Source organism: Flavobacterium sp. RHBU_3 (assembly GCF_046613565.1).
GTDB lineage: Bacteria > Bacteroidota > Bacteroidia > Flavobacteriales > Flavobacteriaceae > Flavobacterium.
Genome location: NZ_JBKJHC010000004.1, coordinates 286,388 through 342,813, shown reverse-complemented (window position 1 = coordinate 342,813; position 56,426 = coordinate 286,388). Strand labels below are relative to the sequence as shown.

Annotated in this window: 63 protein-coding genes (2 of these 63 running past the window's edge); 38 read left to right on the top strand and 25 right to left on the bottom strand. The window is 42.5% G+C overall.

Translation table 11 applies throughout. The features are described 5' to 3' along the window. The 6 genes from ACLI1A_RS07945 to ACLI1A_RS07920 all read left to right on the top strand — a co-directional run. On the top strand, nt 1-402 hold the 3' portion of the coding sequence (locus ACLI1A_RS07945; RefSeq protein WP_411407896.1) for an ABC transporter ATP-binding protein. The gene continues 498 nt to the left of window position 1, outside the view; only the last 402 of its 900 coding nucleotides appear in the window; the start codon falls outside the window, past its left edge; its stop codon occupies nt 400-402. Between the two features lie 4 nt (nt 403-406). Next, on the top strand, nt 407-1,240 hold the full coding sequence (locus ACLI1A_RS07940) for an ABC transporter permease (protein ID WP_411407894.1): 834 nt from the start codon (nt 407-409) through the stop codon (nt 1,238-1,240). A 91-nt stretch (nt 1,241-1,331) separates the two neighbouring features. Next, on the top strand, nt 1,332-1,958 hold the full coding sequence (locus ACLI1A_RS07935; RefSeq protein WP_411407892.1) for a hypothetical protein: 627 nt from the start codon (nt 1,332-1,334) through the stop codon (nt 1,956-1,958). 72 nt (nt 1,959-2,030) lie between these two features. After that, the gene (locus ACLI1A_RS07930; protein WP_411407890.1) at nt 2,031-2,765 is read left to right on the top strand and encodes a carboxypeptidase-like regulatory domain-containing protein; all 735 of its coding nucleotides are present in this window, start codon (nt 2,031-2,033) and stop codon (nt 2,763-2,765) included. 49 nt (nt 2,766-2,814) lie between these two features. Further along, on the top strand, nt 2,815-3,450 hold the full coding sequence (locus tag ACLI1A_RS07925) for a carboxypeptidase-like regulatory domain-containing protein (protein ID WP_411407888.1): 636 nt from the start codon (nt 2,815-2,817) through the stop codon (nt 3,448-3,450). 49 nt (nt 3,451-3,499) lie between these two features. Next, on the top strand, nt 3,500-4,162 hold the full coding sequence (locus tag ACLI1A_RS07920; RefSeq protein WP_411407886.1) for a carboxypeptidase-like regulatory domain-containing protein: 663 nt from the start codon (nt 3,500-3,502) through the stop codon (nt 4,160-4,162). 59 nt (nt 4,163-4,221) lie between these two features. On the opposite strand, the gene ACLI1A_RS07915 is transcribed toward ACLI1A_RS07920, so the two are convergent. From ACLI1A_RS07915 to ACLI1A_RS07900, 4 genes are all read right to left on the bottom strand, one after another. Then, complete coding sequence (locus ACLI1A_RS07915) at nt 4,222-4,455, bottom strand: hypothetical protein (protein ID WP_411407884.1); 234 nt, start codon at nt 4,453-4,455, stop codon at nt 4,222-4,224. 34 nt (nt 4,456-4,489) lie between these two features. Then, nucleotides 4,490-4,675, bottom strand: coding sequence for a hypothetical protein (locus ACLI1A_RS07910; RefSeq protein WP_411407882.1), 186 nt, complete (start codon nt 4,673-4,675; stop codon nt 4,490-4,492). Between the two features lie 196 nt (nt 4,676-4,871). Continuing rightward, nucleotides 4,872-5,612 carry an SDR family oxidoreductase gene (locus tag ACLI1A_RS07905; protein ID WP_411407880.1) on the bottom strand — a complete coding sequence of 247 codons (741 nt, stop codon included), beginning with the start codon at nt 5,610-5,612 and terminating at the stop codon, nt 4,872-4,874. A 171-nt stretch (nt 5,613-5,783) separates the two neighbouring features. Then, entirely contained in the window at nt 5,784-6,353 is a 570-nt protein-coding gene (locus ACLI1A_RS07900) for a Crp/Fnr family transcriptional regulator (RefSeq protein WP_411407878.1), read from the bottom strand. A 164-nt stretch (nt 6,354-6,517) separates the two neighbouring features. On the opposite strand from ACLI1A_RS07900, the gene ACLI1A_RS07895 reads away from it, so the two are divergent. The 8 genes from ACLI1A_RS07895 to ACLI1A_RS07860 all read left to right on the top strand — a co-directional run bounded on the left by ACLI1A_RS07895 (nt 6,518) and on the right by ACLI1A_RS07860 (nt 13,947). Next, nucleotides 6,518-7,456: a ring-cleaving dioxygenase gene (locus tag ACLI1A_RS07895; RefSeq protein WP_411407876.1), complete on the top strand. Its 939-nt coding sequence runs from the start codon at nt 6,518-6,520 to the stop codon at nt 7,454-7,456. Nucleotides 7,457-7,650: 194 nt separating this feature from the next. Next, nucleotides 7,651-8,547, top strand: a complete 897-nt coding sequence (locus ACLI1A_RS07890; RefSeq protein ID WP_411407874.1) for a pirin family protein — start codon at nt 7,651-7,653, stop codon at nt 8,545-8,547. 3 nt (nt 8,548-8,550) lie between these two features. After that, nucleotides 8,551-8,829, top strand: a complete 279-nt coding sequence (locus ACLI1A_RS07885; RefSeq protein WP_411407872.1) for a GNAT family N-acetyltransferase — start codon at nt 8,551-8,553, stop codon at nt 8,827-8,829. A gap of 27 nt (nt 8,830-8,856) precedes the next feature. Next, nucleotides 8,857-9,639 carry an alpha/beta hydrolase gene (locus tag ACLI1A_RS07880; RefSeq protein WP_411407870.1) on the top strand — a complete coding sequence of 261 codons (783 nt, stop codon included), beginning with the start codon at nt 8,857-8,859 and terminating at the stop codon, nt 9,637-9,639. A gap of 70 nt (nt 9,640-9,709) precedes the next feature. Continuing rightward, entirely contained in the window at nt 9,710-10,096 is a 387-nt protein-coding gene (locus ACLI1A_RS07875) for a rhodanese-like domain-containing protein (RefSeq protein ID WP_411407868.1), read from the top strand. Then, nucleotides 10,097-10,849 carry a sensor histidine kinase gene (locus tag ACLI1A_RS07870; protein ID WP_411407866.1) on the top strand — a complete coding sequence of 251 codons (753 nt, stop codon included), beginning with the start codon at nt 10,097-10,099 and terminating at the stop codon, nt 10,847-10,849. It abuts the gene before it with no gap. Continuing rightward, nucleotides 10,818-11,552 carry a LytR/AlgR family response regulator transcription factor gene (locus ACLI1A_RS07865; protein WP_411407864.1) on the top strand — a complete coding sequence of 245 codons (735 nt, stop codon included), beginning with the start codon at nt 10,818-10,820 and terminating at the stop codon, nt 11,550-11,552. The genes ACLI1A_RS07870 and ACLI1A_RS07865 overlap by 32 nt, the downstream gene beginning before the upstream one ends. A 124-nt stretch (nt 11,553-11,676) precedes the next feature. Continuing rightward, nucleotides 11,677-13,947 (top strand): cation:proton antiporter, encoded by a 2,271-nt coding sequence (locus ACLI1A_RS07860; protein WP_411407862.1) that lies wholly within the window; start codon nt 11,677-11,679, stop codon nt 13,945-13,947. Nucleotides 13,948-14,075: 128 nt separating this feature from the next. Here the strand turns inward: ACLI1A_RS07860 and ACLI1A_RS07855 are convergent, their stop codons facing one another. The 3 genes from ACLI1A_RS07855 to ACLI1A_RS07845 are packed head-to-tail and all read right to left on the bottom strand — an operon-like array spanning nt 14,076 to nt 19,783. Next, the gene (locus ACLI1A_RS07855) at nt 14,076-15,167 is read right to left on the bottom strand and encodes an efflux RND transporter periplasmic adaptor subunit (RefSeq protein ID WP_411407860.1); all 1,092 of its coding nucleotides are present in this window, start codon (nt 15,165-15,167) and stop codon (nt 14,076-14,078) included. A gap of 1 nt (nt 15,168) precedes the next feature. Continuing rightward, nucleotides 15,169-18,390, bottom strand: a complete 3,222-nt coding sequence (locus ACLI1A_RS07850; protein WP_411407858.1) for an efflux RND transporter permease subunit — start codon at nt 18,388-18,390, stop codon at nt 15,169-15,171. 10 nt (nt 18,391-18,400) lie between these two features. After that, complete coding sequence (locus ACLI1A_RS07845; RefSeq protein WP_411407856.1) at nt 18,401-19,783, bottom strand: TolC family protein; 1,383 nt, start codon at nt 19,781-19,783, stop codon at nt 18,401-18,403. Between the two features lie 167 nt (nt 19,784-19,950). Here ACLI1A_RS07845 and ACLI1A_RS07840 point away from each other — a divergent pair, with 167 nt between their 5' ends. From ACLI1A_RS07840 to ACLI1A_RS07830, 3 genes are all read left to right on the top strand, one after another. Beyond that, complete coding sequence (locus ACLI1A_RS07840; RefSeq protein WP_411407854.1) at nt 19,951-20,979, top strand: sensor histidine kinase; 1,029 nt, start codon at nt 19,951-19,953, stop codon at nt 20,977-20,979. Beyond that, entirely contained in the window at nt 20,976-21,683 is a 708-nt protein-coding gene (locus tag ACLI1A_RS07835) for a LytR/AlgR family response regulator transcription factor (RefSeq protein WP_411407852.1), read from the top strand. The genes ACLI1A_RS07840 and ACLI1A_RS07835 overlap by 4 nt, the downstream gene beginning before the upstream one ends. 83 nt (nt 21,684-21,766) lie before the next feature. Further along, nucleotides 21,767-22,816: an NAD(P)-dependent alcohol dehydrogenase gene (locus ACLI1A_RS07830; protein WP_411407850.1), complete on the top strand. Its 1,050-nt coding sequence runs from the start codon at nt 21,767-21,769 to the stop codon at nt 22,814-22,816. 103 nt (nt 22,817-22,919) lie between these two features. Here the strand turns inward: ACLI1A_RS07830 and ACLI1A_RS07825 are convergent, their stop codons facing one another. Together ACLI1A_RS07825 and ACLI1A_RS07820 are read right to left on the bottom strand one after the other, a co-directional pair. Then, nucleotides 22,920-24,944: a M43 family zinc metalloprotease gene (locus ACLI1A_RS07825; protein WP_411407848.1), complete on the bottom strand. Its 2,025-nt coding sequence runs from the start codon at nt 24,942-24,944 to the stop codon at nt 22,920-22,922. 157 nt (nt 24,945-25,101) lie between these two features. Next, nucleotides 25,102-25,887, bottom strand: coding sequence for a DUF3050 domain-containing protein (locus tag ACLI1A_RS07820; protein WP_411407846.1), 786 nt, complete (start codon nt 25,885-25,887; stop codon nt 25,102-25,104). 306 nt (nt 25,888-26,193) lie between these two features. Here ACLI1A_RS07820 and ACLI1A_RS07815 point away from each other — a divergent pair, with 306 nt between their 5' ends. Together ACLI1A_RS07815 and ACLI1A_RS07810 are read left to right on the top strand one after the other, a co-directional pair. Then, the gene (locus ACLI1A_RS07815; RefSeq protein WP_411407845.1) at nt 26,194-26,775 is read left to right on the top strand and encodes a hypothetical protein; all 582 of its coding nucleotides are present in this window, start codon (nt 26,194-26,196) and stop codon (nt 26,773-26,775) included. 10 nt (nt 26,776-26,785) lie between these two features. After that, nucleotides 26,786-27,349 (top strand): hypothetical protein, encoded by a 564-nt coding sequence (locus ACLI1A_RS07810; RefSeq protein WP_411407844.1) that lies wholly within the window; start codon nt 26,786-26,788, stop codon nt 27,347-27,349. A 59-nt stretch (nt 27,350-27,408) separates the two neighbouring features. On the opposite strand, the gene ACLI1A_RS07805 is transcribed toward ACLI1A_RS07810, so the two are convergent. Genes ACLI1A_RS07805 through ACLI1A_RS07795 form a run of 3 tightly spaced genes read right to left on the bottom strand, consistent with a single transcriptional unit; the run spans nt 27,409 to nt 28,911 of the window. Continuing rightward, nucleotides 27,409-27,720, bottom strand: a complete 312-nt coding sequence (locus ACLI1A_RS07805; protein WP_411407842.1) for a rhodanese-like domain-containing protein — start codon at nt 27,718-27,720, stop codon at nt 27,409-27,411. A gap of 31 nt (nt 27,721-27,751) precedes the next feature. Then, on the bottom strand, nt 27,752-28,366 hold the full coding sequence (locus ACLI1A_RS07800) for a thioredoxin family protein (RefSeq protein ID WP_411407840.1): 615 nt from the start codon (nt 28,364-28,366) through the stop codon (nt 27,752-27,754). 11 nt (nt 28,367-28,377) lie between these two features. Beyond that, nucleotides 28,378-28,911, bottom strand: coding sequence for a TlpA family protein disulfide reductase (locus ACLI1A_RS07795; protein ID WP_411407838.1), 534 nt, complete (start codon nt 28,909-28,911; stop codon nt 28,378-28,380). A 180-nt stretch (nt 28,912-29,091) separates the two neighbouring features. Between ACLI1A_RS07795 and ACLI1A_RS07790 the strand changes: the two genes are divergently transcribed. The 3 genes from ACLI1A_RS07790 to ACLI1A_RS07780 are packed head-to-tail and all read left to right on the top strand — an operon-like array spanning nt 29,092 to nt 30,834. After that, nucleotides 29,092-29,544, top strand: coding sequence for a MarR family winged helix-turn-helix transcriptional regulator (locus ACLI1A_RS07790; protein ID WP_411407836.1), 453 nt, complete (start codon nt 29,092-29,094; stop codon nt 29,542-29,544). Nucleotides 29,545-29,572: 28 nt separating this feature from the next. Next, the gene (locus tag ACLI1A_RS07785; protein ID WP_411407834.1) at nt 29,573-30,211 is read left to right on the top strand and encodes an NAD(P)H-dependent oxidoreductase; all 639 of its coding nucleotides are present in this window, start codon (nt 29,573-29,575) and stop codon (nt 30,209-30,211) included. A 53-nt stretch (nt 30,212-30,264) separates the two neighbouring features. Next, the gene (locus tag ACLI1A_RS07780) at nt 30,265-30,834 is read left to right on the top strand and encodes a YceI family protein (protein ID WP_411407832.1); all 570 of its coding nucleotides are present in this window, start codon (nt 30,265-30,267) and stop codon (nt 30,832-30,834) included. Nucleotides 30,835-30,888: 54 nt separating this feature from the next. On the opposite strand, the gene ACLI1A_RS07775 is transcribed toward ACLI1A_RS07780, so the two are convergent. Next, a complete protein-coding gene (locus ACLI1A_RS07775; protein WP_411407830.1) occupies nt 30,889-32,373 on the bottom strand; it encodes a P-loop NTPase fold protein in 1,485 nt (494 codons plus the stop codon). Between the two features lie 140 nt (nt 32,374-32,513). Between ACLI1A_RS07775 and lpdA the strand changes: the two genes are divergently transcribed. After that, nucleotides 32,514-33,902, top strand: coding sequence for a dihydrolipoyl dehydrogenase (gene lpdA, locus ACLI1A_RS07770; RefSeq protein WP_411407828.1), 1,389 nt, complete (start codon nt 32,514-32,516; stop codon nt 33,900-33,902). A 157-nt stretch (nt 33,903-34,059) separates the two neighbouring features. Next, on the top strand, nt 34,060-34,242 hold the full coding sequence (locus ACLI1A_RS07765; protein WP_411407826.1) for a hypothetical protein: 183 nt from the start codon (nt 34,060-34,062) through the stop codon (nt 34,240-34,242). A 65-nt stretch (nt 34,243-34,307) separates the two neighbouring features. Here ACLI1A_RS07765 and aceA read toward each other — a convergent pair whose 3' ends face one another. Both aceA and aceB read right to left on the bottom strand, forming a co-directional pair. Then, entirely contained in the window at nt 34,308-35,585 is a 1,278-nt protein-coding gene (gene aceA, locus ACLI1A_RS07760) for an isocitrate lyase (protein ID WP_411407824.1), read from the bottom strand. A 103-nt stretch (nt 35,586-35,688) separates the two neighbouring features. Beyond that, entirely contained in the window at nt 35,689-37,272 is a 1,584-nt protein-coding gene (gene aceB, locus ACLI1A_RS07755; protein WP_411407822.1) for a malate synthase A, read from the bottom strand. Nucleotides 37,273-37,405: 133 nt separating this feature from the next. On the opposite strand from aceB, the gene ACLI1A_RS07750 reads away from it, so the two are divergent. The 10 genes from ACLI1A_RS07750 (at nt 37,406) to ACLI1A_RS07705 (ending at nt 45,296) form a co-directional block, all read left to right on the top strand. Further along, on the top strand, nt 37,406-38,893 hold the full coding sequence (locus ACLI1A_RS07750) for a helix-turn-helix domain-containing protein (protein ID WP_411407820.1): 1,488 nt from the start codon (nt 37,406-37,408) through the stop codon (nt 38,891-38,893). Nucleotides 38,894-38,995: 102 nt separating this feature from the next. Beyond that, nucleotides 38,996-40,321, top strand: a complete 1,326-nt coding sequence (locus ACLI1A_RS07745) for a DEAD/DEAH box helicase (RefSeq protein WP_411407818.1) — start codon at nt 38,996-38,998, stop codon at nt 40,319-40,321. Between the two features lie 58 nt (nt 40,322-40,379). Next, nucleotides 40,380-40,883, top strand: coding sequence for a hypothetical protein (locus ACLI1A_RS07740; protein WP_411407816.1), 504 nt, complete (start codon nt 40,380-40,382; stop codon nt 40,881-40,883). 129 nt (nt 40,884-41,012) lie between these two features. Further along, complete coding sequence (locus ACLI1A_RS07735; protein ID WP_411407814.1) at nt 41,013-41,840, top strand: SDR family NAD(P)-dependent oxidoreductase; 828 nt, start codon at nt 41,013-41,015, stop codon at nt 41,838-41,840. Then, complete coding sequence (locus ACLI1A_RS07730) at nt 41,841-43,259, top strand: class I adenylate-forming enzyme family protein (protein ID WP_411407812.1); 1,419 nt, start codon at nt 41,841-41,843, stop codon at nt 43,257-43,259. 76 nt (nt 43,260-43,335) lie between these two features. Beyond that, on the top strand, nt 43,336-43,842 hold the full coding sequence (locus ACLI1A_RS07725; protein ID WP_411407810.1) for a GbsR/MarR family transcriptional regulator: 507 nt from the start codon (nt 43,336-43,338) through the stop codon (nt 43,840-43,842). 54 nt (nt 43,843-43,896) lie between these two features. Continuing rightward, nucleotides 43,897-44,250: a hypothetical protein gene (locus ACLI1A_RS07720; protein ID WP_411407808.1), complete on the top strand. Its 354-nt coding sequence runs from the start codon at nt 43,897-43,899 to the stop codon at nt 44,248-44,250. Then, entirely contained in the window at nt 44,240-44,587 is a 348-nt protein-coding gene (locus ACLI1A_RS07715; protein ID WP_411407806.1) for a hypothetical protein, read from the top strand. The genes ACLI1A_RS07720 and ACLI1A_RS07715 overlap by 11 nt, the downstream gene beginning before the upstream one ends. 18 nt (nt 44,588-44,605) lie before the next feature. Continuing rightward, nucleotides 44,606-44,992 carry a hypothetical protein gene (locus ACLI1A_RS07710; RefSeq protein WP_411407804.1) on the top strand — a complete coding sequence of 129 codons (387 nt, stop codon included), beginning with the start codon at nt 44,606-44,608 and terminating at the stop codon, nt 44,990-44,992. A 4-nt stretch (nt 44,993-44,996) separates the two neighbouring features. Next, nucleotides 44,997-45,296 (top strand): hypothetical protein, encoded by a 300-nt coding sequence (locus ACLI1A_RS07705; protein WP_411407802.1) that lies wholly within the window; start codon nt 44,997-44,999, stop codon nt 45,294-45,296. Nucleotides 45,297-45,340: 44 nt separating this feature from the next. Here the strand turns inward: ACLI1A_RS07705 and ACLI1A_RS07700 are convergent, their stop codons facing one another. Then, nucleotides 45,341-45,985 carry a hypothetical protein gene (locus ACLI1A_RS07700; protein WP_411407800.1) on the bottom strand — a complete coding sequence of 215 codons (645 nt, stop codon included), beginning with the start codon at nt 45,983-45,985 and terminating at the stop codon, nt 45,341-45,343. Between the two features lie 61 nt (nt 45,986-46,046). Between ACLI1A_RS07700 and ACLI1A_RS07695 the strand changes: the two genes are divergently transcribed. Further along, nucleotides 46,047-46,130: a hypothetical protein gene (locus ACLI1A_RS07695; protein ID WP_411408036.1), complete on the top strand. Its 84-nt coding sequence runs from the start codon at nt 46,047-46,049 to the stop codon at nt 46,128-46,130. Between the two features lie 19 nt (nt 46,131-46,149). Here ACLI1A_RS07695 and ACLI1A_RS07690 read toward each other — a convergent pair whose 3' ends face one another. Next, nucleotides 46,150-46,611 (bottom strand): hypothetical protein, encoded by a 462-nt coding sequence (locus ACLI1A_RS07690; protein WP_411407798.1) that lies wholly within the window; start codon nt 46,609-46,611, stop codon nt 46,150-46,152. Nucleotides 46,612-46,844: 233 nt separating this feature from the next. Continuing rightward, a complete protein-coding gene (locus tag ACLI1A_RS07685; protein WP_411407796.1) occupies nt 46,845-47,663 on the bottom strand; it encodes a hypothetical protein in 819 nt (272 codons plus the stop codon). Between the two features lie 136 nt (nt 47,664-47,799). On the opposite strand from ACLI1A_RS07685, the gene gcvP reads away from it, so the two are divergent. From gcvP to ACLI1A_RS07670, 3 genes are all read left to right on the top strand, one after another. Then, nucleotides 47,800-50,649, top strand: coding sequence for an aminomethyl-transferring glycine dehydrogenase (gcvP, locus tag ACLI1A_RS07680; protein ID WP_411407794.1), 2,850 nt, complete (start codon nt 47,800-47,802; stop codon nt 50,647-50,649). A 134-nt stretch (nt 50,650-50,783) separates the two neighbouring features. Then, on the top strand, nt 50,784-50,945 hold the full coding sequence (locus tag ACLI1A_RS07675) for a hypothetical protein (protein WP_411407792.1): 162 nt from the start codon (nt 50,784-50,786) through the stop codon (nt 50,943-50,945). Between the two features lie 126 nt (nt 50,946-51,071). Further along, nucleotides 51,072-52,157 carry a hypothetical protein gene (locus tag ACLI1A_RS07670; RefSeq protein WP_411407790.1) on the top strand — a complete coding sequence of 362 codons (1,086 nt, stop codon included), beginning with the start codon at nt 51,072-51,074 and terminating at the stop codon, nt 52,155-52,157. A gap of 93 nt (nt 52,158-52,250) precedes the next feature. Here the strand turns inward: ACLI1A_RS07670 and ACLI1A_RS07665 are convergent, their stop codons facing one another. The 7 genes from ACLI1A_RS07665 to ACLI1A_RS07635 form a co-directional block, all read right to left on the bottom strand. Further along, nucleotides 52,251-52,967 (bottom strand): ThiF family adenylyltransferase, encoded by a 717-nt coding sequence (locus ACLI1A_RS07665; RefSeq protein ID WP_411407788.1) that lies wholly within the window; start codon nt 52,965-52,967, stop codon nt 52,251-52,253. Beyond that, nucleotides 52,967-53,605: a TatD family hydrolase gene (locus tag ACLI1A_RS07660; protein ID WP_411407786.1), complete on the bottom strand. Its 639-nt coding sequence runs from the start codon at nt 53,603-53,605 to the stop codon at nt 52,967-52,969. Before ACLI1A_RS07660 ends, ACLI1A_RS07665 begins: the two co-directional genes overlap by 1 nt. 4 nt (nt 53,606-53,609) lie before the next feature. After that, entirely contained in the window at nt 53,610-54,149 is a 540-nt protein-coding gene (locus ACLI1A_RS07655) for a hypothetical protein (protein WP_411407784.1), read from the bottom strand. A gap of 122 nt (nt 54,150-54,271) precedes the next feature. Continuing rightward, nucleotides 54,272-54,688, bottom strand: a complete 417-nt coding sequence (locus ACLI1A_RS07650) for a putative toxin-antitoxin system toxin component, PIN family (RefSeq protein WP_411407782.1) — start codon at nt 54,686-54,688, stop codon at nt 54,272-54,274. Then, nucleotides 54,678-54,896, bottom strand: a complete 219-nt coding sequence (locus ACLI1A_RS07645) for a hypothetical protein (protein WP_411407780.1) — start codon at nt 54,894-54,896, stop codon at nt 54,678-54,680. The genes ACLI1A_RS07650 and ACLI1A_RS07645 overlap by 11 nt, the downstream gene beginning before the upstream one ends. Nucleotides 54,897-54,920: 24 nt before the next feature. Continuing rightward, entirely contained in the window at nt 54,921-56,108 is a 1,188-nt protein-coding gene (gene mnmA / locus ACLI1A_RS07640) for a tRNA 2-thiouridine(34) synthase MnmA (RefSeq protein ID WP_411407778.1), read from the bottom strand. Between the two features lie 44 nt (nt 56,109-56,152). Beyond that, on the bottom strand, nt 56,153-56,426 hold the end of the coding sequence (locus ACLI1A_RS07635) for a toxin-antitoxin system YwqK family antitoxin (protein ID WP_411407776.1). Its footprint extends 431 nt past the window's final position; only the last 274 of its 705 coding nucleotides appear in the window; the start codon falls outside the window, past its right edge; its stop codon occupies nt 56,153-56,155.

Here is a 56,426-nt window from a genome sequence, read left to right as displayed (position 1 = left end):
CAAATACGCGACCTGATACGCCTTATAGTCTCACAGGGAACCACCATACTATTAGCCAGCCACCTGCTGGACGAAGTAGAAAAAGTATGCGACCACGTAGTGGTAATGAAGGATGGCGTAGTACTCTACACAGGTTCTGTACAAGGCATGCTGAGTAAAGAAGGATTCTTTGAACTGGCTGCCCAAGACAACAACAAATTATTACAATTGCTGCAAGGCCATGCCGCAGTAGACATTGCAGAATTATCAGACGGAAAAGTTGTAGCACAGCTTAAAAGCCAGCTTGAGGCTGCAGAGCTGAACCAATACCTTTTTAACAACGGAATAGTATTGAGCCATCTGATAAAACGTACCCACAGCCTCGAAGAAGAATTCCTGAAACTAACCAGCAAAACAAACTAAAGCCATGAAAAGATTACTTAGCATAGAACTGCAAAAATTGTGGCTTAACCGTGCCGGCCGCATCCTTACCATATCGTATTTCGGAATACTTTCTCTTATAGCAATCACATTTAATTTAGAGTTTAGTGTATTAGGATTCCCTATTAACCTTGCCGAACAGGGCATTTTTAATTTTCCTTTTATATGGCATTTCATTAGTTATGTAGCTGTATACCTTAAGTTGTTTCTGGCCATTGTTATAGTTTCGCTTATGACTAATGAATATACTTATGGCACTCTAAAACAAAACCTCATAGATGGCCTTAGTAAAAAAGAATTTATGTTATCTAAGATAAGCACCATAGTATTCTTAACTGCCTGTTCTACTATTTTTATTTATATAATGGCATTAGTTTTAGGGCTCCGTTTCTCTTCATTTACAGAAATATCTATTATTTTCAGTGACCAAAAATATATTGTAGCATATTTCATTAACCTGCTTGCATTCTTTAGTTTCTGTCTATTTGCCGGTATTCTTGTAAAAAGATCTGCTTTTGCCTTAGGTTTCATAGCAATATGGTTCTTAGCAGAACGGATTTTATACGGATTTATGCGCTGGAAAATTTTCGATAAGGAAATCGCAGATAAAGTAATAGCATACTTCCCTTTAGAGTCTATAAGTAACTTACTACTTAATCCTTTTGACAGATTTAAAACAGTTAAGGCTATTAAAACCATGCAAGGAGATTTCAGTGAAACAGACTATACCCTGCACTGGTATAGCATAGTTATAGTAGCTATATGGACGGCTATTTTTATTTACTCGTCATACCGCATACTTAAAAAAAGGGATTTATAATCTCTTTTTTTAAGTTACTCACAACAGGCTGTTTCCGTAAAGGTTACAGCTTTTTTTATTTTCTGTTTAGAATAAATAAGTATATTTGAAAATGCCGACAAACAAAATATCCATACCCACACCCTGTCATGAAAAGCTGGATACTATGTCTCTTACAGATAAGGGCAGGTATTGTACTTCTTGCAGGAAAGAAGTCATAGATTTTACGAACATGTGCGACAGCGATGTACTGAAGGTTATTCGTGAAAATCCGGGAGGATGTGGCACTTTTTTGCCTTCGCAGCTTAACCGCAACCTGGAAGCACTTCCTAAAAAAGGCAGATGGCAGGCGGCAGCGATAGCCGTGGGTATGCTTTCCATTGCAAGCCCTGTAATGGCTCAGCAAAATATGGAACCTACAATACAAACCGAAGCCGCAAAAAGCCAGGACAGCAGCACAGATACCTCAACAAAAAATGAGCCTTTTACACTAAGAGGCATCGCAGTAGATGAGGAGGGAGAGCCACTTAAACATATAAAAGTGGCTGTTTTAAATGGTAAAACAACCTCTACAAACCGTAAAGGTGAATTTAAAATCAAAGTTGAAGACGGAGATTTACTTCTATTTTACTACAATCGCAGGATAGGAGCCACAATGGAAATAATATCGCGGATTACTACTGTAGTTACCATCCCTGTAAAAACGACAATGTACCAGCTTTCCGGACGTTATTTTTAGAAAAAACACTCCTGCTTCCCAACCTTTTGCCTGTAAATGTTATCCTTAATAAAAAGTGATAATTTTTACAGCATGAACCAGCACATACAAATATCCATCCCTACGCCCTGCCACGAAAACTGGGCAGCCATGACTCCTACCGAAAAAGGAAGGTTTTGTGCCGCCTGCCAAAAACAGGTAATAGATTTTACCAAGGCATCGGACAGGGAGATAGCAACAGCAGTAAAAAAAGACAGCACACTTTGCGGAAGGTTTAACGACAGCCAACTAAACCGCGAATTATGGTTGCCGCAATACAAGAGCAACCAGACAGGAGCGTTTTTTGCAGTGCTGTTTGGATTATTTACAATAGGTGTACAGGGACAAACACAAGCCAAAAAGAAACCCTTAACGTATAGCAAACCCACAACAAAGAAGCCACAGAAGCCTATTATAGAAATTAAAGGCAATGTAACCGATACCCTTAATATACCCCTGCAAAATGTAGCAGTACTGGTTAAAGGTAAAGCAAATGGCACGGTAACCGACAGTATGGGTAATTTTACCATAAAGGCACAAAAAGGCGATGTGCTTGTTTTTAACCTTGTGGGCTACGTAGACAATGAAATACAGGTGATAAATACGAATCCGGTTACCATGTCGTTAAAAGAAGATGAGGGTATCAATGTGAACAGCTATACCTCTCGTAGAGAGACAGTTTTTTTAGGTGGTGCCGTATCAGTAACCTCTGTAATCACAACGAAAAGGCGTACCTTCTTCGGGCGTATCTTTCATAAAATAGGTACAATATTCAGCAAAGATGAGTAAACGCATACAAATATCCATCCCTACGCCCTGCCATGAAAACTGGGCAGCCATGACACCCACTGAAAAAGGAAGGTTTTGTGCCGCCTGTCAAAAACAGGTAATAGATTTTACTAGGGCATCGGACAGGGAGATAGCCAAGGCTCTTGAAAAAACTGACAATGTCTGTGCAAGAATAAGTCCGACACAGAAGGACAGAGATTTAGCAATACCTCATCATAAAAAAAATCAGACCGCAGCTGTAATCGCTATAGCAGCGTTGTCATTGAGTCCAACGATAATATACGCTCAACAACCTACGCAAACACAGCAACAACAGGAAACAACTGAGCATGAGATAATGGGAAAAATAATGATTACGCCTCCAAACATGATTCAGGGTATAGTTATCGACGAATTTAATGAGCCCTTAGCTGGCGCAAGTATCATTGTAAAAGGAACAAATATAAGCACTGTAACAGACTTAGACGGTAAATTCAGTATACAGGCAAACAAGGGAACGGTTCTTGAAATCTCTTTTGTCGGATACGAAACTATAGAAACTACCGTAACGGGAAAAGATTTTGACAATCCTTTAAAACTAAACGGACATCCTGTTTTTATGGGTGAACTTGTAGTTGTTAAACAGCGTACCTTCTTCGGGCGTATCTTTCATAAAATAGGTACAATATTCAGTAAAGATGAGTAAACACATACAAATATCGATCCCCGCTCCTTGCCACGAGAACTGGGCAGCCATGACACCCACCGAAAAAGGAAGGTTTTGTGCCGCCTGCCAAAAACAGGTAATAGATTTTACAAAAGCATCGGACAGGGAGATTAATACAGCAATGAGACAGGATGCTGACCTTTGCGGGAGGTTTACTACTAACCAGCTAAATCGCGACCTTGCAATTACAAAAGAGAAAAGCACTGTATGGGCTGCAGCTAGTGCCTCTTTTATCAGTTTTTTGGTATTGGGCAGCAACAAGGCTATAGCACAGGGTTCGCCCATAAAAACTGAAACTTCACCTAAAGAAAAGGATGTGGCTAATGATACGGTACCAAAGGCCGCTGCTACCGATAGCATAAAGAATTTGCTATCAGGAACTATAGTCGACTCTATGGGATTGGGACTAGCCAACACGACTATTGAAAATACTAACAAAAAAACTAGAACATCTACTGATATGGATGGAAACTTTAGTATAAAAGTAGAATTTGGAGATGAAATAGTTATATCATTTGTGGGTTTTGTCAACCAGAAAATAATATATAGCGACCAACAAAACGTTTACATAAAAATGTATCTTGATCCTGTATTAGAAGAGAGTTTAATTTATGATACATATGGCAAGCCAGAATACAAAAGAACTTTGTTCGGGCGTATCTTTCATAAAATAGGGAACCTTTTCCGCTAAATAAAAACAGCCCCGCGAAAGCGGGGCTGTCCTTTTCTACCCAAATTAAATAATTATCACTATGGGGTTCTATCCCCGGTAACATTATTGTTATTATTACCTATAATCGTGTCTTTGTCAACAACAGTAGTGTCAGTAACAGGTGCAGAATACATTCCCTCCGGCGGTACCGAATCGGTTACCATACCACCGCTGTCGCTTTTGCTACCGGCAGGTTTGTCTTTACAGGACTGTAAAGTAAACGTACCGAAAACAAGTATCGCATAAACCGCTGCCGGGGTGGTTTTGTTCATGATGTATTCTTTTACCCGTTTACATATCATTGTACTATTTCGGTATTGAGTCTGTTACGGCAGGTACCGTGTCCATAGGTACTGTAGCCGTATCCACTACAGCGGCAGCCGTATCAGTAGGAGTGGTATCTGCGGCTTCACCTTCACCGCTTTTATTCGATTTACACGACATAATGCCCAGGCTTCCGGCCAGCATCATTATTAAAGCAAATTTCTTCATATTCAGTCTTTTATGGCTTTATTCAAAGTTAGGTGTATAAAATACGCTTATGTGCTAACGAAATCATAAATTACTGATAACAAACCCTTAAAGCTTTGCTAAAAAATCAATAATTGATAATAGTATGGCCTATTAACAAAATAAGGGTTGCCGTTATGGCAACCCTTATTTTGTATCTATATAGCTTTACAGATTATCAGCCTTTAAAACCTCCGTCTATATTATGGCTGGCTCCGGTTATATACCCTGCTTCAGGGCCTGCAAGAAAAGCGGCAAAGGCAGCAATTTCATCGGGTTGTGCATACCTGGCTATAGAAAGCTGTGTTTTCATATATTCGGCAAACGGGCCGTTTTCAGGATTCATGTCTGTGTTTACAGGGCCGGGCTGTATGTTGTTTATGGTAATTCCCTGTGGCCCCAGGTCGCGCGATAGTGCCATGGTAAGACCTTGTATGGCAGCTTTACTGGCGGCGTATATACTACCACCTTCAAAAGGCATGCGGGTAGCATTAGTACTTCCTATGTTAATAATACGCCCACCAACCGACATGTGTTTTACGGCCTCTTTAATTGCTACAAAAACCGAACGTACATTAATGTCAAAGGTTTTGTCGAAATCGGCTAACGAAAGCGTATCCAGCCCGCCTATAATAAGCGCCCCGGCATTGTTTACCAGAATGTCCAGTTTACCAAAGGTAGCTGCCACGGTGTCTACCGCTTTTTTTACAGCTTCTTCATCGGCTGCATTAGCCTGTATGGCCAGTGCCTTATGGTTTTGTGCTTCCAGTTCTGTTACAAGCTTATCGGCTTCTTCTTTGCCGGCTACATAAGTAAAGGCTACTGTGGCTCCCTCACTTGCAAGGCGTTTTACAATTGCTGCTCCTATACCGCGGCTACCACCTGTAACTAATGCGATTTTGTTTTCTAAAGTTTTCATAATACAAAAAGTTTAATTTTTAATGTTTCTTTTTTTTCGTCTAAAACTGCTTGCTTTTGACATTACAAAGTTGCAACAACGGGCCACCCTAAAGCATTGACAATGCGCAAAAAAAACCATTGACAAATGTCAATGGTTTCCATTATTCCGAACAGTAATGTTACAGGCGGATTATTTTTTAGCGCGGATGCGGCTCAATGTTTCCGGGGTAAGTCCTAAATACGAGGCTATCATGTGCTGCGGCACACGGCTTACCAATGACGGATAGGTTTTAATAAAATCATGGTATTTTTCTTCCGATGTATAACTTATATCGGCCTGTATACGGGTTTGCAGGGCTATAAAGCCTTTTTCTACGAGGCTGTGCCATAAATCGCCAAAGGCAGGTACCGCTTTATGCAACATCTCAAAATCTCCTTTAGATATAATTACAATCTCACAGTCTTCCAGCGCTTCTATATTATAGCGTGCAGGTGCTTCGTATACATAACTGTAGCGGTCTCCCGTCCACCAGTTTTCGGGGGTAAACTGTATTATGCGTTCCTGCCCTTTTTCGTCTACCCTGTAAGTACGCAGCAACCCCACCGATACAAAAGCGTTTTTTCGCCATATATCGCCCTCCTGTAGCAGGTATTGCCTGCGGCGCAGCTTCTTTACCCTGCACACGTTTTTTATAAGGTCTGTTTCCTCTTCGGTAATTTCTATCTTGTCTTTAAGATAGGCTATAAAATTATCTACCATAGGGTAAAGGTATTAAAATACTGTAATGCAATGCGTTTTAATGGCAAAATAGGCTGTATATCACTTTCTTAATCTAGTTCAATGCACACAAGTACAGTGTGGGGTAATTTTACACTATCAAAATGAAACAACAATTAATATAAAAAATTAAACATAATCATACCATGGAAAACAGGATATACGGCATACACCATATTACTGCGATAGCAGGAGATGCCAAAAGGAATTTTGATTTTTACAGCAATGTACTTGGCTTACGTTTCATAAAAAAAACAGTAAACTTTGACGATCCCGGAACCTACCACTTTTACTTTGGCGACGAAGTGGGCAGTGCAGGTACCATACTTACATTCTTCCCTTGGGGAAGTGGCATACCACAAGGACGCCGCGGCAGCGGAATGGCTACCGAAATAGGCTATTCTGTACCAAAAGGAAGCCTTGAAAAATGGGTAGAGCGCTTTGAAAAATACAATGTGATTTACAACAAGCCTGCCGAACGCTTTGGTCAACGCTATCTTACATTTGTAGACCCTGACGGACTAAAACTGGAACTGTATGAAGTGGAAACAGACGACCGCAAACCGTGGGAAACAGACGAGGTAAAAGCGGATATAGCAACAAGGGGATTTCATAATATTACCCTTACGCTAAACAGCATTACCGCCACTGCCACTGTACTTACCGATATTTTTGGTTACAAACTGATAGCCCAGGATGCTAACCGTTACCGCTACGCTACCGATGCTGTAAACGAAGCAGCCATAGTAGACCTTGTAGAACTTAAAGACGAAAAACGCGGCCATGTGGCAAACGGTATTGTACACCACGTAGCCTTCAGGGTGAAAAACGACGAGCAACTGCTGTACTTCCGCGAAAAAGTAGCAAACAGCGGGCTAAACATTACCCCGATGATAGACCGTAACTACTTCCACAGCTTGTACTTCAGGGAACCGGGAGGAGTGCTGTTTGAAATTGCTACCGATAACCCCGGATTTATGGTAGACGAAAAACTGGAAGACCTGGGCAAAGGCCTTAAACTTCCGGCACAATATGAAAACATCCGAGAGGATATAGAGGCTCATTTGGTCCCTATTAATGCTTAACAACAACACAACAGTTACCTGAACTGCCCCGCCCCGCGGGGCAGTTTCTATTTTAAGCAATACTTACCTTTCAAATTTTACACATCCTCAATTATAACCATTTCGTAACACCCCCGATTTGCGTATTTAACATTTTTGTAAGTGGATATTTCATAAATTTATATTAACTTAACATCGAAATTTAAGACCTGACCATGTCTAACATCAACCTTATTATAGAGGAAAGACCCGCAAGCATAGGTAACTTCCTTGTGGGGCGTTTATTACCCTTTAGGGAAAAACGTACCGTAGGGCCTTTTGCCTTTATAGACCACATGGGGCCTACCCTGCTTAGCGACCACGAAAACTTTGATGTAGGCCCACACCCGCACATTGGGCTTTCTACGCTTACCTATCTTTTTGAAGGTGCCATAATGCACCGCGACAGCCTGGGTACTGCTGTAGAAATTGTACCCGGCCAGGTAAACTGGATGACCGCCGGCAAAGGCATCGTACACTCTGAACGTACACCCGAACACCTGCGCCACAGCGATAAATCACTCCACGGGCTGCAAATATGGGTAGCCCTGCCAAAAGAACTGGAACAATGCGAACCTAACTTTGCCCACGTGGAAGGCGATGGCCTGCCAAAATGGGAGCAAGATGGTATACAATACACCCTTATAGCAGGTGAAGCCTTTGGCAAAAAATCGGAAGTACCCGTGTATAGCCCATTATACTATTTAGAGCTAAAAAGCACCGGAAAACAAAAAGCGGCATTTAATGGCAATCTGTACGGCGAAAGCGGCCTGTATATACTGGAAGGCAGCATAGAAGCCGAAGGGCACACCTTTGGGCCAAAACAGCTGTTAGTAGCCAAAGACAGTTTGCTGTGCGAATTTACAATGAACGAAAACACAACCCTTTACATATTTGGAGGAGACCCCTTACCGGAACCGCGCCACATCTACTGGAACTTTGTATCGAGCAATCCACAGCTTATAGAAGATGCCAAGGAACGCTGGCAGAAGCAGGAGTTTCCGAAAATAGAAGGAGAGCATGGTTTTGTGCCCCTGCCTGACCAGCACCCGGGGCTAAACTTAAAAAAGTAATTAATGCAGATAAAACACTCTGATAACGGAAAAAAAGGCATTTTCAGGGCTATAGAAAATGACAAGGAAGCCGGTATACTTACGTATTCCTGGAGTAGCCCCGAAACTTTTACCATAGAACATACCGTGGGCAACCCCGAATTTAAAGGTATAGGTACTACCCTACTGGATGCAGCGGTAGCCTTTGCCCGACAGAAAAATGTAAAAATTATACCCGAATGTCCGTTTGCGAAGAAAATGTTCGACCGCAGACCGGAAATTCAGGACGTATTAGCAGCTTAACCTATCTCTCTCCTCCCCAGGAATAAAATGAACAAAACTAAAACCATAGTATTTATTACAGGTGCCTTTGTATCTCATGACATTTGGGACGAATGGAAGGCATACTTCACCGCTAAGGGTTATACCACCCTGGCACCATCATGGCCCGGAAAAGAAGCATCTGCTGAAGCACCGGGAAATGACGTTAATTTTTCAAAATCAAACCTTAACGACATTATAGCTTATTATGAAAGCGTTATAATGTCTATGCCACAAAAGCCTATAGTTATAGGGCATTCTATAGGTGGGCTTATAGTACAGTCTCTGGTAAACCGGGATTTGGTAGCAGCTGGCATTGCCATTCACTCAACACCTCCTAAAGGGGTATTTTCTTTTGAGTGGTCGTTTCTAAAATCCATAATAAAGCCTCTGGGCTTATTCCCGTTTAGCAAAACCATTTATAAGATGAGTTTTAGCGACTGGAAATACACCTTTACTAACGGCTTTGATACCGAAGCACAGCAAAAATACTACGACAGGTATTGCATCGCTGAATCGAGGAAAATACTGCGCGACGCACTTTTCTCTGCTCCGAAAATGGATTTTAACAAGCATCATCCCCCGCTGTTGCTTACCACAGGCAGTAACGACCATATAGTACCACAATCTCTTGTTTACGAAAACTACATTAAGTACAACAAAAACCATTCGGTAACGCACTATCAGGCGTTTAGTAACCGTAGCCACCTGGTGCTGCGCCAGCCCGGATGGCAGGATGTGGCCGAATTTATACTTGCATGGCTGGAAATAAATATAAACGAAGAAGCTTAACTACCATAGTAGCTATTACTACCGTTTAAATACTATTTTGTAACTTGCCTAAAAATTACAGCCTTTTACAATGAAGAAATATATAGCCGCCACCCTAGCAATCGTACTATTATCGGCCTGCAAAAAAGAAGAGAAAAAAGGTACTGAGCAGGTTCCACCAGCTGCATTTGCTACCGAAATGGCCGCCGATGCCGGTCAGCTTATAGACGTGCGCATGCCCGTAGAATATAGCGAAGGGCATATAGAAGGTGCAAAAAACCTGCACATCTATGATAAAGACTTCCAGGAACGCCTGGACAGCCTTGATACCGGCGAAACCGTATATGTGTACTGCAAAGCAGGATCGCGTAGTGCCGAGGCCGTAAGCATACTGGAGCGCAAAGGCTTTAAACACATTGTAGAGCTTGAAGGCGGAATTGATGCCTGGAACGAAGCCGGAAAACCAGTGTCTAAATAAATGAATCCGCATACGCTAAATAGTATCCTTTCTGCATCTACCGGTATTTTACTGGTGGCCTGCCTGTGGCTATACCGCAGGTACAAAAAAGCTAAAAAAGTAAAAAAGGAAGTTGAAAAGCGCTTTGTAGAGCTGGAAACCAAGGCAAATAACCTTCAGCTGCAAACGCTGGAAAGCAGGCTGAATCCGCACCTGTTTAAAAACATCCTGAACAGTATACAAAGTCATGCGTATCAAACATACTTTGCTATGGACAAGCTGGGTAATGTACTGGATTATATTTTATACGAAAGCCAAAACCAGTTTGTAAGCCCGCGCGAGGAAATAGACTTTGCCCTGAACCTTATCGAAATAAACAAAATAAAGCTGAGTCCGCTGTTTTCCATCTCTGTAAAGAAAAAAATAGACGAGCTGGATGAGTTGTATGAAGAAAAAATACTGGCACCGCTTATTTCTATAGACCTTATTGAAAACGCTTTTAAGCACGCCGACCTGCAAAGCCCCGATGCTTTTATATCGGTAATCATAGAATTTAAAGACAATATTTTTTCGATAACCGTACAAAACAAAATTTCGGCAAAATCGGCTTTCCTTAAAGAGCACAGCGGCATAGGTGCCAGCACCTTGGAGCAAAGGCTAAAAATACTGTACAACAACTGCTATAAACTGGACCGCTATACCGAAGAAGATGTGTATGTAGCGCAACTAAAAATAAACCTCCTTGAACACAAAAATAAAATGCTTACTGCTTGATGACGAACTTCCTGGGCTAACACTGCTAAAAATGCTGTGCGAACAGCAACCCGAACTGGAAGTTATTAAAGCCTTTAACAGCCCGCTTACACTGCTGCAGGAAGCGCCTAACCTGGACTTCGACCTGCTGATAACCGACATAGAAATGCCGGGAATGAACGGCCTGCAGGTAGCAGATGCCCTTAAGGGTAAAGCCATTATTTTTACCACAGCCTATAAAAATTTTGCCGTAGACGCCTTTGACCGTGATGCCATAGACTATGTGGTAAAACCTGTAAAGGCCGACAGGCTGCAGCATGCCATACAAAAAGTAGCACAGTACCTTAGTGCCAATGCAACCGCTACTCCGCCCTCCGCTCCTAAACAAATACAGCTGAATACTGATAAAGGAAAAGCGCTGATAAGCACAGATAAGATTTTCTGCTTTATGACCAGTGATGTAGATAGCAGGGACAAAATACTGCTGCTGAGCGACAATACCCGAATGACGGTAAAAAACTTTTCGTTTGAAAAACTGCTGGATATGCTGCCACAGGAAGAATTTTGCCGCATTAATAAAAAAGCCATTATAGCCATAAAGCACGTACAGTTTTATACCCACGACCTGGTTACTGCCGATAAGCTGTTGCCCAGTGGTAGCCACTATACATTTCCGCTAAGTGAGATATACCGCAACGATTTTGTAAAAAAAGTAAGGGTTTAAAAGGCTTTTCAGACAATTTTAAGATTTCATTACAATTTTTCCCGAGTTTGCTGCAAAAAGATTTTTAGTAGTAGAGCAATTAAAAAAAGCGTTCTAATATTGTGCTGCTAAAAAACTATCATTGATGAAAAAATTTAGAAACAGTATTTTCTATACTGTGGTAATTGCGGTATTCTCAGCTCTTATATACTGGGCGTTAAAAAACGGCAAAACACTTGAAGCCAGCCGTATTATTACCGAAAAAACCAGTAAAAAAGACCAATGGGATAGTTTTTTAGACACGTTGTTTCATAACCTTTCGCATCCATTGGCATTGCTATTGGTGCAAATCATTACCATATTATTTGTAGCACGTATTTTTGCATGGATATGCAAAAAACTGGGACAGCCCACCGTTATAGGCGAAATGATAGCCGGTATTGTACTGGGGCCATCATTAGTAGGTACGTTTTTCCCGGAATACTCAGCCATGCTTTTTCCGCCCGAATCTATGGGCAACCTTCAGTTTCTGAGCCAGATAGGACTTATACTTTTCATGTACGTTATAGGCATGGAATTAGACCTCAACGTGCTTAGAAACAAAGCAAAAGACGCCGTAGTAATAAGCCATGCCAGCATAATAATCCCATTTACCTTCGGGCTTATCCTGGCTTATTTTGTATATAACAAGTTTGCCCCGCAAGGCGTAAGTTTCAGCTCTTTCGGGTTATTCCTCGGCATAGCCATGAGTATAACGGCATTCCCCGTACTGGCACGTATAGTACAGGAACGCGGCCTGCATCGTACGCGTATAGGCGCCATGGTTATTACCTGTGCCGCCGCCGATGATATTACCGCCTGGTGTATACTTGCTGCTGTAATAGCTATTGTAAAAGCCGGCTCATTTGTAAGTTCGTTATACATCATAGCCCTTTCGGTACTTTATGTTTTACTGATGCTGTTTGTAGTAAGGCCATTTCTTAAAAGGATTGGTGAGCTGTACCTGCACAAAGAAAACATAACAAAACAGGTAGTAGCCATATTTTTCCTTACCCTGCTAATATCGGCCTATACCACCGAGGTTATAGGTATACACGCCTTGTTTGGCGCATTTATGGCCGGTGCCATTATGCCCGAAAACATGAGGTTCCGCAGCATATTCATTGAAAAGGTAGAAGACGTAAGCCAGGTAATGCTGTTACCGTTGTTCTTTGTTTTTACGGGTCTACGCACACAAATAGGCCTGCTTGACGACCCCGAAATGTGGAAGGTTTGCGGCCTTATTATAGCCGTAGCGGTTACCGGTAAATTTATAGGAAGCGCCATAACGGCACGCTTTGTGGGGCAAAACTGGCGCGACAGCCTTACCATAGGTGCCCTTATGAATACCCGCGGGCTTATGGAACTGATAGTCTTAAACATAGGTTTTGACCTGGGTGTACTTTCTAAGGAAATATTTTCCATGATGGTTATTATGGCACTAACCACAACCTTTATGACCGGCCCACTGCTCGACATTATTGGCCTTATATTTAACCGTGGAAAAAATTACATCCCTACCGAAATTCGGCAGGCAAGCAGGTTTAAGGTACTGTTTTCCTTTGACAGCCCAGAAAGCGGAAAACCCCTGCTAAGACTGGCTCATGCCATGGTGGCAAAAATGAAAACCAATGCTATGGTTACTGCCATGCACGTACCACAAAGCAGCGAAATACACACCTTTAACCTTCAGGAATATGAGGAGGACGCCTTTAAACCCATTTTAGCCGAAGCCGAAGAACTGGGACAGCACGTTACCACGCTATTTAAAGCCACAAGTGATGTAGACAGTGATGTAGCCGTTGTAGCAAATAAGGGCGAATTCGACCTGGTATTAATTGACATAGGCCAGTCAATATTTGAAGGAACATTATTGGGTAAAATACTTGGATTTACCACCCGTATCATCAACCCCGAAAACCTGCTGAATACCGTTACCGGAAAGGAGAAACTATTTGAAAATTCTCCCTTTGACGATAAAACACAACAGATACTTACCAAAACGCAAACTCCGGTAGGGATATTTGTAGACAAAAACTTTACAGGAACCGACCGTATCCTACTGGTTCTTTTTGATGCTGAGGACGCTTTCCTTATAGAATATGCCCATAAGCTTATAGCCAATGCAGGATCGCAGGTTACCATACTGGACGCCGATGGTGCCATAAAAAACAACCCACAGATAAAAGAAAGCATCCGCAGTGTAGAACAGGTGGTACCAAACCACATACAACTGATAAGCAACAAGAAAATAGAGAAAGAGCTACTGCAAAGCAACGACCTGCTTATTATAAGCAAGGAAAGCTGGAAAAAACAGATAGAACTGGGTGCGGAATGGCTTAACGATACACCGTCGTTATTAATAATGAAGAAATAATAACCGTATTTATAGTAATCAAGGGCTGCCAATGGCAGCCCTTTGTACATAAAAAAATGAAAGCCCCACTCTAAAGCAGGGCCTCCAACCAAACAAAAAATTACTATTTATGATGTATGTAAAAAATATTATTGGTTTATAGCGTCGCCATTCCTCATTTCTTCGCTGGCTGCTTTCACAAGTTTTTGGTTTACTGTAAGGCTGTCGCTGTACACTTCTACCTTATCACCAAACTCCCTGCCTTTAACAACGGTAGTACGATGGTATTTATTATCCTTAACACCAATTACATAAATACCCTCAGCGCTGTTTACCACAGCCGATTTAGGTACTACAAATGTGCTGTCTTTAGCATTTAGCGGCAGTATTACCTGCGCCACCATACCCGGAAGCAATTTCTTATCGTTGTTTATTACATCCATTTCCACACGCTCAGAACGCAGCTTTAGGTCGAGCGCACCACTCATACGTTTAATTTTTCCGTTGAATGTTTTTCCGGGAAGCGAACCTACCGTAAAACTCAGGTTGTCACCATCCGAAAGGTAACCGGTATACGCCTCAGGAACCAGTACGGCAAGCCTAAGCTTGGCCTGGTCCTGTACGGTAAACAACGGCAGGTCGCTACCCTTGCCCTGCGGGCCTACATAAGCACCCGTATTTACATTACGCGCCGATACCACTCCGTCAAACGGGGCACGGATTTGCAGGTAACCCTGCATGGTTTGCAGTTCGCGCATGGTAGCCTTAGCCGCCTGAAACTGGGCATAGTCGCTGCTTTTTCGCGAAAGCGCTATATCCAGGTCGTTTTTAGAAATGGTTCCTTCTACCTTACTGGTTTCCAGCAGGCGGTTGTAGGTAGCATTGCTTGCCGTATACACCGCCTCAGCCGAATGCAGCCTGCTCTGTGCAGCTGCTATCTGCGAACTGATTTCAGGGGCTTCAAGCACTATAAGCAGTTGGCCTGCCTTAACCTGGCTGCCTATGTCTACCTTAAGTTCTTTTACATAACTGGCTACCTTGGCATACAGGTCTACCTGGCGGAAACCCTGTAATTCTGCCGGAAGGCGTATTTCGCTCGACAGTTTTTCCTTTTGAAGTTCAAAAGTTTCGGTTACTGTTTTTTCAGGTTCGGGTGCTGCAGTTTCTTCTTTCTTTTCTCCACAGCCGTATAGTAACAGCAGCGACAATGCTGCCGATGATAGTAAGGTGATCTTTTTCATATTATGATTGTGTAGGTACATAATGTTTGCTTTGTTCGTCTTCAGGGTCTAATGATGGACTTTGTGTAGTGGCTTTACCTTGCGCCCATGCAAAGATAACAGGTAATATAACCAGTACTGTAATGGTAGAAAACACAAGTCCGCCTATTACCGCGCGTCCCAGTGGCGAGGTTTGCTCACCGCTTTCGCCGTGGCCTATCGCCATAGGAAGCATACCCACCACCATGGCCACACTGGTCATTATAATTGGCCTAAGGCGTATAGAAGCTGCTTCGCGGGCTGCTTTAAGGGCATCGCCGCCATTTTCCTTGCGCAGGTGTTCGGCATTGGTTACAAGCAATACGGCATTGGCAATGGACACCCCGACTGACATGATGATACCCATGTACGATTGCAGGTTTAGCGTACTGCCGGTAGCTAATAACAATAGTATTGCCCCCAGTACCACCGCAGGTACCGCAGTAAGAATAACCAGCGACACACGGAACGACTGGAAGTTAGCCGACAGCATAAGGAAGATAACCACCACCGCTACCAGAAGCCCGCTTTCCAGGCTGCCCATGGTTTCGGTAAGTACCTTACTTAAACCTATAGGTTCTATAAACAATCCGCGTGGCAGTTCGCCCAGGCCGGCTATGGTTTTATTTACGTCTTTAACTGCCGTACCCAGGTCGGTATGGTCTATATTAGCCGTAACCGATATGTAAGGCATGGCACCAAGGTTGTCATTTTCGCCATGGGTATCGCCATAGGTAATAGAAGCTACATCTCCCAGTACCGGGCGTACCGAGTTTTTAAGCATCGGTATGCTGTTTATATCCTGCTCGGTACTCATTTTATCCAATGGTACCTGCACCTGAACGTTGTACGAAAGTCCGGCTTTCTCGTCTATCCAGGTATTTTTCTCAGTATAACGGGATGACGATGTACTGGCTATAAGCGAACGCGAAACATCGCTCATGTCTACACCTACCTGCGCTGCCTTTACCCTGTCTACGTTTATGTTAAGTGCCGGGTAATGTATAGGCTGTGCTATTTGTACATCGCGGAAATAATCCTTTTTGTTCAGCTGCGCAATAATCTTATTGGCATACTCTTCGTTCAGTTTCTTGTTTTTACCTGCAATACGTATTTCTACAGGCGTAGGCGAACCCTGGCTCAGTACCTTATCGGTAAGTTCTATAGGCTCAAACGAAAGTGTAAGCCCCGGCACTTCTTTACCTATGTTTTTGCGCAGCAGGTCTTTAAAGGCATCCATATCGGTGTGCATGTCTTTTAGCGCCACCTGGAACACTGCCTCATGAGGACCCGACATAAACATATAAATTGGCGAAACAGAATACAATGAAGGGTGGGTACCCACATAAACCGACGATATACCTATATGGTCTTTACCCGCCGTATTTTCTATTACCTTAAGTACTTTAAGAGCTTTCTCCTCGGTACGTTCCATCCTCGTACCCGAAGCAGCACGCATACGCAACTGAAACTGGCTGCTGTTTACCTTAGGGAACACATCCTGCCCTATTACGTTCAGCATTAATACCGCAAGCCCACTAATAACCAGCAGGTAGAGTATGGCTACAAACTTACGTTTAGGCAACAGCTTATCGATAAGCTTCATAAAACCAAGCCTGAACCTATCAAAGCCTTTTACCTTACCGTCTACGTCATAATCTTCGCGTTCGGCAAATTCATCCTTATGGATATAGTCTTTTTCATGTGGGCCATGACTTTCTTCATGCCCATGGCCTTTCATTATCCAGTTTGCCATAACGGGTACAAACGTCTGCGATAATAGGAATGAAATAACCATGGCAAAACCAATAGCCATAGCCAGTGGTAAAAACAGTGCACCCGGTATACCCGCCATAGTAAATGCCGGTGCAAATACCGCCAGTATACACAACAGGATAAGCAGCTTAGGCAGGGCTATTTCCTTACAGGCATGCCATATGGCCAATGCCTTGGGTTTACCCATATCCAGGTGCTGGTGAATGTTTTCTATGGTTACCGTACTTTCGTCTACAAGGATACCTATAGCAAGTGCAAGTCCGCTCAACGACATCAGGTTAATGGTTTGCCCAAACAATTTAAGGAATAACACACCTGATATTACCGAAATAGGTATGGTAAGGATAACGATAAGCGCAGCACGGCGGTCGCCCAGGAACAATATTACCATAAGCCCCGTAAGTATAGCGCCTATGGCACCTTCGGTAATAAGGCTCTTAACCGAGTTGATAACGTACACCGACTGGTCAAACTCGTATGAAATAGACACATCGGGTGGTAATGTGCTTTGTATCTTAGGCATATTTGCCTTCAGGTTTTTTACCACATCCCAGGTAGAAGCATCACCCGCCTTGGCAATACTTACATATACTGATCGTTTGCCGTTTACAAGGGCATAACCGTTAGTAATATCAGCACCGTCTTTAACCGATGCTACATCGCCCAGGTACAGGTTTTGCACGCCGCCTTTAAACAACGGTATTTTTTCAAAGTCCTTAACTTCCTTAATGGTGTTATTTGTAGGGGTTAGGTAGTTAATATCCCCCACCCTTACGTTACCCGATGGCGCCGTTTGGTTGTTAAGCCTTATAGCCTCTACAATCTGGTCGGGCGTAAGGTTATAGGCATTCAGCTTGGCCGGGTCTACGTTAATTTCTATGGTACGCGGGCTACCCCCAAATGGAGGTGGCGACAGCAACCCCGGAATATTGGTAAACGAAGCACGTACGTATACGTTTGCCAAATCCTGCAGTTCGTTATTGGTACGGCTTTTACTGCTTAGTACCAGCTGTCCTACCGGTAACGACGAGGCATCAAACCGGATAACAAACGGTGGCTGCGACCCCGGCGGAAATGCCGCCTGAATCCTGTTACTAAGTGCACTAAGCTCGGCAGCGGCCTGAGCCATGTCTGTACCTTCGTAGTAACTGATTTTCATCAGGGTAAGCCCCTGTATGTTTTTAGTCTCTATACTTTTTACACCGTTGGCAAAAAGCATAATGTTTACATAGTTCTTGGCAAAATAAGATTCCATCTGGTCTGGCGTATAACCACCAAACGGGTGCGCTATATATATAACCGGCAGGTTCATTTTAGGCAGGATGTCTACCTTAATATCCCTTATAGCTCCTATCCCGAAGAAAAAGAGCCCGGCTACCAGCACCAGTATCGATATGGGTTTGCGTAGCGCAAAACGTATTAAATTCATGGTAAGGTAATTACAGTTCGTTTATAAACAGGTTAATATCGCCCGATGCAGCAGCCTTAAGCAGCAGCGCCTGCCACACATTGGTATATATAACATCGCGGTCTGTTTCGGCGCGGTTTAGCGTATACAGTGCCTGGGTAACGTCTACAAGGTTAGTAAGGCCGTTCCTGTACAGGGTGGTACGCTGCACATAAGCCTGCTGGGCAGCACTTACCTGTCGCGGCGCCTCCTGATAGTTTTGCATTGCAAAACCTATACGGGCATTGGCAGCATCAAGCTGGGCTTTAAGCTGATTATCTACTGCCTTATATTCTTCCTGAAGCCCTTCGGTAATCAGCTTTTGTGCACTCACCTTTTTAGACGAACGCATAATATTAGTAAGGTTCCAGGTAACGCCTACACCGGCAAGATAGTTTTGACGGGTAGGGTTTATACCATCCCAATAGTTTTGGGTGTACGACGTTTGGTCGCTGGCATAGTTTGAATTAAAGCCCGAAGCACGCGTTTGGAATACACCAAACAGGCTAAATGTGGGCCAATATTCGCGGCTGAATGCCTTTTGCTGTTGTGCGCTGTAGTCTACTCGGCTTTTGTAAAACAGGCGTATGGGGTTCTGTTCCCCTGTTTCCGATTCTCCCGTAAGTATGGCCTTGGGTATACGTACCACCATGGTAGTATCGGCTGCAAAATCTTTTGGTTCTACCCCAAGGAGGCGTACCAGTTCGGCATTTTGCATTTTTACCTGCTCTTTAAGCTGGTTCAGTGAAATCTTGGCTCTTGATACCTCAGCAGAGGCAAGTGTAGAGTCTACGCCCGGCAGCAGGCCATTCTTTACACGTACTGCTGCATTTTTTTGCACAACAATTGTCCTGTCCAGGTTTTTTTGTTGCGAAATAACCAGTCGCTGGCTGGCAAGCAGGTTAAGGTAAGCACCTGCTATGCGCACTTTTTGCTGGAATTGTTCCTGCTCAAAGTCTTTTTGCTGGCGTTCGGCATCGGCCTTAGCCACATTAATACGTTGTTTGGTACGTCCAAAAGTGAAAAAATCCCAGTTGACGTTTACCAGGTAAAGCGCCCCAAAGGCAGCATTCCAGTTTTGTTCGGCCAGTGGCAGCCCCGATGAGGCCACACCAAGTCCGCCAAAACCGTACGCCGGGCCATTTTGTCCGTTTACGGTACCGTAATCCTGCTGGGCAGATAGATTGAGGTTTGGCAAATAGTCGCGTTTAACCTGCTTTACCGTTTCGTTAGAAGCCTGGGCGTATTTTTCCTTGGCTTTAACCAAACCGTAATTTGCCATTCCGGTATCTATAGCATCGCGCAGGGTAAGCGTTTGGCCATACGTATACATTACCGGAAGCAAAAAAAGCAGCATGATCTTTTTTGCGTGCATTGTAAATGATGTTTAAGTAAGGGTTTTGAAAAATCGTAGGGCAAAGGTAAGGAGGCATTTTTTTTAAACGGTCGTTTAATTCCGTTTAAATGATGAATTCAATTCGTCACGGAAAAGCACCATTGTTCCATAATATGTAGTTATTTTGTACTGATTTTAATTTGGCGATGAAACGTACCTTTACTAAAATAGTGGAAAACCCATGGTGGCAGGAACTCCTTATACTGGTGTTCTGCTTTATCCTTTTTACACTAAACGACTGGATCCTTATCCGTTCGTGGAAAGGCATGTGGAGCGGGTCGTTATACTTTTGTATGCTGTATGGCCACGCCCAGATAAACCGTTTTGTACTGCTGCCCCTGCTGGTAAAAAAACACAAACCCTGGCTGTACCTGCTGGCAAGCGCCGTACTTGTGGGTGTTTTTTCGGTAATAATGTACGAGGCTACCACCAACTGGATTTACCGAAACTGTTTCCTGTATAAAACATCGCAGCAAAAAAGCTATTGGTTCCAAACGGCTACACTGGTGGCTACGTTGGTATGCATCATATCGGTAACGCTGATTTTTAAATTCTATCGCGACCGTAAAAAACTGGACAGCGAAAAAATACTGTACAACCAGGCACAGCTGAACTCGCTGAAACAACAGCTGAACCCACACTTTTTATTCAATACGTTTAATACCCTGTACGGCATAAGCCTGCAGTTTCCGGACCGTACACCAAACCTGATTATGCACGTATCGCAACTGATGCGCTACCAGCTGGAAAGCAACGAGCGCAACTGCGTGCCACTGGACGACGAGGTAAACTTTTTGCAAAGCTATACCGAACTGGAAAAAGAACGCGTGGGCTACCGCTGCGATATTCAGTTTAATATTGATATAGACGACGAAGGCGCTTACAAAATACCTCCCATGCTGCTGATATGCTTTGTAGAAAACGCCTTTAAACACGGTACCAGCACTATAGAGCGCAGTTTTGTAGACGTATCCATGAAAGTGCGCGAGGGTAAAATGGATTTTTATGTAAAGAACTCCATGCCCGAGAAAAAGCCCGATGTGGTGAGTACCGGCATAGGGATGCGCAATACTACCGAACGCCTGAAGCTGCAATATGGTAATAACTACGTACTTGATGTAGAGGAAAATGGTATTTTTTCGGTACATTTACAATTACAGTTAAAACGCTTATGATGCCACAACAAACCATACGCTGTATAATTGTAGACGACGAACCCGCCGCACATTATGTATTGGCAAACTACATAAAGCAAGATGCTTTCCTGGAACTGGTGCACCAGTGTTATAACGGCGTGGAAGCCCTGGAATACCTGCAAAACAATACTATCGACCTTATGTTTCTGGATATAGACATGCCGGGCATAAGCGGAATGGACTTACTAAAAAAACTAAAACAGCGCCCCAAAACCGTACTTACTACTGCCTACAGCGAGTTTGCACTGGAAAGCTACGAATATGGCGTTATGGATTACCTGCTAAAACCTATTTTTCATCCCAGGTTTGTAAAATCGGTTAAGCGCTACCTGGAACTTTCCGATGCTTCTCCTGCCGAATTACAGGCCGAGGTAAAGGGTACCATAAGTGTAAAGGTAGACAGCGATACTGTAGAGATAGAACTGGCATCGATACTCTATGCGCAGAGCTACGGCAACTACGTAAAGATTTTTACGCAAAAGCGGTATTACCTTGCTACCATTACCACTAACGACCTGGAGCACCTGTTGCCCCCGGCTAACTTTATGAGGGCGCATAAATCGTTTATTATTGCCATAGATAAAGTAGACGAGGTACACCGCGACCATGTAGTTATAAAACGTACCGATATTCCTATTGGCATTACCTACAGGAGGGAGCTTGCAGAGAAACTGCAACGGTGAGTTATTTTAAATTTTGAATTAGCTGATAGCTAATGGCTAAAAGCTGATAGCTTAAATAAATAACCTAACAAACTAAAACAATTATGATTAAAGTAAACGCTTATGCGGCATATGATGCCACTACGCCATTACGGCCGTTTGATTTTGAAAGGCAAGACCTTGGTCCGCACCAGGTACAGATAGATATATTGTACAGTGGTGTATGCCACAGCGACATACACACTGCACGCAGCGAATGGGGCCCTGCCAAATACCCTGTAGTTCCGGGCCATGAAATTGTGGGTCGCATTGTAGCCATAGGCAGCGAAGTAACCAACTTTAAAGTAGGCGAACTTGCCGGTGTGGGCTGCTTTGTAGACTCGTGCCGTAAATGCCAGAGCTGCCTTGAAGGTGAAGAAAACTACTGCGAAGAAGGCATGACAGGTACCTACAACAGCTACGAGCGTGGTACTACCATACCTACGTATGGCGGTTACAGCACCAGCATTAGTGTAGACGAAGCTTATGCCCTGCACGTAAGCGATAAGCTTCCGCTGGAGGGAGTAGCACCGCTGCTATGTGCCGGTATTACTACCTACTCTCCGCTACGTCATCTTAAAGTAGGTAAAGGCCATAAGGTAGCCGTACTCGGACTTGGCGGCCTTGGACACATGGCTGTAAAATTTGCAGCATCATTTGGTGCCGAAGTTACCATGCTGAGCACCAGCCCGAGCAAAGAGGCCGATGCTAAATCACTGGGCGCACATAAGTTTGCGCTTATTACCGACCCGGCTACCCTTAAATCGCTTACTAACACCTTTGATGTTATTGTAAACACCATATCGGCACAGCACGAATATGCCACTTACCTGAACCTGCTTCGTAAAAACGGTACTATGGTGGTACTTGGCGTACCTCCTACTCCATCTACAGCGCCGGCAATGTCGTTAATAATGAAACGCCGCAGCATTATGGGCAGCCTTATAGGCGGTATTAAAGAAACCCAGGAAATGCTGGACTACTGTGCCGAGCACAACATTACGTCTGACGTAGAAGTAATAGACATGAGCTATATAAATGAAGCCTACGACCGTATGATGAAAAGCGACGTAAAATACCGCTTTGTTATTGATATGGCTTCTATGAAGAATTAATTTTATACGGCTGGCTGTTATTTTTAGCAACGACAATTACCCCAATAAAAACAGAAAGGCTGCCCATATGGGCAGCCTTTTGTATTATAAAACTCAGATACTGTTAGTATTTAATAAACTGTAGTGTCTGGCTGTTGTTGCTTCCGTTTAGTTTTACAAAGTAAACCCCGTTTGCAAAACCTGCTACGTTAACAGATTGCCTGCCTGCAGTAACAGCGCCATTACCCATTACCTGGCCCAGGCTGTTGTATATGGTATAGCTATCCGGCATATTTGTCATATTAGCAGGAATTTCAAAGTTAATCGTGGTATTAGCAGGGTTAGGGAACAACCTTACGCTGTTTAGCTTGTTGCTGTCTACACCGTTTACCTCCTCAAGTATACCAAAGGTTTTCGTTTCTCCTGAGCCGTAATCACCCCCCGTAGCCAGCTCTACGTTCTCGGCAGTTTTTATAAGATAGTACCCCTCACCTTCTGCACAGCAGATACCGTCGTTATATTCGTCGGTGATAGTAAAGGTATAGCATACATTTGGCTCTACGGTAATGGTTTGTACATCAAGATAGTTATCTTCATAAGGACCACCCGATAAAGAATATCCGTTACTGCCTGTAAGTGTCCAGGCTATTTCATCACCCCAGTCGTCTGCCTGAATGGTTAATGTAATCTGTTGTGTTATAGCAGTAACCGGGTCAGTAATAGAAAATGCTCTCGATTTAGTATCGTTTAATGCTGTTTGGTCACCACCACCGTTAACCGTAAGTATGTTTACATTTAGCATGTGGCTGCCCGCAACACCTTCCATAGGTATTTGAATTTCAGTTTCTTCACCCGGCGCTAAAGAGCCCGTCCATACATAGGTTAATGGTGTACCGTCTATATCATAATTAATATCGGCAGCTGTAAGCGTGCTGTTACCGGCATTGGCAAGGTTAAGGCGTATGGTGTAGTTAGTGCTGCATCCGGCAATATCTACTGCATTAATGTTCAGCGAGCCGTCGTTATCATACGTAATACCCGGCTGGCAACCTAATGAACTTGCCAGGGTAGACCTCCTTGGCGAGTTTTGTAATACCGCCTGCATACGCAGCTTTTGGTCTTGCGTAAAAATGTTCTGGCACATATCGTCAGTGTAGTCCATGTAGTTTTCTATCATGTCCAGTCCCGGGCTGTCCGGGCAGCTGTCGGTGCCGGCAACACAGCCTGAGTTAGCATCTGCTGCTACCGGGGTATCTTCACAATAGTCGTCTACATCGCAGTCACCGTCACCCCATATATGCCTAAGTCCGAAAAAGTGTCCTATTTCGTGCGAAGCTGTGCGCCCCAGGTTCCTCGTTTCATCATATGTTCCTTCAGGATATATCTGGTGCGAACCGAAAAACATGCTTCCTATTACTACCCCGTCTGCATCTGCTTCAGTGCTAAGGCCGTCAAGGCCATCAAGGCCAGACATTGTAGGGAAAGCAGAATACCCTGCCAGTGGCAACTGTACACCAAACACTTCAACGTATATATCTTTTACCACCCATATATTAAGGTATTGTTCCGGATCCCAAATCGTAGCCGGTTTTATGGTAGTGTCCATCTCGGTCATTTCAAAACCATTTGCATCACCCATATTGTAGCGCACAATACCTGTAGTGGCAAGGCCGTTCGGGTCGCGCTGGGCAAGGCAAAACTGTATTTCCATATCAGCACCCACAGGGTTATCGTTCCACCCGTTAGTTCCCTCCTGGCGGCTGTAATCCTGGTTAAGTACTGTAATTTGCGATTGTATTTGCGCCGCGCTAATGTTTTCTCCGGTGCCTACAGCATCTCCGTCGTGTATTACGTGTACTACTACCGGAATAGTAACTACAGTATTTGTATTTAGCGTTGATTTAGATGCAGCATTTCGGGCTTTAAGGTCGGCTACCTTTCCGGCAAGCCAGCTTTCAAACTGCTGGTCATTGTATTTTCCGTTTGTAGCTGCATTAAGGCGTTCTGTGTGTACCGTGGTACCACAATGGTTTGCATAGTTAGGTATGGCAGTGTGCTTTACTTTGGTTTGTTTTTGTTGGGCAGAGGCACCAAGTGTTACTAAACCGGCAGCAACAACCATCCATGAGCGTAAGGTAATTTTTTTCATGGGGCGATTGGCAATAATTGATTATAAATGTTTTATCAGGTCCTTTGCTGCAAATATCATTCAATATTTGTAAAAGTCAAATTTTGTAGGAAAAAAAATTAAAAAAAGCCGCACTAAACAGTGCAGCTTCAGCATATTACAACTTTTTATTTAAAATTTAAATAGACGCCATATGGTTATGCATCATTTTCTCTTCTATGGCATTCCATAAACCTATACGTTTTTCAAGGGCTTGTACAGAAATTTCTTGTACCTCGTTCCACTTTTCAGGATTATTAGCACATAGTTCAGTTACCATTTGCATAGCCATAGGGCCGTGCTCATCGGCATCAAGCTCTATATGCCTTTCAAAGTAGTATATAAGTTTACTAAGGTCGGTTTCCGGGAAATTAGCCTCAAAATTGCGTAATATCTCCGTAAACATACCCGGTATCAGGTCTTCACGCCCAAAGGTAAATGCAGCTGCAATTTCGTGAGGCTTACCTTCGTCTATTACCCTGAAGGTAAAATCAAGGAACTGCTTAATATTATCGTGCAGCGGGCTCTTTTTAATAGATACAAAAATATTCTGGGTTTCCTCTACATCAGCAAGGAAACTGTCTATACCATCTACGTCGGCTCCGCTGGCCAGCATGGCATCGCGGTACATTTCAAAATGGCTTTGCCTTTTACCTTCAATATTAATATCGGTTTCTTCGGCAAGTACTATTTCGTTTATAAGGTAGCGTATTTCAGGGTTACCCACCGGCAGCCACGGCACCGTGGTACAGGTAAGCTTGGCTTGTAATGCCTTTAATAGCGACATAAAATCCCACACGGCATATACATGTCCTTCAAGAAAATAACGCAGGTCTTCCACAGTCTTCACCCTTTCGTAAAGTGGATGGTTTAACAGCTTTTCCCTTTGGGGGGCCAGGGCGCTGTTTATGGTATTAATGTTCATAGCACCAGTTTTTAAATACAAACAAAATATACTTCAGGCATTTTTTTAGTTTTGGTCGTTGCCTTTGTATTTGGTAATACAAAGATAATGCCTGATTGTAGTATCATTCTATTAAATGAACGCCAAAATTGCTAAAATATTTGCCAAATTATCTAAATGGATTTACGAAATCGTTAACTACATGGTTTTTGTTGATAACTATTTTAAGATAACCGCAATAAAACATTAACATAAACTTTAACTTTTATTGTTCGTTTTGTTTACGTAAGTTTATGGTTGTTATCCACTTACCAATTAAACCCAATTATGAAACACTACTTTTTAGGTATGGCGCTACCCATTATAGCGCTTACCGCAGCCTGCTCACCCGAGCGCGAAAACATTTCCCAAACCGATACACAGGCAAAAGTATCTTACCACGTAGTGGGAGATCCTATACCAAAAGGAATGCAGGTGAACAAAATGTTTGAGAAAGGCAGAACCGACTATTCGCTCGCCGAAATGGAGCAAATGTACCACGAAGATATAGCCAATGCAGAACCCGGTTATGACGAACCCCTTCGCAACATTTGGGTACGGCATATTTTTGGGCATTTGTACTTTAGCGGTTCCGATGCCGACAAGCTAACCTTTGTAAAACACCAGGCCGATGATGCACAACCTCTGCTGGCAGAATATGATACCGTATACATGTTGCTATATCAGTGCAGCGACTTTACTGCCAAAGATGAGCTGATAACATTAGCCGACAATATTGCAAAAAAGAATGAAAAACAAATTGCAGCCCTAAAGCTTACCGATACCGAACGTGCCGGTCGATACACCCGTAACCTGGAAATAGCAAAACGCAACTTTACCATGCTTATGAGTGCCGAAAATAAAATCTAATCCTTAGGTTATGAAGAAGGTTATTGTACTAATGGCTGTAGTGAGCATGATGCTTACGGGCTGTACCGCAGACCAGACCGCTCTATCTGCTATGCAGACAGAACAATGGGATGCCATGAAAATACCGGTAAACAAACGCATTTGTACAGTATATACTAACTGTAAGGATTATAGCGTAGCACAACTGCAAAAAATGTATAAAAAAGATATGGCCGCCGCCGAAAGTACGTATGCCGGCACGCTTAGCAGCATGTGGTACGATATTATATGTGCACGTATAAAGGACACCTATAATAATACACAGAAAATGGCCTTTTTACAACAGGAAGCCAAACGAAGCAGCTTAGTGCCAAATTTCAATTCGTTTTATAAGCTGTTATCTACGTGCAAAGATTTTGAAACGACGGAAAACCTTAATGCACTGGCTAACCTTGTTTACAACAGGAGTAAAGCTACCATAGAAAATATACCAAACGAGAAGCACAGGCATGATTTAATGCTGAGCCTGAATTACTCTAAACGGATTTATACCATGCTGGTAGTTACACCCGAGGGTACGGTTACCGCTAAATAACAAAACAGGCTGCTTATATAAGATAAGCAGCCTGTTATTTTTTTAAGACAATAACATTATTATGGTTGTACCACAGGGCCATCCCAGTTCATAATACCGCCATTAAGGTTGTAGGCTTTAAGGAAGCCCAGCTGCCCCATAATGTTGCAGGCATTACCACTACGCGCCCCCGAGCGGCAGTATACATAATAACTTTTATCTTTATCCAGTTCGCCTATGGCTTCCATAAAAGCCGGCCCCTGATAAATATCTATATTAATGGCTCCCGGTATAATACCGTCGTTCCATTCTTCGGGAGTACGCACATCCAGTATAACCGCATCGGCTTCATTCTGTGTGCCTTCCCACCATTGTTCCTGAGATAAGTTCATTTTTTGCTGTTTGTTTGATACCGCAAATGTATTACGCTTTTATAGAACAGCCAATAGCTTTTGTCTCTTTTACAGTAACATCCTTACCTTTTAGTAGTGCGTTAACCGCGTTTTCTACATACTTTTCTTTGGCAGCAGCAGCATCTTCGTAGTTATCGTCTATAGCACCTATGTATTTTACCACATTGCCGTTAGCTGTTTTTTGAAGCACATAAACGTGTGGTGTTTTAGTAGCGCCATACTGCGGAAACACTTTTTGGCCTTCATCCAGCAGGTAAGGGAAGCTGTAGTGTTTTTCTTTGGCACGGGCCACCATGTTGTCAAAACTGTCGTCGGCTACCTTATCCGGGTTGTTAGGGTTAATAGCAATAACCGGGTAACCCTGCGATTTGTATTTTTTGTCCAGCGCTATAATGCGGTCTTCATACGCCTTAGCATACGGGCAGTGGTTACAGGTAAACACCACGATATACCCCTTAGCCGATTTAAAATCCTTAAGGCTTACCTTTTTACCGTCTACGTTTTTCAGGCTGAAATCGGCAGCGGTATCCCCTACTTTATATCCGGCAACGGTATCTGTTGTTGTAAAAGCCGCAAGCGCTCCTACTACCAGGAACAGCGACAAAAATTTGAAAGCTTTTTTCATAATATAGTCTGTTATTTAAAATTGTTCAATTCCAGTTCAAGGTCGGCCAATGAAAACGACTGCTCGTAGAACTTGCGTTTCCTCTTATTATATATAACGGTGGCCGGTATGGCGCCACTCCAGTCGGTACTCACCTTAGGCACCCAGGTATTCTGGTCCGGGTCGCGCATTAATATTACCTTACTTTTCAGCTGGTTCTTTTCTATAAAAGGCAGCAGGCGGTTTTGTGCCATTTTTGGCATGTCCAGGCTTACCAGTATCACTTTTACCTTTTCATTCTTGTATTTTTCGGCAAGTTTTTCAAAGTTTGGCAGCTCTTCCACGCACGGAATACACCACGTAGCCCAAAAATTAACCACATAAGTAGTATCGGTATCACGGTTTAAAAAGTAGCTTAAACCCGACCATTCGTATGCTTTTACTGTAGTTTTTCCGTTAGTAAACACCTGTACCGGTTTTGGCTCACCTTTAACGGGAGTGCCCGAAAACGCTGATAAAAAAGCAATTACAACTACGCCCGCAGCTGCAAAAAAAAGTTTTTTCATAATAAATATTTTATTGCCTAAGCAGGTCTTAAATTACTACAAACTTGCCCTTTATATCCCCCTTTAAATACCGTTAACAAATTATTAACTCCCGTTTTGTAAAAGTGATTATATTTTGACATACATTTGTATATACAAATTTTGTAATTACAATTGTTGAATTTACTAACATTTGTTGCAATGAAGATAGAAGAGATAATAAAGAGCCCTAACATGAGCCCGGAAAAACAAGTGGTAATGAACTTGTTTTACACAAACCGTCTTATAGGCGAAAATACCCTTGAGGTAATGAAAGCCTACGACCTGAGCCCCGAGCAGTTTAACGTGCTTAGGATTCTGCGCGGACAAAAAGGCAAGCCGGCAAACATGGGCGTAATACAGGAGCGTATGATAGCCCGTACCAGCAACACCACCCGCCTGGTAGACAAGCTGCTGCTTAAGGATCTTGTTAGCCGCGAGGTATGCCCTGATAACCGCCGTAAGATGGAGATATGCATTACCGAAAAGGGCCTTGAATTATTGCAACAACTGGACCCCAAGGTGGAAGAGGCCGAAAGCAAATTTGCCAACAACCTTACTACCGAAGAACTACAGCAATTAATATACCTGTTACAAAAGTACCGTACAGCTTAACACAACACACACGTTTACATTATATAAAATGAAAGAATACATTAACAGCCAGAAATGGCGCTATGCCGTAAAAAAATACGATACTACTAAAAAAGTATCTGCCGAAGACCTGGCCTACCTTAAAGAAGCGATACAGCTAAGCGTATCGTCTGTAGGGCTACAGCCTTATAAGGTAATAGTAGTGGGCAACCAGGAAATGAAAGAAAAACTTGCCGCAGCCGCCGGAGGGAATAACGCAAACCTGTTTAGGGATGCATCGCACATACTGATTTTTGCAAATGAAGTAAACGTAAACGACGCCCAGGTAGACAAGTATGTAGCCAATGTAAGCGAAGTACGCGGTGTACCTACCGAGGCCGTAGCCGGTTTAGGCGATTACCTGAAAAACTTTTTGGGTACGCTTACCGATGAGCAAAAAAACATTTGGACTGCCAAGCAAACCTATATAGCACTGGCAAACCTTATACACACCGCTCCCCTGCTTAATATAGACGCTACCCCTATGGAAGGCTTTAATGCCGCTACTATTAATGAAATACTGGGCTTAACCGAAAAAGGCCTTAACGCATCGTTAGTAGCTACTATAGGATACCGCCACGCAGAGGATGCTAACCAACACCTTAAGAAAGTACGCAAACCGGAAGGCGAGCTCTTTATAACTTTATAAAACGACTATTTATTAAATTAAAAACAATTTTAAATCCTAAATTTTTAACACAGATGAAAAATCTAAAATCTATTGCTATCGCTTTTGTAGTAGCCCTTTCTGCACTTACTGCTACTGCACAAACTAAAAAAATCGACGTAAAAGCCAGCGCTATCAACTGGGTAGGTAAAAAAGTAACAGGCCAGCACAGTGGTGTTATCTCTTTCAAAGAAGGTTCACTTACTTTTGCTAAAGGTAAACTTACCGGTGGTACATTTACAGTAGATATGAACTCTATTAACGTAACTGACCTTAAAGCCGGTGAAGGTAAAGAGAAACTTGAAGGCCACCTTAAAGCTGACGATTTCTTCGGTACTGACAAATACGCTACTGCTACTCTTGTATTTACTTCAGTAAAAGAAAAATCTAAAAACGTATACACTGTAACTGCAGACCTTACTATTAAAGGTAAAACTAACCCTGTAACTTTTGAACTTACTACAGGCCAAAAAGCTGCTTCTACTGCATTTAACGTAGACAGGACTAAATACGACATCAAATACGGTTCTAAAAGCTTCTTCGAAGGTATTGGCGACAAAGCTATCTACGATGAGTTTGAACTTTCAGTAAAACTGGTTTACTAATAATTAGGGTTTAAATTGACCGTGAAACCGCTTCCCAATGGGAAGCGGTTTTTTTTATCTTAAATAATTCTTTTGCAAACAAAATTCAAATACATCATACAGCAGTTGATAAGCATTAAAGATATATTCTTCACTATCATCAGCATCATGTAATGTAGCTTTATAAAAATGAAAAAAAATCATATTACCTTCTGAAAAATTACTAAACTGTATATAACACTTATACTTTTCAGAAAATAGAATTTTCGTTCCATTTTCTTTTTGTTTAACCGATGAGTTTGGCATCTTCATCAAAAATGGTAGGCAAAAAAATACCAAGTCTTGAAGATTTTCATAACTATAGTGTTGAATGTCGCTATTATTTGAGTAATTATCCCCATCATAATATTCATAAAGGTATTTTAGTTTACTCTTAGTGACTTCGCTTGAACCAAATAAAATCTTAAGTAAATTGAAAATCACCAACATTGGAAAATTATTTACTTTATGCAGTTTACTATTTTCTCTATATGTTGGGTATTCGTCATAAACTATTTCACGATTTAAAATTCTTAAGTTTAAGATTTTTGCTTCCAACAATGAGAGAAAAATAGCAGTCAAAGTTTCAAAAAGCCGATGCCCCTTTTCTATTTGATAAAATTTCGGAAAATTAGTTCCAAATTTTATCTTTGATACATATGCTACTATACTTTCCCTTACATATGTCCTATTATCAAATTCAAATGGCCTGATTGAATAAAACTTATCAATATATCCAAGAAAGTCAACTTCAAACCCATATTTATGATGGTAAATTTTTCTAATATTTTCAATATCGCAAACAAAAATAACCTTATCAAAACCAAATTTATTTATTCCTTTAGTATCGTCGTGGGAACAAAATATATTGAATAATCTAAAAATATGCTCAGGATCCAATCTGTCTAAATCATCAACGACAAGTACAGACTTAGAATTTCCTCTCCCCGAATTTACCCTTTGAAGCAGGTCATTTATCAAACGAGAAACTGCATCCATTTCATATATATTGCCTTTAGTGTGTTTTATCGATGCAATAAACTTTTCAATATCATCTTCTTCATCAATTTTTATTTCTTTACTAAAGGCTTTGAAGTCCTTAATCACGCTCTCCATGGCTTCAAGTAATTTTACAACCGGTTGGCCAATCTTTTCATTCATGCCAAGTATTGCGCTTAAAAGCGGCATTACTTTAAGCCGCTCCATGATAAACATCTGGCTTCTCAATAGTAATGAGAAGTCTTCTTTTTCGAGATTTAGTTCATCATAAAAATTAGCCATTAAATATGTAAGTAAATCATATTTAATTAACTCAAAAACATCTTCGTTAGAAGCAACAGAATAATTTATAGGTAACAGCTTACAAACAAAATAATCTTGAGTATTCTCATTAAAAAAGTTTTCAAGCATGGTTGACTTTCCCGTACCGAAAGGAGCCGTGAATAATATTCTTTTATTATCAACAATATCAATATGCTTTTTAAAATCCACATGGATTTCATTTTGGTTAATTTGTATCATGTTAGAAGGTTTTTTCAAAAATACAATATTTCCCTCTCCTCAAATCTTTCAATTTTTCAATCCCGAAAACATTTCCCCCATTGCAAATAAATCCTTAATTTCGTAGCGCACAAATTTTAACGAGAAACATTTACAAGCTAATGAAATACGATATCATTGTATTGGGCAGCGGCCCGGGTGGTTATGTTACTGCCATTAGGGCATCGCAACTGGGCTTTAAAGTAGCCATTGTAGAAAAAGAAAACCTTGGTGGGATTTGCCTTAACTGGGGCTGTATACCTACAAAAGCACTGCTTAAGAGTGCTCAGGTATTTGACTACCTGAAACATGCTGCTGATTACGGACTTACCGTTAAGGAGTTTGACAAGGATTTTGGCGCTGTAGTAGCACGTAGCCGTGGCGTAGCCGAAGGCATGAGCAAAGGCGTACAGTTCCTTATGAAAAAGAACAAAATTGAAGTTATATACGGCTACGGTAAAGTAAAACCGGGCAAAAAAGTGGAAGTAACTGATGCCGACGGTAAAGTAAGCGAAATCAGTGCCGACCACATCATTATTGCTACAGGTGCACGCAGCCGCGAGTTGCCAAACCTGCCGCAAGATGGTAAAAAAGTGATAGGTTACCGTCAGGCCATGGTACTGCCAGAGCAACCTAAGAGCATGATTGTTGTAGGTTCGGGCGCTATAGGCGTAGAGTTTGCACACTTCTACAACTCTATGGGTACTAAGGTAACTATAGTAGAGTTTATGCCAAACGTAGTTCCGGTTGAGGATGAGGATGTATCAAAACAATTTGAGCGTTCACTGAAAAAATCAGGCATCGATGTAATGACTAACTCTTCTGTAGAGCGCATAGACACTACAGGTAACGGTGTTAAGGCATTCGTTAAGACTGCCAAAGGCGAAGAAGTTCTTGAGGCAGACATCCTGCTTTCTGCTGTAGGTATTAAATCAAACATCGAGAACATCGGCCTTGAAGAAGTAGGTATTGCTACTGACAGGGATAAGATACTTGTAAACAAATACTACGTAACTAACGTACCGGGTTATTATGCCATTGGCGACGTAGTTCCGGGCCAGGCGCTTGCACACGTAGCTTCGGCTGAGGGTATCCTTTGTGTTGAAAAAATCGCCGGCCTGCATGTAGAGCCACTTGATTATGGTAACATTCCGGGCTGTACGTATGCTACACCTGAAATTGCCTCTGTAGGTCTTACCGAAAAAGCAGCTAAAGAAAAAGGTTACGAAATTAAAGTGGGTAAATTCCCGTTCTCTGCTTCAGGTAAAGCTAAGGCTGCCGGTAATGCAGATGGTTTCGTAAAAGTGATTTTCGATGCTAAGTACGGCGAATGGTTGGGCTGTCACATGATAGGCGCCGGCGTTACCGATATGATAGCCGAGGCTGTTGTAGCACGTAAGCTTGAAACCACAGGCCACGAAATCATTAAGTCGGTTCACCCGCACCCTACCATGAGCGAAGCCATCATGGAAGCTGCCGCTGCCGCTTATGACGAGGTGATACACATCTAATTTCAGATTGAAGATTGTAGATTTAAGATTGAGCTTTACTCAGGCAAAATCTAATGGTCTAAAATTCTAACAGTCTAAAATAATACTAATCCGCCCTGATACTTTCGGGGCGGATTTTTCGTTTTTTAAGTACCTTTATACCCCTAACCAACTCTTTATGAAGAAACTTATTCTGATACTACTATTTACATCATCGCTTTTTGCACAAAGTCCGTTTTCGGCGCTAATACCCGAAGGAAGATACACGATGTCTATTACACCATCAGATAGAATATGGATGGCCGGAATACTACAATTTCATAATCGCGACACCTTAAACCAAAAAAAATCCTGCCATTAGGCAGGACTTTTCCAAATCAACTAAATAAAATCAGATTATATGTCAGAATGTTAAACGCTCTGGTTTTAAAACTGGGCGGTTTCGGTACTATCTTTCATTGCTACAGTAGATGCCATACCCGCGGTTACGGTGTCCTGTACGGCATCGAAGTATGAGGTACCCACAAAATTCTGGTGTTTTACCGCACGGAAACCATCTTTTTGCAGCGCAAATTCGCGCTCCTGCAGTTCGCTGTAACCTGCCATACCGCGCTCTTTATAGGCTTTAGACAGCTCGAACATACTGGTATTAAGCGCATGGAAACCGGCAAGGGTTATAAACTGGAACGTATAGCCCATAGCAGCAAGCTCCTCTCGGAAAGTTTCCATTTCGGCCACCGAAAGCCTTGCAGCCCAGTTAAACGATGGCGAACAGTTGTAAGCAAGCATTTTACCAGGAAACTGCGCATGGATGCCCTCTGCAAAGCGGCGTGCCTGGTCAAGATCGGGCGTAGAGGTTTCCATCCACAGCAAATCAGCATACGGCGCATATGATAGTCCACGGTCTATACCCTGCTCTACCCCACAGTTTACGTAAAAGAATCCTTCCGATGTGCGCTCTCCGGTAATAAACTTACGGTCGCGCTCGTCCACATCGCTGGTAAGCAGGTTGGCCGCATCAGCATCGGTACGGGCTACAATAAGGGTAGGCACTCCCATAACATCGGCCGCAAGGCGCGCTGCTACCAGCTTGTTTATAGCCTCTTGGGTAGGCACTAATACCTTACCGCCCAAGTGCCCGCATTTTTTTGCAGAAGAAAGCTGGTCTTCAAAGTGTACCCCCGCTGCACCCGCTTCTATCATGGCTTTCATCAGTTCAAAAGCATTAAGGTTGCCCCCAAAGCCCGCCTCGGCATCGGCCACTATAGGCACAAGGTAATCCTTCTTTGGGCTTATCTTGTTTACGCTTTGTATCTGGTCGGCGCGCAGCAGGGCGTTGTTTATACGTTTTACTACAGCCGGTACGCTGTTAGCCGGATAAAGCGACTGGTCCGGGTACATTTCACCGGCCAGGTTAGCATCGGCTGCTACCTGCCATCCGCTAAGGTAAATAGCCTCAAGACCTGCCTCTACCCCCTGTATGGCCTGGTTCCCGGTAAGGGCGCCAAGACCTGCAACATACGGTTGGTTATTTAGTTTGTTCCAAAGTACGGCAGCACCACGGCGGGCCACCGAGTATTCCAGCTGGTAAGAGCCCTGAAGCTCAATTACTTTCTCTGCCGTATAAGGCCTTTCTACACCTTTCCAGCGTGGATTTGTTTGCCAATCGGTAATTAACGCTTGAATTCTTTCTTCCGTTTTCATACTTTTGCTTTGCTTTAAATGATTATTGCTAGTTATTTAAACACGCCTGCCGTATGTTGCCGCATCCGGCAGGCTTTTTTATTGGGTTTGGGTTACAATTGTTTTAGTCTATATAATCGTAGGCTTCCAGGGTAAGGAATTCCGCCGGAACATCGGCCAGCACCAGCTTGTTAAAAATAACCACAGCTTCATCAAACCTTCCATTTTCAAAACGCGCTGCGCCTACATACTCCTTAATATTATCCAGCTCCTCAGCTACCCAAAGCTCGTAGAGTTCAGGGCTAAGGTGTGTTCCTTTATCAGTAGTTACACCAGTTTTAATCCACTGCCATAGCTGCATACGCGATATTTCGGCTGTAGCGGCATCTTCCATAAGATTGTACAGTGCAGCCGCCCCGGTACCGGTTATCCAGCTTTCTACATACAGTATACCCACATTAATATTTTTGCGTATTCCGGCCTCGGTGATGGTGCCTTTAGGTATTTCAAGCAATTGCTGCTCGGTAATAACCACATCGTTTCGTTTAATATGAATGTGGTTTTTAGTATGCATGTTTTCGTTAAACACCTTCATAGCTACCGGTACCAGTGCCGGGTGTGCCACCCAGGTACCGTCGTGACCGTTTTTGGCTTCACGTTCCTTGTCTGCCTTTACTTTGGCAAAAGCAACATTGTTAGCCTCCTCATCATTTTTAACGGGAATTTGCGCTGCCATACCGCCTATTGCATGGATGTTGCGTTTGTGGCAGCGCTGTATTACCCTTAATGAATAGGCAGCCATAAATGGGGACACCATGGTTACCTGATCCCTGTCCGGCACAATAAAGCCCGGATGATTTTTCAGTTTTTTAATGTAAGAGAAAATGTAGTCCCAGCGGCCGCAGTTAAGCCCGGCTATGTGTTCGCGCAGCTCGTAAATAATTTCGTCGAGCTGGAAACTTGCTGTGATGGTTTCAATAAGCACGGTGGCTTTTATTGTACCACGCGAAATATTGAGGTATTGCTGAGCAAATACAAAAACCTCATTCCACCACCGTGCCTCTTTATAATGTTCCAGTTTTGGCAAATAAAAATACGGACCCGAACCACGTTGTAATAACGTTTGTACATTATGGTACAGGTACAGTCCAAAATCTACCAGCGACGCACTCATGGGCTGGCCGTTTACTATGATATGTTTTTCTACAAGGTGCAGCCCACGCGGACGCACCAACAGTACCGCTGTTTTATCATTTAGCCTGTACAGCTTTCCGTTTTGTTCCAGGCTTATGGTTTTGTTTACGGCATCGCGCAGGTTTTGCTGCCCTTCCATGAGGTTAGCCCAGGTAGGCGAACAGCTGTCTTCAAAATCGGCCATAAAAACACTGGCTCCGCTGTTTAGTGCATTAATTACCATTTTACGGTCTACAGGCCCGGTTATCTCTACCCTGCGTTCCAGCAGGTCTTCGGGTAGTTTTGCAGCCGTCCAGTTTCCGTTCCTCAAATAATCAGTTTCAGGAGGAAACGACGGAAAGGCGCCTTTATCAAACTCCTGCTGGCGTGCTTCCCTATCGGTAAGCAGCCCCAGTCTTTTATTATTAAAGTTTTCATGCAGTGCCGCAAGGAACTGCAGCGCCCTTGGGGTAAGTATTTCGCTGTAAGCATTTCCGGTTACAGTTACTTCACTTTTTTTTATGTTCGTTTCCATACTTATAAGAGGTTTGGGTTAAAGTACAAGGCAATATTAAAAAATAAATTTTTACAAAACAAGCGAACGTTCGCTAAATTTAAAAAATAATCTAAATATTGTATTTTCGCAAAAAAATGTAATATTTGCATTTATGGTTGAAGAAGAATACATACGCCTGATATTCGGGTTAAAAATGAAGCAGGTACGCAATGAAAAAGACCTGTCGCTTTTTGGGCTATCCAAAAAGACAGGCCTGTCTAAATCGTACCTTAATGAAATAGAAAAAGGTAAAAAATACCCCAAGCGCGACAAAATCCTGCAAATAGCCGATGCGCTGGAAACCACCTACGACCACCTGGTATCGTTAAAGCTGGATAAAAACCTTGCCCCCATAGGCGAAATACTGCAATCACGCTTACTGAAAGAAATCCCGTTGGATTTATTTGGCATACGCGAAAGCGACCTTATAGACATTATAGCAGAGGCTCCCGTTAAGGTAAATGCCTTTATCAGTACCCTGATAGAAATAGCCAAGCACTATAACCTAAGCCGTGAGAGCTTTTTCCTGGCGGCACTGCGCTCGTACCAGGAAGCACAAAACAACTATTTTGACGACTTGGAAAAAAAGGTAGAGCTGTTTGCCAAAGCCTACAACATAAACCTCGACGAAAAAATAAACCCGCAGGAGCTGGAAGACATACTGCGCGAAGAATACGGCTATAGTTTTAACTACGATGCGCTGGGGCAGTACCGAGAGCTAACCAACCTGCGTTCGGTTTTTGTGCCGGAAACAAAAACACTGCTACTGAGCCACTCGGTAGACGATTCTCAAAAAACGTTTATTTATGCCAAGGAAATAGCCTACAACTACCTGGGCATACAAGACAGGTTGTACACGTTTTCGTGGATAAAGTTTGACAGCTTTGACCAGGTGCTTAATAACTTCTTTGCATCGTATTTTGCAGGCGCACTGATTATTCCGCGCAAAAAGCTTGTAAACCTGCTAAAGGACTTCCTGGCCCTGGACGAATGGCAACCCGAGCTGCTACAAAACATGATGGAACAGTTTACCGGTTCGCCCGAAACCTTCTACCAGCGCCTAACCAACATACTCCCTAAGGATTTTAACATGCGGAACATTTTCTTCCTGAGGTTTTCCCACAATCCGGCAACTGATGATTTCAGACTGGAAAAGGAACTGCACATTACTAACCTGCAGGAACCGCATGCCAATGAAAACAACGACCATTACTGCCGCCGATGGGTAGGCCTGCGCACCCTTAAGGAAATAGCCGCAACAAAAACACGGGCAGCCTTTGGGGCACAGATTTCGCAATATGTAAATACCGAAAACGAATACCTGGTGCTGTCATCATCTATGGAAGACCCGTTTCGTAACGGCAAATACCGCAGCATAGCACTGGGCATACTGCACAATAAAGACCTGGTAAACAAAGTACCTTTCCTTAAAAAAGATCCTATACCCCGTATGCAGGTGGGGGTTACCTGCGAAAGTTGCGCTATTACCGATTGTGATGTACGTGCCGCAGCCCCTACCCGACTGCAAAAAAAGGCGCAAAACAAACGTACCGAAGAGGTAGTAGAAGAGCTTACCGCAAGGTTCAGCAAAAAAGATTAAAACACTGATTTACAATTTTGTAGCATAAAAGCCTACAATACAAATAAAAAGCCTAACTTTGCAGGCTAATTTTAAAGCCGCTGTATAGCGGCATTACATTGAATGAAATTTGAAGATTTAAACTTAATAAGCCAGTTGCAGCAGGCGCTTGCCGATGAAGGCTATGAAGCACCTACACCCATACAGCAACAGGCTATTCCTATAATAATAGACGGTAAAGACCTTGTAGGCTGTGCCCAGACCGGGACAGGAAAAACTGCAGCCTTTGCCATACCTATCATAAACAACCTGCACCCTATTGTAGGTGCTGCAAAAAAGGTAAAATACATTCGTACACTGGTAGTAACCCCTACCCGCGAGCTGGCACTACAAATAGCCACAAATTTTGATGCGTATGCCAAGTATACAAACATACGTACCCTTACCATTTTTGGCGGTGTGAACCAAAACCCACAGGTAGACCAGCTTAAAAAAGGCGTTGATGTACTGGTAGCCACTCCGGGCCGCCTGTTGGATTTGCACAAGCAGGGGTTCATTAACCTGGACCACATGCACCACCTGGTGCTGGACGAAGCCGACCAGATGCTGGATATGGGCTTTATAAACGACGTAAAAAAGATTATAAAGCTTACCCCTGATAACAGGCAAACACTACTGTTTTCGGCTACTATGCCACTGCCGATACGCGAACTTGCCGACAGTTTCCTTACCAAGCCCGAATACGTATCGGTAACACCAATATCGTCTACTGCCGAGAAGGTAAAGCAACATATGTACCTTGTGGGCAAGGAAGACAAGCGCAAGCTGCTGTACCACCTTATCCGCAACGAAAACCTGAACAACGTACTTATCTTTACCCGTACCAAGCACGGTGCCGATAACGTAGTTAAGGCACTAAAAAAACACGGTGTAGAAAGCGGTGCCATACACGGCGATAAATCGCAAAGTGCCCGCCAGCGCGTGCTCGATGCATTTAAGAACAAAGAAATCCCTGCGCTTGTAGCTACTGATATTGCAGCGCGCGGTATAGATATAGAGAGCCTGCCTTACGTTATAAACTTTGACCTTCCAAATATCCCGGAAACCTATGTACACCGCATAGGGCGTACCGGACGTGCCGGTAACAGTGGCCTTGCCATATCATTCTGTGGGCGCGACGAACTGCCTTACCTTAAGGATATAGAAAAGCTTATAGGACAAAAGATAAAGGTTATAGACGGCCACCCTTATCCTTACAGCGACGAAGTAAAGCCTGAAGGTGCCAAGCCTGATTTTAGGAATAAGAAAAAGAATCCTAACAATAATAAGCCGGGGGGCGGATCCGTTAGTAATAACAACAGCGGCGCCCGAAGTGGCAAATCAAAGCCGGGTAACTCGAATTCGAGGAAATCGGCAGAATCGAAAAAAAATAAGAAACGCTGGTACTAACCGGCGTTTTTATTTTACAGGAATGTGTATTTTAGCCGCGTAAAACAGCACTATCAGCATGAAACGACTTGCAATTGTATTCTTTTTTATTTCAGGCATTGCCTTAGCTCAAAACACTCCTGCCAAACCGGCTGCTAACGAATGGGATGTACTCGATAAAGCTTTTATAAGCCTTATTGAAGCCCTGACCAAAGGCGACCAGGCTAAATTTGTTGCGGTTTCGTTATCTAAAATTGAATGCGCTGAATGTGCCGAAGCCGGCGATTATAACCCAAGCGCTTTCTTTGTACCCGCAGGCGAATACTTTGGCAGCATAGCCAAAGGTTTTAAGCAGTCGGCGCTGTATAAGGCCCTTGCAAAAAGAGGATACGGATTCAGTTCGGCATTGATGAAGAACATGACCGTGCCTGGACTTAAGAACAGCAAGGAAGTAAAAGTTTATGATGTATGGGTAGACACCTACCTGCCGGGCGAACTTTCTAAAGGGCACCCGGGCATGCGCCAAGCTTTCCGCTTTGTTAAGGTAAACGGCAAGTTTAAGTTTTACGGGATTATTTCGTAGTTAGCTAAACATAAGTAAACACAAAAGCGAAAAATAGTGCATCACGCCCATGTATGCGCATCAGGGTTTTGTTGTAAAAGAGTTTTTTATACCTTTAAAAAATATAAGCAACTTCAATCTTAAGAGCATTTGGCACGTTTACTTACCCATTTATTATTTCCACATGTAGCTGCAAACCCTAACGCTCTTAATAAAGCTGTTTGTAATAAAACCATAGTAATTACAGGAGCAACATTTGGCATTGGTGAGGCAACGGCGCTTTTACTTTCAAAGTACCAACCGAATTTAATTTTGATAGCCAGGACTGAAGAAAAATTAGCCCAGCTTTGTAAAACCATACAAGAAAACGGCGCCACGTGTACTGCTATCGTGGCAGATTTGTATAATGATGCCGAAATTGATGCAGTAATAACACACCTGAAAGAATTAGATACCATAGATATTTTTATTTCAAATGCAGGAAAATCAATTACGCGGTCGTTACAGGAATCATTAAACCGGTTTCATGATTACACGCGCACCAATACACTAAATTATCTGGCGCCTGTAAAATTATTATTGGCCATTACACCGCTACTAAGCCATTCAAAAGGCACAATTGTAAATGTTTCGGCACTTAATGTGCTGTTACTCTCTGCGCCAAAATGGGCGGCTTACCAAGCTTCTAAAACGGCATTTGACCAATGGTTCCGATGCAATGCGGCCGAGTGGAAATGCATGGGAATAAATGCTAAAACAGCATATTTCCCTCTTGTACGTACCAGAATGATAGCCCCTAACAAAAGATATGAAAACTATCCGGCTATGACACCCCAACAGGCAGCTGTAAGAATAGCAAAGCTGTTATACAAACACAATACATATTACAAACCGTGGTGGGCTGTAATGGCACAAACTGCCGGTTTTTTTGGCAGGCGTATTTGGGAAAGATTTACTTTAATAAGCCTGAAGAAATAAATGGCAACGTTGTATTCTAACATAAAAGCCATTGGATTAAAACGCTTAACCGCCCTTTTACCTGCTGTATACAGCCACGGTTTTACATTGCCCGCCCTACTTAAATCGATGCTTACAAGTACATCATCAGCATACCTTGAAGATGACACAAAACGAATTTCGTATGCTCAACTTTACGCGCTAAGTACAAGCACTACACGGTTTATAAACAATACGTTTAATATTACCCCAAAAAGTAAGGTACTCCTTATAAGCCACAATTCCATCGAATTTGTAACACTGCTTTTTGGTGCGTCCGGCACAGGTGCTAATGTTTTTTTACTTAACCCCAACCAAACACCTCAATTTTACCAGGACTTTATATCATCAACAAAGCCACACCTGATTATATGTGAACCGGAATTGAAAATGCATTTTATTAATTGTAATATTCCTGTTTTATGTACCACCTGTGATATTCCTGAAAGTAAAGAATTAAAAACAACTTGGCGCAGAAAAAGCAACATTACAATACTATCCAGCGGTTCTACAGGTGTGCCGAGCCAAGAAAAGCGAAAAACTACTGTATTACCGTTTTTAAGCCCGCTGGCTGAAATAATCCGAACGCTTAAGCTTGAGGAAAACACAGCTGTCTTGGTATCTACGCCATTATTTCATGGCTATGGGTTGGCAGCCTTTTTATTATCTGTGTTCTTAGGCAAGAATATACGGCTTACCCGAAAGTTTGATGCAGACAAAACTGGGAAACTCTTAGAAAACGGTATTGATTGTTGGGTTGCAGTGCCTTTGATGCTACAGAAGCTACATAACGTAGATAAACTTAATGTGAAAATAATTACCGGTGGCGATGTTTTACCCCGCCATGTTGTTAACCAAATCAATACAATACCCACCATACAGCTTTACAATATGTATGGCACATCTAAAACCGGGGTATGTACTATAGCTACACCCGACGATTTAAAAAAACATCCGGGAACAATTGGGCGTATGATGCATGGTATTGAGGCAAAAATATCTGATAGCGGAGAATTACTGGTAAAATGCCCTTGGGCAGCAGATGATAATAAGGAAGGCTACAATGCCACGGGAGATATTGTAACTAAAAATTCTGAAAGCTTTTATTTTTACAAAAGCCGTAAAGACGATATGATGGTTATTGGTGGAGAAAACATTTATCCCTTAGAACTGGAAAATATATTATACACCCACCCCAATGTAAATTGGGTAAAAGCCGGAAGCACTATGGGTAACGATGCTGTACCTGCTATTTTTGCCGAAGTAGTGTTACGCGATACATCAGAATTGGCTAAAAAAGATTTTAATAACTGGGCCATACAGCATTTACCGCGCTATATGATGCCAAAATCAGTGGTATATTTAGAGGAAATAAGAGCTACCAAACTGCTGGTTAACTAAGATCAGGCTTCATATTTTTTCGAAATAACTTTCAAAATATTTTGAAAGTTTAAAAACAATTACTTACCTTTGGTACATGGAATTCGGAGAAGCTAAAAATAAGTTCATACAAACCTGGGGCGCATTAGGCTCTCAATGGGGTATAAACAAAACCATGGCGCAGATACACGCCCTGCTTATGGTAGCGCCCGAAGCCCTGAGTATGGAGGAAATTATGGAGGAGCTGCACATAAGCCGCGGTAATGCCAGCATGAACCTTCGCTCGCTAATGGACTGGGGCATTATTTATAAAGAGCTGAAACCGGGCGAACGCCGTGAGTTCTTTGTAGCCGAAAAAGACCTGGACGAACTTGCCGTGAAAATAGCCCAGGAACGTAGCCGCCGCGAAATTAAACCTGCCCTTAAGGTACTTAAAGATGTATCGTCGTTTTCTAACGAGGATCATTCTACCGAGGCCAAAACCTTTAGGGAGCAAACCGCCAAGCTGTACGATTTTGTACTGAAAGCCGACAATATGATAGAAAAAGTTACTGAACACAAAGACAACTGGATAGCACGTCTGGTTATGAAAATAATGCGCTAAAAAATTTTACACACATATTTCAAATATTTTTGAAAGTTTAAAACAATCAATATTATGAAAACAATCCATACAATTAACTCAATCGCTACATGGGCTACACTCCTGCTGTACATATCTATCTTTTTTGGTATGTACGCGCAGATTGTTTTAGGTCCATTACAGCTCTTATTGGCGGTAATTATTTCTGTCATTTACTATAAAGAATTAGATCAGCATCATAAAAAACTAATAACAAACTATTGGACTGCTGCTGCAATTGCCTTATTTATTGTTTTTTGTGCTTGGGCTACTGATTTTTACACTCCGGCAGTGGCAATAATTTCCCTTTATTTAATTCCCATGACGGTAGCCTGTTACTTTTTGTATGTTACCAATAAACTGAATAAGTACCTTAGCCATGAACCTTAACCTCCTTGCCTATTGCATCTTCCTGTTCAGCACAGTCTACATTATTGTGGTAATAGGGAGAATCTGCTACCGCAATGGTAACACCTACGTGCTGTCGCTTATACCCGGGCATCAGGAGCTTTGCCTGCGCATTAACCGCATACTGCTTACAGGCTACTACCTGGTTAACATTGGTTACGCCGCCACTACCCTATCTAACTGGAAACAAATACACACAGTTACCGATTTAACAGTTACCCTTAGCAGTCGCATTGGTTATATCATTTTACTGCTTGCCATACTGCACTATACCAACCTTTTTATACTAACCCGTTACCTTAAAAAACTCATTCACTAACTATAAAATCTTTTATATATGGAAACTTCAAAAATTCTTATCGGTTATTTTATTTACCTGCCCGTAGCCATAGCCCTTACGCTCATTGTAAGCCGAACCCTGTTTAAAAACGCACGCATATTTATGCTGGATATTTTTAAAGGCCGTACCGAAATAGCCGATGCCACCAACAAGCTTTTTGAAACCGGGTTTTACCTGCTTAACCTGGGTTTTGCACTGATGATACTGCGTATCAACCTTTACCAGGACAGTTACCAGGAACTGGTAGAAGCACTAAGCTATAAGATAGGCGGCTTTAGCATTTACCTGGGCATTATGCTGTTCCTTAACCTGTATTTCTTTTTCCGTGGAAAACGCAAAGCCAAAGAAACTGCTACTGAAGACAAAATAGTGTTTAAAATGTAAGATTATGAAAACCCTGAGACACCAAACCCTGGTTTACGATAAAGACTGCCCCCTGTGCAGGGCGTACACGGCAGGCTTTGTAAAAACCGGCATGCTCGACGAAAACGGCCGCCTCCCCTATGCCGACCTCAACGCAGAGAGCTGCGCCTTTGTGGATGCCGACCGCGCCCGTAACGAAATTGCGCTGATAGACCACAAGAGTAAAACCGTTACCTACGGCATAGACAGCCTACTGAAAGTACTGGGGCACTCCATGCCGTTCAAACCAAATCCGCTTGAAGTAAATCTAAAAAATCCCGCATAGCTTGTTAATGCCATGCGGGATATAATTTGAGTTGGTCATAAATGTTAATCAGCTTCCGATATCTTATCTAAATATTCGTTTATTTCATTTAGCCTGTCTTCAGGAAAATTTAAATCATTAGTTAAATAAACCATATACTTCTTCCTGAATTCTGGAAATGTTTCTTTATTTGCCAGATAAGCCACAGTGGGAGCAGCAATAAACCAACTCGCTGCTGTAAACCAATCTTTAGACATATTGGCATATTTTGCATAAAAACTATTTAAAAAATCTATATCATAACATTTTTTAATAAATTCAATCGCGTAATCGTTATATATTTTCCAAAACGTTTCTACAGCATTTTCAACATCCTCAGGAGAAAATGTTTCAAAATTTAGAGTACGATTACCTGTAAAGGTTCCAATATTGACTATACACGTTGGATTTATGAATTGCTGTGTATCATTGACAAATTCATTTGTAAGATTTATTAATTGCTGAATTTTTTCTATTCTTACTTCAACAAAAAACTTAATATCATACCGTTTAAGCCCTGCATATTCAGCCGTGCTAAAAAACATACCGTCAAAGCCAAAATCATTGGGCTTTATAAATTCCTGTCCTTTTCTGTTTGCCTTATAACCCAGAGGAACAAATTTTTCTTTCAATAAATCGAAACATAACTTTTTTACATCTTTTGAAAACATAATTTCTCAAGTTTAGTTTATAATTTTTCCATCCATACACATACATCGATAGTGCAGTGTAATACCGGTAAGGTTACTTAAAAGTGGCTTCGGATTTGAGTTTAATACTGCTGAAAAAGCTATCAGAAACATTATTAACTATTAATGCAATAAAGCGGATTACACTATGGTATCCTTAAAATCTCAAAACACTTTTTCTCGTAATTCCATGCAATTTCAATGTCATCAGATGCTCCATTACCATCTTTGTTTGCCATAACTATTACAAAATGGTCGTTGCCTTTCGATACGCTTTTATAACCATAAAAGCCATCGGGATTTACCACAGTGTCTAAGCCCTCTACAGTAAATAATTTACTTTTATCCACTTTGTACAGAGTATCATTTTTATCTCCCAATATAATAAGCCTGTCGAATATTGAATCTTTCTTATACGCCACATAAGCTTTGCCAAGCAGTACGCTGTCGTTACTTTTCAGCTCATGAAAAAAGGCAAACTGACTACCCGAATCAAATTGTTTATCAACACCTTTTGCATTTATTTCATTCTGCCTTGCAGGATTTGAATTGCCATTTTTGGCACATGAAAAGAATACAAAAGCAAGTAAACAGGTAAAATTTCTCATAAATATCTGATCTTATTATGATGGCTGTAAAAAGTAACGCAAGATATTGAAAAATTAGGTAGCGTGGATTTCCAGTCAATACTATTCAGCAGATGCTTTAGCTATTGTAACTCCCACCCCGCCCTGCAGGCACCCCTCCGAAGGAGGGGAATACCACTCTACTGTTCCTGTACTACAATTCCCCTCCTTCGGAGGGGTGCCTGCAGGGCGGGGTGGGAATTCGATAGCGCATATTACACCACCCTATCCAGAAACAACAATAACACAAGCCAAAACACAGGCACGCTCTCCACCCAAAACAGCGTATAGTATTTAGAGCGTTGCGGGGTGGCAAACTGCGTAAACAACCCCACCATAAGCAGCAGCATTACATTGGCTACCAGCTGGTGGAAATCGGTATGGGTTTTAAAAAACTCCAGGAAATAGAACAGCGCCAGTAAAAACAGGTTGAGCAAACGGGTATTTTTAATGCCTATTTTTTGGGGTACGGTTTTCAGTGCAGGGTCGTCTACACTCAGGTCGATGATTTCAAAAATCAGGATGAGGATAATAACCAGCAGAAAGCGCTGGCAAAACTTCAACCAGGTATCGTGCCCTAAATCCAGTCCGGCATTAAGCAGCGGCATCAGGGTGGTAACCCCCGCCCAGCATAGTGCCACTATGTATATTTTTATCCCGGCAAGGTTGCGCAGGTTACCCTTAGAAGAAACCGGCACCGCATACAGCACCGCAAACACAAATAAAATCAGCGCGGCAAGCTGTGCTTTTACCGAAAGCATAAAAAAGCACCACGCCCCTGCCCCTAATGACAAAACACTGATAACCAGCACAGCCTTATGAAATGCACTTAGCGCAAGCCTGTACCTGAAACGGCTTTCGTATTTAATAAAATTGTACCCAAACAACGTTCCGAAGAATGCAAAGCCCGCCATATAAGCGTTTACCGGCAATGAAAACATATGGAACGTCATTAATACAAGGCTCAGCACAGCAACCGATACGTGGATGCTGGCATGGATGTAAAAGCTAAACAATCGTTTTAGTACCGTCATGTTTACAAAATTAGCGAATATCACAAAGGTTATTAACTTGTGTTGAAAAATTCACAAAATCACGTTGTTGTGCAGATAAAAATTTGAATAAAAATGACTAATTTTGTGCCTTTAAAAACAACGCACTCAACACAACATGAAAACAGATGCTTTTGCTTTGAGGCACATTGGGCCAAGGGAGGCTGACCTCCAACAAATGTTTAAAACAATTGGCGTGGAAAACATGGACCAATTGATCTACGAAACCCTTCCGGACGACATCCGCCTGAAAGCACCGCTAAACCTGGAGCCTGCGCTTACTGAGTATGAGTACATGAACCATATTACTAAGCTGGGCCGCACTAACAAAATTTTCAGGTCGTACATCGGTTTGGGCTACCACCCTGCCATTGTACCGGCACCTATTCAGCGTAATATTTTCGAAAACCCGGGCTGGTATACTGCTTATACTCCGTATCAGGCAGAAATAGCACAGGGCCGCCTTGAAGCGCTGCTTAACTTCCAGACTACTGTAATAGAACTTACAGGCATGGAAATAGCTAACGCATCGTTGCTGGATGAAGGTACTGCCGCTGCCGAGGCTATGGCATTACTTTTTGATGTGCGTACACGCGACCAGAAAAAGAACAACGTAAACAAATTCTTCGTTAGCGAAGAAATACTTCCTCAAACCCTTAGCGTACTGCAAACCCGTTCTACCCCTATAGGTGTAGAGCTTGTGGTAGGCAACCACGAAACGTTTGATTTCTCAGCCGATTTCTTTGGTGCCATACTACAATACCCGGGCAAATATGGCCAGGTATACGACTATGCAGGCTTTATTGCCAAAGCTAAGGAAAACGGAATAAAAACTGCTATTGCAGCCGATATTTTAAGCCTTTCAGTACTTACATCACCGGGCGAGCTTGGTGCTGATGTTTCTGTAGGTACTACACAGCGTTTTGGTATCCCTATGGGTTACGGCGGACCTCACGCTGCATTCTTCGCTACAAAAGAAGAATACAAGCGTTCTATGCCGGGCCGTATCATTGGTGTTACTATCGACACTAACGGTAACCGTGCACTGCGTATGGCGCTTCAAACCCGTGAGCAGCACATTAAACGCGAAAAAGCTACCTCTAACATCTGTACTGCGCAGGTACTGCTTGCTGTTATGGCAGGTATGTATGCCGTATACCACGGTCCTAAAGGCCTACAGTACATAGCCGGTAAAGTACACGCTGCTGCTGCAACTACTGCCGATGCCCTGAACAAACTTGGTGTATACCAAACCAATACTGCTTTCTTTGACACTATTGTTGTAAAAGCTGATGCTACTAAAGTTAAGGCTGCTGCCGAAGCTAAAGAAATCAACTTCTACTACGTAGACGAAAACACCGTAAGCATAGCATTTAACGAAACTACATCGGTAAACGATGTTAACGATATTATAGCGGTATTTGCTGAAGTTACCGGAAAAACTGCTGAGACAGTTACCGAACTAACTGCATCTGTAAGTTACCCTGAAACACTTGCACGTACCAGCGAGTACCTTAAGCACGAGGTGTTTAACAAATACCACAGCGAAACGGCTCTTATGCGCTACATCAAAAAACTGGAGCGCATGGACCTTGCCCTGAACCACAGTATGATTTCTCTGGGTTCTTGTACCATGAAGCTGAACGCTGCGGCTGAAATGCTTCCGCTAAGCTTACCAAGCTGGAACAGCATTCACCCTTTTGCTCCGCTTGAGCAGGCACAAGGCTACCAAACCATGCTTAAAAAACTGGAAGAGCAGCTAAACGTAATTACAGGTTTTGCAGGTACTACCCTACAGCCAAACAGTGGCGCACAGGGTGAGTATGCAGGCCTTATGGTTATCCGCGCTTACCAGGAGTCTATAGGACAAGGCCACAGGAACATTGCCCTTATCCCGGCTTCGGCTCACGGAACTAACCCTGCTACGGCTCACATGGCCGGTATGGAGGTTGTGGTTACCAAAACTTCTGAAAACGGAAACATAGACGTAGAAGACCTTAAAGCCAAAGCAGAACTACACAAGGACAACCTTGCCTGTCTTATGGTTACCTACCCGTCTACCCACGGTGTATACGAGGCTTCTATCATAGAGCTTACCAAGATAATCCACGAAAACGGCGGACAGGTTTATATGGACGGCGCTAACATGAACGCTCAGGTTGGCCTTACCAACCCTGCTACTATTGGTGCCGACGTATGTCACCTTAACCTGCACAAAACCTTTGCCATCCCTCACGGTGGCGGTGGTCCCGGTGTTGGCCCTATCTGTGTAGCGGAGCACCTTGTACCGTTCCTGCCTACCAACCCGGTTGTGGCTACAGGTGGCGATAAGGCCATTACAGCTATTTCGGCTGCTCCATGGGGTTCTGCCCTTGTATGCCTTATTTCTTACGGTTACATCACTATGCTGGGTGCCGAAGGCCTTACAAGCGCTACAGAGCACGCTATCCTTAACGCTAACTATATTAAAGAGCGCCTTGCCGGCCACTTTGATACACTATACACTGGCGAAATGGGCCGTGCCGCTCACGAAATGATTCTTGAGTGTCGTCCGTTTAAAGCAAACGGTATTGAGGTAACAGATATAGCCAAACGTCTTATGGACTACGGTTTCCACGCGCCTACGGTATCATTCCCTGTGGCAGGCACACTGATGGTAGAGCCTACCGAAAGTGAAAACCTTGAGGAGCTGGATCGTTTCTGCGATGCCATGATCTCTATCCGTAAGGAAATTGACGAAGCTACCGCCGAAGACAAGAACAACGTACTGAAAAACTCTCCGCACACGCTTGCCATGCTTACTGCTGATACATGGAGCCTTCCATACAGCCGTGAAAAAGCAGCCTACCCGCTGGAGTACCTTCAGGAGAACAAATTCTGGCCTGCAGTACGCCGCGTAGACGATGCGTATGGCGACCGTAACCTGGTTTGTTCTTGTGCGCCTATAGAGGCCTACATGGAAAACTAAGAGTTTCTCTTTTAAATAAATTTAGCCACGAATTACCTTATATTCACTACGCAATTGGTGAAAATTAGTGTAATTCGTGGCTTATTATTTTACCGTATATCTTTTATTAGTAAATTTGGTAAAAAGCTTTAGCTATGGAAACTACCTTTCATTTTTCTTCTGCTGATAGCCTTACTCAAATCCCCTCATGGCAGATAAAAGAAACACAAAAAAGGCAGGAGTATATCAGAAAACATCCTGAATCTTTAATAGATTTTGATGAGATGATGTCAGAATTAGAAAAGGATTTTTCATAAAAGCATATCGTCTATTAGATATTGCTTAATTCTATTCTTCCAAATACAATTATATTTTTGGATGTGATTTGACTTTCTCATAAAAAAGACAGATTTTTGGCATTAAACAAATTCTACAAACTATAAATGAAATACCTGTATATTACGCTTTCCTTATTCCTGCTTGCATCGTGCGCAGATGAAAAGAAACCCCAAGCTGAAGCCAAACCCGAAAAAACCGACCTTGATTTTTACAAGCTGAAAGGAAATGTTACCTCGGTTTCTGAAAAATCGTACATAGTAAGCGACGGGAAAAATGAGCCCGGTAATGAAGTGGCCTCTGAACACGATACCGACCGTTATTTTGATGAAAACGGCCTGTTAATATCAGAGAAAAAGTGGCAGGGTAATAAGGCTTTTGAAGAGTCTTCATTTGCCAACAGGGAAAAACTATTAAGGCGCACACAGTTTTTAAACGGTGTGCCGTCTATTGTTACCGAAAACCAGTGGGATGCCGCAGGAGATAACATTCTTGCCACCATTCGCCGTAATCCCGATAACAGCCAACTGGATAAGGTAACCTACAAATATGAGAACGGCAAACCAGTAGAAAAAGTAAGCTACAGTGCCCAGGACAACGCTCTGGATAAAACCTCTTACATGTATGATAAAAACGGGAACCTTATAGGCGAAAACCTGTATATGGGTACCGAAATTATAAAGGCAAAAACAAAATACGAGTACAATGCCGACAACCAGAAAGTTGCAGAAAGCCGCTACAGCGAAGAAAAGCTGAACTATAAAACCACCTACCAGTACAAAGGGAAAAACCTGATTAAGAAAGAAACAACAGATGACAAAGGGCTACCCGAGTACACCGAAGTATTTATCTATGACGCTGCCGATAATGTTTTCAGGCACATAACCATAGAGCGCTACGACAATTCTGAAACTACAGATGAGTACAAATACGACAAAAACAAAAATGTAACACTGTGGGAACGCGAGAAAAAAGGATCGCCTAAAATAAGCATAGCCAATGTGTACGACGATAAAGGCAACCTTGTTTCGGTGCGCACTACAGATGCATCAGGAAAAGTACTGGAAGACCGTAAATACATTTACACCTACGACAGCAATAACAACTGGACTAAAAAATCGGTAATTATCTTTGACAAACCTACTTTTAGTATAGAGCGAAAAATAACCTATAAAGAAGAAGCGATTCAATAATTATCTTCTACAAAAATCAAAAGCAGCACAACCGAAATGTTTGTGCTGCTTTTTTATTATAAAAGGCGAGTAATACGCCAATACATTTAAACCTTATTTTTTAAGCAGGTAGCATATTACCGTTTCGGCAGCATGCAAGCCAAACAACGCCGGCATCCAGCTGTTTGTACCAAAAAACGACTTTTTAAAGTTTTGTCCGTTAGTCATCTTAAGGCTGCTTTCATCAGGTGTCTCTACCGAAAACACCGCTTTTACCCCTTTGGTAATGCCCTCCTTTTTAAGACGCTTACGCACCGTTTTTGCCAGTGGGCATACATCGGTCTTGCTGATGTCGGCTACGCGTACCTTAGAAGCCTCATATTTGCCCCCTGCGCCCATATTACTTATTATCTTAACCTTTTTACGCTTGGCAGCTATAATCAGGTTTAATTTAGGCGTAATGCTGTCTATACAGTCCAGTACGTAATCAAACTCAGGTGTTACCAACTCAAAAGCACGCTCCGGAGACAGGAACTCCTCTATGCGGGTAAGGTTCAGCTCAGGGTTTATATCCATAAGCCTGTCGCCTACTATCTTCACTTTAGGTTCGCCCACCGTGCTGTGTAGTGCCGGTAGCTGGCGGTTAATATTGGTAATGTCTACCGTGTCGCCGTCTACAATGGTCATGTTGCCCACACCGGCACGGGCTATAAATTCGGCAGCAAACGAACCCACACCCCCAAGGCCCACTACCATTACTTTAGAATTCTTAAGTTTTTCAAGGCCTTCTGTTTTAAACAACAGTTCGGCCCTTTCCTGCCATATTGCCATTATATAAATATACGTTTAAAGTTAGCCGCTACCTTTGCGGTTAGCGTATCCATTTCCCAGTTTCTTGCTGTTGCTGCTTTGTTGTAAACTTCTGCCAGGGTCTCCTCTATCATGTCGGTTTCCAGTAAAAACCTGTCATCAGGCACCGAAGCAAACACCTCGCTCAACTCAGGGTTGCGCAACAAGTACTTGCCAAACGAAAGGTAAAAACCGTTATCCAGCAGTTGTTTAGCTACCTGAGCATTCTTGCTAAAGCCATGAACCACCATAGGTACATCTACATCCAGGCGTTTTTTTATCTCAACGAGCTCCTGAAATGCAGCAACAAGGTGCAAAATTACAGGTTTTTGGTATTTTTTTGCTAACAATAATTGTTTTTCAAACACGGTAACTTGTACATCAAGCGGAATTTCAATGCGTTTATCCAGTCCGCACTCGCCCAACGCAAGGCATTCGGGCAATTGAAGGCGTTGTTCTATAATGGCAAGATGCTCGTAGAGCTTATCCACATCAATATGCCACGGGTGAATTCCGGTAGAAAATTGTGGCACATCAATAGCCTCATAAGGGTATTTGTTCACTACCTCAAAAACATCGGGGTTGTTAGTGTAATGGTGTGTATGTAGGTTGTAGAGCATGAGTTTAAATAATTATCCATCCTTCCTTTACAAAGGTAAGTTTGGCGCCTTTAATAAAATCCTGCAACGAAGTATCTATAGTTGCATTTTCATTTTGTAATTCGAAAAAGAATACTTGAGGATTAGCAAAGTTTTCTCTAAGTAGCCAAAATCTGAAACGTTTAATTGTAGGTGAGGTACTCAGAAACTTCAATTCTTGCAAATCAGTAATATTCAAACTATAAGCTTTGAGTAATCCCGGATAAAAAAATCCTCGAAAAAATATCTCTTCAAGTCCCGGCTTATAATAATTACAAGTCAGGAAAGAAATTTTACCAAAGAAGAAAGTATTTTTGATATTAGAAATTTCACCTCCAAAACGCTCATAAGACTCAACTTTATATTCCTTTTGAAAAAGTCTCCATGCCCAGAAATCTTCTTGTTCTCCCTGATTTTTAAATTTTGGATTTTCGGTCAACCACGAATCAGGAACAGTTATCCGTTCTTCCTGAGCGATTACACTACAAAAGATGAATAATAGTAATAACGTAAATAATTGTTTCATTTTAAAAAATTAAAAATGCCTGACACATCTCTGCATCAGGCATAAATATAATGAAATTACATTAATCAATTTAAGAAATCACTCCGCTGCCCACAAGCTGGCACCAATTAAGAACATGATAATTATTTCTGAGAATCTAAAAAATCACTCATGGTTATTATTTTAGTTTCCTGTACTTTATCTAATACCAGTAAATCTTTATCACCTGTAATTAAATAATCAGCTTTGCCGTCACACGCTAATGCAAGCAGAAAGTTATCTTTCTCATCCCGGCAGAGCGCTATAGTTGATATTACCGATATGAATTCTGCATATTCATTTATAGCATTCAGCATATCTTCTAAGATATCAGGACTAAAATATTTTTGGAATTTAGGGCGTCTCGCTACTTCTGTAAATTCATCTAAAAGCTCTTCACTAAAAAGTAATACAATCTTACTATTATCGAAGAGTACATCTAGTTTCGAGAAATCTTTAGAAAGCAAAAAGCTTATCCATAAATTTGTATCAATAATAAGCCTAACCTTATTATTTTTCATACCTTTTATTTCTCACAGCATTTACTTCTGCTTCAATTTCTTCCGGGGTAAGAACTTTTTCTTTTGAGGCCTTATCACGCAACTTTTCAACTATACTTAAAAACGTATTACCACCAGTAGGTTTCATAGCAATAAGCTTTTGCTCCGCTAAATCATTTAGCAGGGCAATAGCCTTAGGGTTTAGTATATCTATTTGAAAAGATTCCATAGTATAAATATACGTTTTTTTTCTTTAAGAAATCACTCCGCTACCCACAAGCTCCTCGCCTATGTGCCAAGCGGCAAACTGACCTTCCGTAATGGCACTTTGCGGTTGGTCAAACGAAATGTACATACCATTATCAAACTTATGTAACGTGGCTTTTTGCAGCGGCTGGCGGTAACGAATACGTACCATAACTTCCATGGTTTCGCCGTCTTTTAGCGCAAGGTCTTCGCGTACCCAGTGAATTTCGCTTTCCTGTATGTACAGCGCCTTACGGAACAAGCCCGGGTGGCTGTGCCCCTGACCTGTATAAATGGCATTGGTTTCTACATCGGTAGCTATTATAAACAGTGCCTCTTTGGTACCGCCTACATTAAGCCCTTTACGTTGGCCAATGGTATAATAATGTGCGCCCTGGTGTTTGCCCACCACTTTAGCCATTGTAGGGTTATAGCTTATGTTTTTGGCTTCAAAAGCCAGTTGTTCTTCAACGGTGGCAAACTCAGGTTCTGCCTCAGAGTACAAGGGCAAATCAGCGTTTACTTCGTAAATGATACCTTCTTTAGGCTGAAGTTGCTGCTGTAAAAATTCCGGCAGGCGTACTTTACCAATAAAGCAAAGCCCCTGCGAGTCTTTTTTCTCAGCAGTAATCAACCCCTGTTCGGCAGCTATGGCACGCACCTGCGGCTTGGTTAGCTCCCCTATCGGGAACAGCGCCTTACTCAACTGCTCCTGCGAAAGCTGGCACAAAAAATACGACTGGTCTTTATTATTGTCTACACCCGAAAGCAGCCTGTACACTTCCTGTCCGTCTTTTTCTATTACATCCCTACGGCAATAGTGGCCTGTAGCTACATAATCAGCACCCAGGCTCAGGGCTATTTTCATAAACACGTCAAACTTAATTTCGCGGTTGCACAGTACATCTGGGTTTGGCGTGCGGCCTTTTTCGTATTCGTTAAACATATAGTCTACAATACGCTCTTTGTACTGCTCACTAAGGTCTACCGTCTGGAACGGTATACCCAGTTTTTCGGCCACCAAAAGCGCATCGTTGCTGTCTTCCAGCCACGGGCATTCGTTAGATATGGTTACGCTGTCGTCGTGCCAGTTCTTCATAAAAAGGCCGATAACCTCATACCCCTGCTCTTTTAGCAGGTACGCCGCCACACTACTATCCACTCCGCCCGAAAGGCCAACTACTACACGTTTCATCTAAAAATACATTCAAAAATTTCGATACAAAGGTAGTGTTTTTTTTAATTCGATGTCTTACCCTTTTGTACCGCTTTATATTTGGCATCCATATCTTCCTCTTTCTCTACCTTTCCGTTCTTATAAAACTTCCAAATACCCGACTTCCTGCCTTCGGCATAGATACCTTCCGATGCTATTTCCCCTTTATTATCATAGTAAACTGCACGGCCTTCAGGCTTACCCTTTACATAATTAGACTCCTCAAGCAGTACCGCTTTCTCGGTATATTTCTTATAGATACCTTGTTTAAGTCCGTTAACATAGCTTTCCTCTTCG

Excerpts from the sequence above, each read along its gene's own strand:
- ACLI1A_RS07940 (WP_411407894.1), top strand. The coding sequence starts at position 407 with ATGAAAAGATTACTTAGCATAGAACTGCAAAAATTGTGGCTTAACCGT.
- ACLI1A_RS07935 (WP_411407892.1), top strand. The coding sequence starts at position 1,332 with ATGCCGACAAACAAAATATCCATACCCACACCCTGTCATGAAAAGCTG.
- ACLI1A_RS07930 (WP_411407890.1), top strand. The coding sequence starts at position 2,031 with ATGAACCAGCACATACAAATATCCATCCCTACGCCCTGCCACGAAAAC.
- ACLI1A_RS07925 (WP_411407888.1), top strand. The coding sequence starts at position 2,815 with ATGACACCCACTGAAAAAGGAAGGTTTTGTGCCGCCTGTCAAAAACAG.
- ACLI1A_RS07920 (WP_411407886.1), top strand. The coding sequence starts at position 3,500 with ATGACACCCACCGAAAAAGGAAGGTTTTGTGCCGCCTGCCAAAAACAG.
- ACLI1A_RS07915 (WP_411407884.1), bottom strand. The coding sequence starts at position 4,455 with ATGAACAAAACCACCCCGGCAGCGGTTTATGCGATACTTGTTTTCGGT.
- ACLI1A_RS07910 (WP_411407882.1), bottom strand. The coding sequence starts at position 4,675 with ATGAAGAAATTTGCTTTAATAATGATGCTGGCCGGAAGCCTGGGCATT.
- ACLI1A_RS07905 (WP_411407880.1), bottom strand. The coding sequence starts at position 5,612 with ATGAAAACTTTAGAAAACAAAATCGCATTAGTTACAGGTGGTAGCCGC.
- ACLI1A_RS07900 (WP_411407878.1), bottom strand. The coding sequence starts at position 6,353 with ATGGTAGATAATTTTATAGCCTATCTTAAAGACAAGATAGAAATTACC.
- ACLI1A_RS07895 (WP_411407876.1), top strand. The coding sequence starts at position 6,518 with ATGGAAAACAGGATATACGGCATACACCATATTACTGCGATAGCAGGA.
- ACLI1A_RS07890 (WP_411407874.1), top strand. The coding sequence starts at position 7,651 with ATGTCTAACATCAACCTTATTATAGAGGAAAGACCCGCAAGCATAGGT.
- ACLI1A_RS07885 (WP_411407872.1), top strand. The coding sequence starts at position 8,551 with ATGCAGATAAAACACTCTGATAACGGAAAAAAAGGCATTTTCAGGGCT.
- ACLI1A_RS07880 (WP_411407870.1), top strand. The coding sequence starts at position 8,857 with ATGAACAAAACTAAAACCATAGTATTTATTACAGGTGCCTTTGTATCT.
- ACLI1A_RS07875 (WP_411407868.1), top strand. The coding sequence starts at position 9,710 with ATGAAGAAATATATAGCCGCCACCCTAGCAATCGTACTATTATCGGCC.
- ACLI1A_RS07870 (WP_411407866.1), top strand. The coding sequence starts at position 10,097 with ATGAATCCGCATACGCTAAATAGTATCCTTTCTGCATCTACCGGTATT.
- ACLI1A_RS07860 (WP_411407862.1), top strand. The coding sequence starts at position 11,677 with ATGAAAAAATTTAGAAACAGTATTTTCTATACTGTGGTAATTGCGGTA.
- ACLI1A_RS07855 (WP_411407860.1), bottom strand. The coding sequence starts at position 15,167 with ATGAAAAAGATCACCTTACTATCATCGGCAGCATTGTCGCTGCTGTTA.
- ACLI1A_RS07850 (WP_411407858.1), bottom strand. The coding sequence starts at position 18,390 with ATGAATTTAATACGTTTTGCGCTACGCAAACCCATATCGATACTGGTG.
- ACLI1A_RS07845 (WP_411407856.1), bottom strand. The coding sequence starts at position 19,783 with ATGCACGCAAAAAAGATCATGCTGCTTTTTTTGCTTCCGGTAATGTAT.
- ACLI1A_RS07840 (WP_411407854.1), top strand. The coding sequence starts at position 19,951 with ATGAAACGTACCTTTACTAAAATAGTGGAAAACCCATGGTGGCAGGAA.
- ACLI1A_RS07835 (WP_411407852.1), top strand. The coding sequence starts at position 20,976 with ATGATGCCACAACAAACCATACGCTGTATAATTGTAGACGACGAACCC.
- ACLI1A_RS07830 (WP_411407850.1), top strand. The coding sequence starts at position 21,767 with ATGATTAAAGTAAACGCTTATGCGGCATATGATGCCACTACGCCATTA.
- ACLI1A_RS07825 (WP_411407848.1), bottom strand. The coding sequence starts at position 24,944 with ATGAAAAAAATTACCTTACGCTCATGGATGGTTGTTGCTGCCGGTTTA.
- ACLI1A_RS07820 (WP_411407846.1), bottom strand. The coding sequence starts at position 25,887 with ATGAACATTAATACCATAAACAGCGCCCTGGCCCCCCAAAGGGAAAAG.
- ACLI1A_RS07815 (WP_411407845.1), top strand. The coding sequence starts at position 26,194 with ATGAAACACTACTTTTTAGGTATGGCGCTACCCATTATAGCGCTTACC.
- ACLI1A_RS07810 (WP_411407844.1), top strand. The coding sequence starts at position 26,786 with ATGAAGAAGGTTATTGTACTAATGGCTGTAGTGAGCATGATGCTTACG.
- ACLI1A_RS07805 (WP_411407842.1), bottom strand. The coding sequence starts at position 27,720 with ATGAACTTATCTCAGGAACAATGGTGGGAAGGCACACAGAATGAAGCC.
- ACLI1A_RS07800 (WP_411407840.1), bottom strand. The coding sequence starts at position 28,366 with ATGAAAAAAGCTTTCAAATTTTTGTCGCTGTTCCTGGTAGTAGGAGCG.
- ACLI1A_RS07795 (WP_411407838.1), bottom strand. The coding sequence starts at position 28,911 with ATGAAAAAACTTTTTTTTGCAGCTGCGGGCGTAGTTGTAATTGCTTTT.
- ACLI1A_RS07790 (WP_411407836.1), top strand. The coding sequence starts at position 29,092 with ATGAAGATAGAAGAGATAATAAAGAGCCCTAACATGAGCCCGGAAAAA.
- ACLI1A_RS07785 (WP_411407834.1), top strand. The coding sequence starts at position 29,573 with ATGAAAGAATACATTAACAGCCAGAAATGGCGCTATGCCGTAAAAAAA.
- ACLI1A_RS07780 (WP_411407832.1), top strand. The coding sequence starts at position 30,265 with ATGAAAAATCTAAAATCTATTGCTATCGCTTTTGTAGTAGCCCTTTCT.
- ACLI1A_RS07775 (WP_411407830.1), bottom strand. The coding sequence starts at position 32,373 with ATGATACAAATTAACCAAAATGAAATCCATGTGGATTTTAAAAAGCAT.
- lpdA (WP_411407828.1), top strand. The coding sequence starts at position 32,514 with ATGAAATACGATATCATTGTATTGGGCAGCGGCCCGGGTGGTTATGTT.
- ACLI1A_RS07765 (WP_411407826.1), top strand. The coding sequence starts at position 34,060 with ATGAAGAAACTTATTCTGATACTACTATTTACATCATCGCTTTTTGCA.
- aceA (WP_411407824.1), bottom strand. The coding sequence starts at position 35,585 with ATGAAAACGGAAGAAAGAATTCAAGCGTTAATTACCGATTGGCAAACA.
- aceB (WP_411407822.1), bottom strand. The coding sequence starts at position 37,272 with ATGGAAACGAACATAAAAAAAAGTGAAGTAACTGTAACCGGAAATGCT.
- ACLI1A_RS07750 (WP_411407820.1), top strand. The coding sequence starts at position 37,406 with ATGGTTGAAGAAGAATACATACGCCTGATATTCGGGTTAAAAATGAAG.
- ACLI1A_RS07745 (WP_411407818.1), top strand. The coding sequence starts at position 38,996 with ATGAAATTTGAAGATTTAAACTTAATAAGCCAGTTGCAGCAGGCGCTT.
- ACLI1A_RS07740 (WP_411407816.1), top strand. The coding sequence starts at position 40,380 with ATGAAACGACTTGCAATTGTATTCTTTTTTATTTCAGGCATTGCCTTA.
- ACLI1A_RS07730 (WP_411407812.1), top strand. The coding sequence starts at position 41,841 with ATGGCAACGTTGTATTCTAACATAAAAGCCATTGGATTAAAACGCTTA.
- ACLI1A_RS07725 (WP_411407810.1), top strand. The coding sequence starts at position 43,336 with ATGGAATTCGGAGAAGCTAAAAATAAGTTCATACAAACCTGGGGCGCA.
- ACLI1A_RS07720 (WP_411407808.1), top strand. The coding sequence starts at position 43,897 with ATGAAAACAATCCATACAATTAACTCAATCGCTACATGGGCTACACTC.
- ACLI1A_RS07715 (WP_411407806.1), top strand. The coding sequence starts at position 44,240 with ATGAACCTTAACCTCCTTGCCTATTGCATCTTCCTGTTCAGCACAGTC.
- ACLI1A_RS07710 (WP_411407804.1), top strand. The coding sequence starts at position 44,606 with ATGGAAACTTCAAAAATTCTTATCGGTTATTTTATTTACCTGCCCGTA.
- ACLI1A_RS07705 (WP_411407802.1), top strand. The coding sequence starts at position 44,997 with ATGAAAACCCTGAGACACCAAACCCTGGTTTACGATAAAGACTGCCCC.
- ACLI1A_RS07700 (WP_411407800.1), bottom strand. The coding sequence starts at position 45,985 with ATGTTTTCAAAAGATGTAAAAAAGTTATGTTTCGATTTATTGAAAGAA.
- ACLI1A_RS07690 (WP_411407798.1), bottom strand. The coding sequence starts at position 46,611 with ATGAGAAATTTTACCTGTTTACTTGCTTTTGTATTCTTTTCATGTGCC.
- ACLI1A_RS07685 (WP_411407796.1), bottom strand. The coding sequence starts at position 47,663 with ATGACGGTACTAAAACGATTGTTTAGCTTTTACATCCATGCCAGCATC.
- gcvP (WP_411407794.1), top strand. The coding sequence starts at position 47,800 with ATGAAAACAGATGCTTTTGCTTTGAGGCACATTGGGCCAAGGGAGGCT.
- ACLI1A_RS07675 (WP_411407792.1), top strand. The coding sequence starts at position 50,784 with ATGGAAACTACCTTTCATTTTTCTTCTGCTGATAGCCTTACTCAAATC.
- ACLI1A_RS07670 (WP_411407790.1), top strand. The coding sequence starts at position 51,072 with ATGAAATACCTGTATATTACGCTTTCCTTATTCCTGCTTGCATCGTGC.
- ACLI1A_RS07665 (WP_411407788.1), bottom strand. The coding sequence starts at position 52,967 with ATGGCAATATGGCAGGAAAGGGCCGAACTGTTGTTTAAAACAGAAGGC.
- ACLI1A_RS07660 (WP_411407786.1), bottom strand. The coding sequence starts at position 53,605 with ATGCTCTACAACCTACATACACACCATTACACTAACAACCCCGATGTT.
- ACLI1A_RS07655 (WP_411407784.1), bottom strand. The coding sequence starts at position 54,149 with ATGAAACAATTATTTACGTTATTACTATTATTCATCTTTTGTAGTGTA.
- ACLI1A_RS07650 (WP_411407782.1), bottom strand. The coding sequence starts at position 54,688 with ATGAAAAATAATAAGGTTAGGCTTATTATTGATACAAATTTATGGATA.
- ACLI1A_RS07645 (WP_411407780.1), bottom strand. The coding sequence starts at position 54,896 with ATGGAATCTTTTCAAATAGATATACTAAACCCTAAGGCTATTGCCCTG.
- mnmA (WP_411407778.1), bottom strand. The coding sequence starts at position 56,108 with ATGAAACGTGTAGTAGTTGGCCTTTCGGGCGGAGTGGATAGTAGTGTG.